The 57671-nt window shown below is 46.9% G+C and carries 46 protein-coding genes (1 of these 46 running past the window's edge); 19 read left to right on the top strand and 27 right to left on the bottom strand.

Annotated features, from left to right (window positions below; genetic code table 11):
* The 4 genes from recD to IX95_RS02165 form a co-directional block, all read right to left on the bottom strand.
* Positions 1–1021 carry the start of an exodeoxyribonuclease V subunit alpha gene (gene recD / locus IX95_RS02180; RefSeq protein ID WP_038156417.1) on the bottom strand. The gene continues 1079 nt to the left of window position 1, outside the view, so 1021 of the gene's 2100 nt are visible here — the first part of the coding sequence; its start codon is at positions 1019–1021; its stop codon lies off the left edge, out of view.
* A gap of 2 nt (positions 1022–1023) precedes the next feature.
* Entirely contained in the window at positions 1024–4644 is a 3621-nt protein-coding gene (gene recB, locus IX95_RS02175; RefSeq protein WP_038156413.1) for an exodeoxyribonuclease V subunit beta, read from the bottom strand.
* 255 nt (positions 4645–4899) lie between these two features.
* Positions 4900–8361, bottom strand: a complete 3462-nt coding sequence (gene recC / locus IX95_RS02170) for an exodeoxyribonuclease V subunit gamma (RefSeq protein WP_038156412.1) — start codon at positions 8359–8361, stop codon at positions 4900–4902.
* A gap of 94 nt (positions 8362–8455) precedes the next feature.
* Positions 8456–9424: a TDT family transporter gene (locus IX95_RS02165; RefSeq protein WP_038156648.1), complete on the bottom strand. Its 969-nt coding sequence runs from the start codon at positions 9422–9424 to the stop codon at positions 8456–8458.
* A gap of 107 nt (positions 9425–9531) precedes the next feature.
* Between IX95_RS02165 and IX95_RS02160 the strand changes: the two genes are divergently transcribed.
* Complete coding sequence (locus IX95_RS02160; RefSeq protein WP_038156410.1) at positions 9532–10419, top strand: LysR substrate-binding domain-containing protein; 888 nt, start codon at positions 9532–9534, stop codon at positions 10417–10419.
* 56 nt (positions 10420–10475) lie between these two features.
* Here the strand turns inward: IX95_RS02160 and IX95_RS02155 are convergent, their stop codons facing one another.
* A complete protein-coding gene (locus tag IX95_RS02155; protein ID WP_038156407.1) occupies positions 10476–13658 on the bottom strand; it encodes an efflux RND transporter permease subunit in 3183 nt (1060 codons plus the stop codon).
* Between the two features lie 15 nt (positions 13659–13673).
* Positions 13674–14897 (bottom strand): efflux RND transporter periplasmic adaptor subunit, encoded by a 1224-nt coding sequence (locus IX95_RS02150; protein WP_038156405.1) that lies wholly within the window; start codon positions 14895–14897, stop codon positions 13674–13676.
* 147 nt (positions 14898–15044) lie between these two features.
* Between IX95_RS02150 and IX95_RS02145 the strand changes: the two genes are divergently transcribed.
* From IX95_RS02145 to ppk2, 4 genes are all read left to right on the top strand, one after another.
* The gene (locus IX95_RS02145; protein ID WP_227495666.1) at positions 15045–15674 is read left to right on the top strand and encodes a TetR/AcrR family transcriptional regulator; all 630 of its coding nucleotides are present in this window, start codon (positions 15045–15047) and stop codon (positions 15672–15674) included.
* 194 nt (positions 15675–15868) lie between these two features.
* Positions 15869–16174 carry a YebG family protein gene (locus tag IX95_RS02140; RefSeq protein WP_006959731.1) on the top strand — a complete coding sequence of 102 codons (306 nt, stop codon included), beginning with the start codon at positions 15869–15871 and terminating at the stop codon, positions 16172–16174.
* 144 nt (positions 16175–16318) lie between these two features.
* Complete coding sequence (locus tag IX95_RS02135) at positions 16319–17068, top strand: copper homeostasis protein CutC (RefSeq protein ID WP_038156399.1); 750 nt, start codon at positions 16319–16321, stop codon at positions 17066–17068.
* A gap of 58 nt (positions 17069–17126) precedes the next feature.
* Positions 17127–17909: a polyphosphate kinase 2 gene (ppk2, locus tag IX95_RS02130; protein WP_038156398.1), complete on the top strand. Its 783-nt coding sequence runs from the start codon at positions 17127–17129 to the stop codon at positions 17907–17909.
* A 42-nt stretch (positions 17910–17951) separates the two neighbouring features.
* On the opposite strand, the gene phoU is transcribed toward ppk2, so the two are convergent.
* From phoU to IX95_RS02110, 4 genes are read right to left on the bottom strand one after another with little or no spacing between them, the layout of a single operon-like run.
* Positions 17952–18650 (bottom strand): phosphate signaling complex protein PhoU, encoded by a 699-nt coding sequence (phoU, locus tag IX95_RS02125; RefSeq protein WP_038156397.1) that lies wholly within the window; start codon positions 18648–18650, stop codon positions 17952–17954.
* Positions 18651–18671: 21 nt separating this feature from the next.
* Positions 18672–19490, bottom strand: coding sequence for a phosphate ABC transporter ATP-binding protein PstB (gene pstB, locus IX95_RS02120; RefSeq protein WP_019274140.1), 819 nt, complete (start codon positions 19488–19490; stop codon positions 18672–18674).
* 3 nt (positions 19491–19493) lie between these two features.
* On the bottom strand, positions 19494–21140 hold the full coding sequence (gene pstA / locus IX95_RS02115) for a phosphate ABC transporter permease PstA (protein ID WP_021457633.1): 1647 nt from the start codon (positions 21138–21140) through the stop codon (positions 19494–19496).
* Positions 21141–21166: 26 nt separating this feature from the next.
* On the bottom strand, positions 21167–23356 hold the full coding sequence (locus IX95_RS02110; RefSeq protein ID WP_038156394.1) for an ABC transporter permease subunit: 2190 nt from the start codon (positions 23354–23356) through the stop codon (positions 21167–21169).
* Between the two features lie 195 nt (positions 23357–23551).
* Between IX95_RS02110 and ppk1 the strand changes: the two genes are divergently transcribed.
* Both ppk1 and ppx read left to right on the top strand, forming a co-directional pair.
* Positions 23552–25663: a polyphosphate kinase 1 gene (gene ppk1, locus IX95_RS02105; RefSeq protein WP_038156393.1), complete on the top strand. Its 2112-nt coding sequence runs from the start codon at positions 23552–23554 to the stop codon at positions 25661–25663.
* Entirely contained in the window at positions 25638–27137 is a 1500-nt protein-coding gene (gene ppx / locus IX95_RS02100; RefSeq protein WP_038156391.1) for an exopolyphosphatase, read from the top strand. The genes ppk1 and ppx overlap by 26 nt, the downstream gene beginning before the upstream one ends.
* A gap of 100 nt (positions 27138–27237) precedes the next feature.
* On the opposite strand, the gene IX95_RS02095 is transcribed toward ppx, so the two are convergent.
* The 3 genes from IX95_RS02095 to phoB are packed head-to-tail and all read right to left on the bottom strand — an operon-like array spanning position 27238 to position 30211.
* Positions 27238–28197, bottom strand: a complete 960-nt coding sequence (locus IX95_RS02095; RefSeq protein ID WP_038156389.1) for a PstS family phosphate ABC transporter substrate-binding protein — start codon at positions 28195–28197, stop codon at positions 27238–27240.
* The gene (gene phoR / locus IX95_RS02090; RefSeq protein ID WP_006959747.1) at positions 28197–29495 is read right to left on the bottom strand and encodes a phosphate regulon sensor histidine kinase PhoR; all 1299 of its coding nucleotides are present in this window, start codon (positions 29493–29495) and stop codon (positions 28197–28199) included. The genes IX95_RS02095 and phoR overlap by 1 nt, the downstream gene beginning before the upstream one ends.
* A 26-nt stretch (positions 29496–29521) precedes the next feature.
* Positions 29522–30211, bottom strand: coding sequence for a phosphate regulon transcriptional regulator PhoB (gene phoB, locus IX95_RS02085; protein WP_006959748.1), 690 nt, complete (start codon positions 30209–30211; stop codon positions 29522–29524).
* A 207-nt stretch (positions 30212–30418) separates the two neighbouring features.
* Here phoB and rdgC point away from each other — a divergent pair, with 207 nt between their 5' ends.
* From rdgC to IX95_RS02070, 3 genes are all read left to right on the top strand, one after another.
* Positions 30419–31333 (top strand): recombination-associated protein RdgC, encoded by a 915-nt coding sequence (rdgC, locus tag IX95_RS02080; RefSeq protein ID WP_038156387.1) that lies wholly within the window; start codon positions 30419–30421, stop codon positions 31331–31333.
* Between the two features lie 163 nt (positions 31334–31496).
* Positions 31497–32897 carry a prephenate-dependent tRNA uridine(34) hydroxylase TrhP gene (gene trhP, locus IX95_RS02075; protein WP_038156384.1) on the top strand — a complete coding sequence of 467 codons (1401 nt, stop codon included), beginning with the start codon at positions 31497–31499 and terminating at the stop codon, positions 32895–32897.
* Between the two features lie 2 nt (positions 32898–32899).
* Positions 32900–33154, top strand: coding sequence for a YfhL family 4Fe-4S dicluster ferredoxin (locus IX95_RS02070; RefSeq protein WP_006959752.1), 255 nt, complete (start codon positions 32900–32902; stop codon positions 33152–33154).
* A gap of 53 nt (positions 33155–33207) precedes the next feature.
* On the opposite strand, the gene mepA is transcribed toward IX95_RS02070, so the two are convergent.
* Complete coding sequence (mepA, locus tag IX95_RS02065; RefSeq protein WP_051912430.1) at positions 33208–34062, bottom strand: penicillin-insensitive murein endopeptidase; 855 nt, start codon at positions 34060–34062, stop codon at positions 33208–33210.
* Positions 34063–34085: 23 nt separating this feature from the next.
* Positions 34086–34418: a DUF1904 domain-containing protein gene (locus tag IX95_RS02060; protein ID WP_038156382.1), complete on the bottom strand. Its 333-nt coding sequence runs from the start codon at positions 34416–34418 to the stop codon at positions 34086–34088.
* A gap of 160 nt (positions 34419–34578) precedes the next feature.
* Here IX95_RS02060 and IX95_RS02055 point away from each other — a divergent pair, with 160 nt between their 5' ends.
* Positions 34579–35508 carry an ABC transporter substrate-binding protein gene (locus IX95_RS02055; protein WP_038156380.1) on the top strand — a complete coding sequence of 310 codons (930 nt, stop codon included), beginning with the start codon at positions 34579–34581 and terminating at the stop codon, positions 35506–35508.
* A gap of 79 nt (positions 35509–35587) precedes the next feature.
* On the opposite strand, the gene secF is transcribed toward IX95_RS02055, so the two are convergent.
* The 5 genes from secF to queA all read right to left on the bottom strand — a co-directional run bounded on the left by secF (position 35588) and on the right by queA (position 41292).
* Complete coding sequence (secF, locus tag IX95_RS02050) at positions 35588–36535, bottom strand: protein translocase subunit SecF (protein ID WP_006959756.1); 948 nt, start codon at positions 36533–36535, stop codon at positions 35588–35590.
* 14 nt (positions 36536–36549) lie between these two features.
* Complete coding sequence (gene secD / locus IX95_RS02045) at positions 36550–38406, bottom strand: protein translocase subunit SecD (protein ID WP_080568951.1); 1857 nt, start codon at positions 38404–38406, stop codon at positions 36550–36552.
* 21 nt (positions 38407–38427) lie between these two features.
* Positions 38428–38754 (bottom strand): preprotein translocase subunit YajC, encoded by a 327-nt coding sequence (gene yajC, locus IX95_RS02040; protein ID WP_006959758.1) that lies wholly within the window; start codon positions 38752–38754, stop codon positions 38428–38430.
* A gap of 176 nt (positions 38755–38930) precedes the next feature.
* Positions 38931–40067 (bottom strand): tRNA guanosine(34) transglycosylase Tgt, encoded by a 1137-nt coding sequence (gene tgt, locus IX95_RS02035; protein ID WP_019274130.1) that lies wholly within the window; start codon positions 40065–40067, stop codon positions 38931–38933.
* Between the two features lie 172 nt (positions 40068–40239).
* A complete protein-coding gene (gene queA, locus IX95_RS02030; RefSeq protein WP_038156377.1) occupies positions 40240–41292 on the bottom strand; it encodes a tRNA preQ1(34) S-adenosylmethionine ribosyltransferase-isomerase QueA in 1053 nt (350 codons plus the stop codon).
* A 326-nt stretch (positions 41293–41618) separates the two neighbouring features.
* On the opposite strand from queA, the gene IX95_RS02025 reads away from it, so the two are divergent.
* Complete coding sequence (locus IX95_RS02025; protein WP_006959761.1) at positions 41619–42059, top strand: CBS domain-containing protein; 441 nt, start codon at positions 41619–41621, stop codon at positions 42057–42059.
* A gap of 118 nt (positions 42060–42177) precedes the next feature.
* Here the strand turns inward: IX95_RS02025 and aceA are convergent, their stop codons facing one another.
* From aceA to IX95_RS02010, 3 genes are all read right to left on the bottom strand, one after another.
* Positions 42178–43491: an isocitrate lyase gene (gene aceA / locus IX95_RS02020; protein ID WP_006959764.1), complete on the bottom strand. Its 1314-nt coding sequence runs from the start codon at positions 43489–43491 to the stop codon at positions 42178–42180.
* Between the two features lie 127 nt (positions 43492–43618).
* Positions 43619–45265, bottom strand: a complete 1647-nt coding sequence (gene aceB, locus IX95_RS02015; protein ID WP_038156374.1) for a malate synthase A — start codon at positions 45263–45265, stop codon at positions 43619–43621.
* A gap of 641 nt (positions 45266–45906) precedes the next feature.
* The gene (locus IX95_RS02010; RefSeq protein WP_029235947.1) at positions 45907–46812 is read right to left on the bottom strand and encodes a hydrogen peroxide-inducible genes activator; all 906 of its coding nucleotides are present in this window, start codon (positions 46810–46812) and stop codon (positions 45907–45909) included.
* Between the two features lie 198 nt (positions 46813–47010).
* On the opposite strand from IX95_RS02010, the gene IX95_RS02005 reads away from it, so the two are divergent.
* On the top strand, positions 47011–47619 hold the full coding sequence (locus IX95_RS02005; protein ID WP_019274128.1) for a peroxiredoxin: 609 nt from the start codon (positions 47011–47013) through the stop codon (positions 47617–47619).
* Positions 47620–47967: 348 nt separating this feature from the next.
* The gene (dapD, locus tag IX95_RS02000) at positions 47968–48999 is read left to right on the top strand and encodes a 2,3,4,5-tetrahydropyridine-2,6-dicarboxylate N-succinyltransferase (RefSeq protein WP_038156371.1); all 1032 of its coding nucleotides are present in this window, start codon (positions 47968–47970) and stop codon (positions 48997–48999) included.
* 100 nt (positions 49000–49099) lie between these two features.
* Here dapD and IX95_RS01995 read toward each other — a convergent pair whose 3' ends face one another.
* Positions 49100–50284, bottom strand: a complete 1185-nt coding sequence (locus IX95_RS01995) for an NnrS family protein (protein WP_038156369.1) — start codon at positions 50282–50284, stop codon at positions 49100–49102.
* 227 nt (positions 50285–50511) lie between these two features.
* Here IX95_RS01995 and IX95_RS01990 point away from each other — a divergent pair, with 227 nt between their 5' ends.
* Entirely contained in the window at positions 50512–50814 is a 303-nt protein-coding gene (locus IX95_RS01990) for a PTS fructose transporter subunit IIB (RefSeq protein ID WP_038156367.1), read from the top strand.
* Positions 50811–51587, top strand: coding sequence for a PTS sugar transporter subunit IIA (locus IX95_RS01985; RefSeq protein ID WP_038156366.1), 777 nt, complete (start codon positions 50811–50813; stop codon positions 51585–51587). Before IX95_RS01990 ends, IX95_RS01985 begins: the two co-directional genes overlap by 4 nt.
* Here the strand turns inward: IX95_RS01985 and IX95_RS01980 are convergent.
* Positions 51584–52426 (bottom strand): helix-turn-helix transcriptional regulator, encoded by an 843-nt coding sequence (locus IX95_RS01980; RefSeq protein ID WP_019274123.1) that lies wholly within the window; start codon positions 52424–52426, stop codon positions 51584–51586. The genes IX95_RS01985 and IX95_RS01980 overlap by 4 nt on opposite strands.
* Positions 52427–52767: 341 nt before the next feature.
* On the opposite strand from IX95_RS01980, the gene IX95_RS01975 reads away from it, so the two are divergent.
* Positions 52768–54663 (top strand): PTS fructose transporter subunit IIABC, encoded by a 1896-nt coding sequence (locus IX95_RS01975; protein ID WP_038156364.1) that lies wholly within the window; start codon positions 52768–52770, stop codon positions 54661–54663.
* 122 nt (positions 54664–54785) lie between these two features.
* Positions 54786–55340 (top strand): gamma-glutamylcyclotransferase family protein, encoded by a 555-nt coding sequence (locus tag IX95_RS01970; RefSeq protein ID WP_038156362.1) that lies wholly within the window; start codon positions 54786–54788, stop codon positions 55338–55340.
* 31 nt (positions 55341–55371) lie between these two features.
* Here IX95_RS01970 and IX95_RS01965 read toward each other — a convergent pair whose 3' ends face one another.
* Both IX95_RS01965 and IX95_RS01960 read right to left on the bottom strand, forming a co-directional pair.
* A complete protein-coding gene (locus IX95_RS01965) occupies positions 55372–55983 on the bottom strand; it encodes a porin family protein (RefSeq protein WP_019274120.1) in 612 nt (203 codons plus the stop codon).
* 165 nt (positions 55984–56148) lie between these two features.
* Positions 56149–56481 carry a tRNA-binding protein gene (locus IX95_RS01960; RefSeq protein ID WP_038156358.1) on the bottom strand — a complete coding sequence of 111 codons (333 nt, stop codon included), beginning with the start codon at positions 56479–56481 and terminating at the stop codon, positions 56149–56151.
* 164 nt (positions 56482–56645) lie between these two features.
* Here IX95_RS01960 and IX95_RS01955 point away from each other — a divergent pair, with 164 nt between their 5' ends.
* Positions 56646–57644: a substrate-binding domain-containing protein gene (locus IX95_RS01955; protein WP_038156357.1), complete on the top strand. Its 999-nt coding sequence runs from the start codon at positions 56646–56648 to the stop codon at positions 57642–57644.
* Positions 57645–57671: the final 27 nt, after the last annotated feature.

Here is a 57671-nt window from a genome sequence, read left to right as displayed (position 1 = left end):
GTGGATTGTACTGGTTGTGACGAAATTCAACGCTGTTTGGCACCGCTCCTAGCAAGCGATGCAAAGTGCTGGCATCGGTTGGGATTTGCTCTTTCAGCGCAGGTTCAACAGGCAATTCTGCTACCGCCTTACCGATAGATTCCGTCAGGCGCGCAGCCGCTTTACCTGTCGGAGCGACGAGCTTAATCACCGGAACATCGCCAGCTTGCTGAGCCTGAGTGATCAGAGCGGCAAGTAATTTCGTCACTGTGGTGGTTTTTCCGGTACCCGGCCCACCAGAAATCACCGCAAAGCGTCGCGTCAATGCCACAGCTGCCGCTACCTTTTGCCAGTTAACACAAACCGACACGGGTACCAGTTGATCCAGTACGTTCAAATTCTCTATTTTGGTCGCACCAAGGAGCTTTTGGTCTATGGTAGGCCAATCGAGCTGTTCGCTGCTCACTACATCAAGATGATCGCAGACTAGCTGCTGTCTATGTACCTGTGTCGAACTCCCATCAGATTGCGCGGAGGCCAGAGCAGTATAGAGATAGCGATAGTTTCTGGCGAACAGATGATTCAGCAACTCTGTCAGTTTTTGAGCATCAGTAGGCTTTAGAATCATAGGTGACCCAAAGCTGTTCAAGCGATTTGCCAATACAACTTCGTAATGCCAATAGCGATGCAGGTAAAGTCGCTCACCGTCAAAAATCATTGGCGATGTCTGCCCTTGCTCCCCGACCAAAGATGAAGCCTGAAGTAGTGATGGCCAATCTGCCTTTTGTAGCATTTGATTTAGCCCGATAGCTGCATCACCAAACAGCCCCAATTTAGCTGCCAAATCCACAGGCTGTCCGTAACTGTCAAACAGTGGTAAGCAAATATGCCCCTTACCTAACTCGCAGCTGAGGATTGCCGCAATAAAAGCAACGTAATCATCTTTACTTTGAGCAAGAATAAAACGAGCAAACTGATAATCAATCTGTCGGATTGAACCTTTGCTCGCCAGAGGCTGAAGACGCGAAAAGAGATCTTGCATGATTAGAGTAACTCCATCTGACCAGAGCTGGACTGTTTCGGTTCAATAGGACGCCCATCAATCAGGCTGTCCATGTCTTCGAGAAACTCAAGTGTCGGACGTGCAGAGAAAATGCCGTGTTCACTTGCTCCATCCATGCCGCGTAAAAACAGGTAATAGACTCCGCCGAAGTGAGTCTGGTAGTCATAATTTGGTACACGAGAGCGCAGGAATCGGTGTAAAGCCAACGCATAAATTTGATATTGCAGATCATAGCGGTGATCCGCCATGGCCGCTTTCAGGGCCTCGCCATGATAGTCAGCGACATTATCTCCAAGATAATTAGATTTCCAGTCAAGTACGTAATACTTGCCCTGATGTTCAAACACCAAGTCAATAAAACCTTTCAGCATTCCCTGTGTGGAATGAAAGCCCAGATCGCCCGCTTTGGCAGACAGAGGGTCATGACGCTGAATAACTCGATTCAATGCTGGCGCAGTCAGTATTTCAATCGGTAGCAAGAACTCCATTTCAACTAATCGTTGGGCAGGCTGTTTTTGATTGAGTTGCAGTTGCTTACCATCTAATGGCGTTGCCAATACCGTATCGACGAGTTGTTGCAGTATCGGCAACCAAGCTGGGTCAAGCTGCTCACTTTCCATCAAATTAACAATGATTTCGCTATTGCTGTCTGAGGTTGCAGATTCGGTAAACTCAACCTCTTCAAATAAGGTGTGAAGGAAGGTGCCTGGTCTAGCGCCTTTCGGGAAAGTAAAAATACTTTTCTCAGGTTCTAGCTGCTCTTCCTCCTGCTGCTCATCAGAAGAGTCGACATCCAACAACAAAATATCCGTCACAGCATCGTCAAAATGGTGGCTGGCTCCCTGCTTAACCAAACCGGAATAACTAGTAATCCGCCAATTACGGTCGATTTCATTTTGCAATTCATTGGCATGCAGCGCTTGCTTCTCTGCTTCGCGAGCAACAAGCTTTTCATTCACACTCTCAGGTAAATCCGCCAACCGGACACAACTCAGCTGCTGAGCGTGCTGTTGCAACGCAGCGGTTAAATCGGCGATGCCACCTGGCTCACCATTTTGTAATAAGTACCCCATCGCACTGTGGTGCACGCCAGTCGGCTCTTTCGTCGAGCGACCATTACGTAGCGGCGCCGCACCGACAAAGCAGCCATAAACCGCGCGAGTGAGCGCCACGTAGATCAAGCGCAGATCTTCCGCCAGCCGCTCCTTGTCAGCTTGCTGCAATGAAGCATCCTGTTTGGTGATATCCAGAATGGTTTTGTCTGAAGCACTATCGTAATACTTGGCTTCACTCGCCTCTCGGTAACTGAATACAAACGGCAAAAATACCAGATCGTATTCCAATCCTTTTGATTTGTGGATGGTGACAATCTGCACCAAATTGCGCTCTGATTCCAAACGCTGGATCTGCTCCTCACTGCCCCCGAGACCATTGCGGGCATCACTAATGGACTGAGCCAACCAGCGCAGCAAACCGTGGTCACTATCGAGCTCTTGGCTGGCTTGCTGAAGTAGCTCTCCTATGTGCATAAAGTCCGTCAGAGATCGCTCGCCATTATCTTCTTCAAGCAATCGTTCTGCGATGTGTCTTTTACTCATCACGCTGCGCAGCATCGGCAATACGCCACGTTGACTCCATAAGCGGCGATACTCTTTAAACTCATTGATGGCATTTTCCCACTCATTTTCATCGTTATTGAGTTTGTCGAGGGTTCCGGCATCAAGAGCAAACAGCTCAGAAGCAAGGCTGGCTCTTAAAGCGCGATCATTTTCCGGCGTGAGCACCGCTTGGAGTAATCGTTGTAAGTCTTCTGCCACCTGTGAGACAAATACACTATCTCGGTTAGACAGATACACGCTGGCAATCCCCTGCTCAGCCAAGGCCTGTTTGATCATTCGACCTTCACTGCCAGTTCGCACCAATACCGCAATGTCTCCGGCCTGAATCGCGTGTTGAAACTTCCCGTCATCAAAAAACGCACGCTCGTCCTGAGCCGCCGACAGAATACGATGGATTTCATCAGCACAGGCCTGCGCCATTGCTTGATGATATTCACCTTTCGCCAACGGCTTCTCCTCGGCTTCTTGTAACCAGTAAGTCATTGCCGGTTGACGCTGTCCATCTATCATCCACTGACGTTTGTCTGCATTCGGGCTCGATTTAACCGGAAGAAACGGAATGTCATCGTCATAAACAAACGGGCTGCTCGGCGTTTCGAACACCTGGTTCACCGCTGCGACCATGTCTGAACTCGACCGCCAGTTAGTACCAAGAGTGAAGTGGGAGGAGACCTGATTACGTGCCTTGATGTAGGTAAATATATCCGCGCCACGAAAACCGTAAATCGCCTGTTTGGGATCACCAATCATGAACAAACCGCACTGAGGGTGCTCAAGATAGATACGGCTGAATATGCTGTATTGAAGCGGGTCGGTGTCCTGAAATTCATCGATCATGGCGACCGGATAGAGAGACCGGATTCGCTGCGTAAGCAGCTCACTGTCATCTTCATCAATCGCTGCGGACAGCTGAGTCAGCAGATCATCAAACGACAACCACTGTTTCTGCTGCTTGGCCTTCGCCAACATCTCGCGGCACTGTTCTATGGCGTGTGCCAGCAGTGGTGCTTCAAGACTAATAGGTTTGGCGAGAAACTGCTCGATAGCCACAAAAGCGGGATGGCTTGGCGCCTGCCCTTTAGGGGTCTTCTCTTGCAGGATATTCTGCGCAAACTTTTCTAGTTTATCCGGGTACTCATAGCCCGTGGTTTCACTCGCGGCCCACATGTCCACCGTTTCAAGCCAAGCAGGCAATGATTTCTTGGTGTAGCTACGCTTGTTGACATCCGAGTCGCTAATGAGAGCAAGATAGTCTTGTTGCCCTTCGCGCCAAGTTTTTTTGAGTTCATCAATCTGTTTGAGATTTTGGCTATGCAGGTCAGCCATACTGCCTTGCATTGCTGGCACTGAGAGCTGCAAAGGCGCCCCAGTTAAATAAGGGCTTATCTTTTTCAGCAATTCAGCAGGCGCTCCCCAAATTCGGCGCACTTCTCCGGCAAGATTAAGCGGTAATGGGTAGAAATTACGTCGCCAGTAGTCTGCCACAACCTGAGCTTTAAGGTGACTCTCATCAGTAATGAATTCATTATTAAAACGACTGCCAGATTCAAACGCATTTTGAGTCAACATACGCTGACAAAAACCGTGAATCGTATAGACCGCAGCTTCATCCATCTGCCTTTCCGCTTGAAGGAGAATCTCAGCCGCTTGAGAATGATCTTCAATGGCTTCAAGCAAAGGTTGAATCACGGGATCACCGCTTTGGCCACGAGAAAAAGCCAGTCGCGCATCATGAATTCGGGCTCGAATCCGGTCTCTCAATTCGGCGGTCGCAGCCTCGGTAAAGGTCACCACCAGAATTTGGTCCACCGTTAGCGGCTGCTGGTGTTTGCTTTCCGCACAGCCATGACCAAGCAGCAACCTGAGGTACAGGCCAGCGATAGTGAAGGTTTTTCCGGTTCCGGCAGACGCCTCAATTAAACGCGCGCCATGAAGCGGAAAAGTCATGGTATCCAGTGACGTTACCATTGACGTGGATGTCATAAAATTCGTGCCCTTGATGCATTTATTCCAGATCCAAATGTGATCCAGACTTTAAAATGATATTTATCAATAAAAATCCCATTCAAGATAGGATTTTATGAGACCTCTCTCACGGCAAGCGGCGAGTCTTACCGATAGTATTCGCTGCACGACTTACGCAGGCAGTACCTGACGCTAAGCAACCGAATCATGGTCCCTCTGACCTGTGGCCGTACAGAAAACGCCCTACACCAATAATGATTTCCTGGCGGCCACCTACTTCTCTATCTCTTGATTATCTTTCACTGCCAATCTCGGCGCTTGTAACACTAATGCCGTCAACGTCCTGACTTGCATCGCCAACTCATCGCTCCATTCAGGCCAGATACGAGCAATGTAAGCGTTCGCGCCTTCCCCATGACTAAGGTAACCATCGTTAAATGTGTCTGCCATTTTCTTGAGTGACTTTTCTTCATCATCAGCCCAATTACCACGGCTAAAGCCCGCTTCGACACAAGCTAAAGCGGTATTCGGGAAGTACGTTAAAGGCGTTGTCATTCCCTGATAGAACAAGCAAACCAACTCTCCCAGCGTCGAGTGAGCAGCAGCCGCACTCTCGAGTGGCGGAAACGTGAGGTGCACAGCTCCTTCTTTGCGGTCATAACCGACCATATGCGAGCATTGCTGATGCCCCATCGCGTTCATAGCCAAATGATCGATCCAGACAGCAAGGTAATCCTGAGCGCGGATTCGCCCACTGCGAAAACGAACTAAGCCCGATTGATAGCTTTGAGTTAGCCAACCTGTCAGCTGAACAAGCTTTCCTTCTCCCAGCACATCAAAGGTCAGTTTCACTTCAAGATCGTCGCTCGGTGAGCCACATAACCAAGTGAGCTTTTCTACCAGCTCTTCAGCCTGCACTCGATTGGTTTCAAATTCTATATCACCAAATGCGCCTACTGGTAGCTTACCTTGAGCACGTTGATGTGCGATGAAGTCGTCAATAATGGCTTGCTGATCTCCTGCTCCACTGAGCTGGTGTTCAAGCAATAATTCCAACAGGCTATCGCGCATTTGGTAGCTTTCTAAGCCATTTAGAACGAATGGCTCATCATCTTCCATTACAGGTAACGGAGGCTCAAACACCACCTTGAGACGGCGATTGAAGAAGTACTGCACAGGCAAACGCCAGAAGCGTTGTAACTCAACCAAATCCAGTTCGAGCGGATAGACTGTATCTAACAGGTAATCACTTAACTGGCGATTGAACTGGCCACCAACTTGTCCTTGTCGATTCGCCGCAGGCAACCACTCCTTGGCATAACTGGCATTTTGTTCAACAAAAGCACTCGGGCTAAATGGCACCATAGAGTGACTGGCACTAATACAATTCAGCAAACGTTGACCCGATTCGTCGACCGCTAACGCTTCATCTCCTGCCAGACAATAGTTTTGTTGGCAATATTCCATCAACTCAGACACCAATACTGACGGTACGCGCTCAGTATTGTCCTGAATCGAGCGACCCACATAGCTGATATAGAGCGTGTGTTGCGCTGACAACAAGGCTTCCAAAAATAGATATCGGTCATCATCCCGACGAGAGCGGTCACCAGGTTTCGCCCGGCCATTCATCAAATCAAACCCTTCTGGCGGAACCGTTCGTGGATAAATCCCATCGTTCATTCCAAGCAGGCAGACAGTGCGGAATGGGATCGAGCGCATTGGCATCAGAGTACAGAAATTCACTTGGCCTGCTAAGAAGCGCTGACTGACTCGGGTTCCGGAGAGTTTGTTGTGCAAGTATTGAGAGACAATGTTTGGCGTCAGATCCTGCTCATACGCCGCTTCTTGAAGTTGATCTTTCAATGACGTCAGCGTATCCCGAATAGACTTAAGCGCCGCTTCTCCTTCCAGATCCACGCTAAAGAAGTCATCCAGCGCAACCGTCAAGGTTTCACGCCAGTGTTCAATGGACTGAGTCTGAGCCAATTGGCTACGGTAATGGCTGACGGTTTCGATAAAATGAGCCAGTTTCCCCGCTAACTCAGCGCCCATCCCCTGGACCTGATTATAAGGGGACAACAGCCCACTTTCGGTTTCCAGCAATCCAGCAGACTCAGGCATAGCGTAACCGAGCAACATGCGCTGAATGCCAAATTGCCAGGTGTTTTGCGACGTTTCAGGCAAATCAAATTCTTCGCCAGTGTGGTGATTAAGTCCCCAACGAATGCCCGACTCTTCGACCCATTGTTTCGCTTGAATGAATTCATCTTCATTCAAACCAAATCGCGCCAAAATAGCAGGCGTTTCGAGCAATTCGAGTAACTCAGAAGCAAGACAGCGAGTATTCGGCAAGTTCACAACCTGCATAAAGGCATGCAAGATCGGGCTTTCCTGATCAGCCGTTCGGTCAGAGATGGAATAAGGGATAAATCGTTCACCCGGCGCATTACCAAACACCGCCTGAATGGCCGGACTGTAGGCATTAATATCCGCCACCATAACAATGATGTCGCGTGGTTTAAGGCTTGGGTCGGCATCAAACATCGCTAGTAACTGATCATGCAGTACTTCCACTTCACGCATTGGGCTGTGGCAAGCATGCAACGTGACCGAGCGATCCCACTCATCAATCACTTGCTTGTGATGGCTGTCATCGAGGGTATTGTCATCCTGATGCTCTTCAAGATTAAGGATATCGGCCTGTAAATGGTGCAACAGAGTGTCACGGTCAATATCAACGAAAGCTTCAATTTCATGAGACTCCAGTTGAGACAGTAAATACATGTTGTCTCTACCTAACTTGCCCATTGAAGCGAGTAAGCTGTTGCCCACCACATTGGTGTGCAGTTCGTCATCAAGGTTTTGCTCAATATCGCCTTTGAGCTGCTGTGTTTCACCTTCTAGCTCAGAATGGTCTTGTTTCCATACCAGATGTTGTCGATGCCGAGCAGCCAAGCGCGCGAGGTATTTACGATCGCGTACCTCGCCCCAGTAGTAACGACAGGGGTTAGTAAACATCAGATGGACATCAATATGCTCACCGATGGCTTTCAGCGCATCCATATAGCGAGGTGGTAGCGAAGTGATGCCAAACACAAACAATCGCTTCGGCAAATGATCAAACTTACCGCTGTAGTTTTCCAGCGTATCGATGAAGTGTTCGTAAAGGTTGGCACGATGATAGGGCGACTGCCCTAGCTCAATAGTGTGATCGTACAGAGCCTGCCACAGAATAGGCTGCCAACTATGTTCTTCTTCCAGCTCAGCTACAACTTGGCCTGCTTCCCAACTGGCGATCCACTCAGGGCGATAAACCAGATAGCCGTCGAAAATATCAGCGATTTTTTCGGCAAGTTGATAGAGCTTACTCTGGTCATCGTCATCCACTAGGTAGCGCTTAAGTGCCTCAAACTCAACCTGTTCAAGAAGGTTAGGAAGAATGAACATTAACTTCCAGGTCATAGCTTCTTTGTTGAAGGCGCTTCGCTGTGGCACATCGGGCAGCACCTGAGTGAACATATTCCAGATGAAAGTAGCAGGCAGTGGGAATTCAATGTTTGCGGCAACACCAAACTCTTTAGCTAACTCCATTTTCAACCATTGCGACATACCCGGGCTCTGAACCAGAATTTGCTCTTGTTCGAATGGGTTTTCTAATGGATTGAGCCGAACCAACTCGACGAGTAGGGATTTTAAAACGTCAACTTGGTTGGAATGGTAGACAGTAAACAAAATGCACTCACACTATTCTTGCCGCAATTGGGTTGAGATTAGCATAAGTGCATAGCTTTCTTGATAATTATACGCTTGTCAGTGCGTCAAAAGGTTACGCATTACGCACTATGACCTTATGAGGCTGATAGAAGCTGAAGTAACGCCATGCTACATACCCGACAACACCTGTCGCTACTACCAGCTCCAGACCCGCTAGAGTATGCACCTGCTCAACATACCGAGCGTCAATACCTGTCTGCTGCATCCACCCTGCTAGCTTAAATAACGCAGTAGAGCCTATAACCATTGGGAAAGTAAACGCGGCATAACCAGGGCTAAATGGTAACCTCAGCAATCTGAAAAACGCGAGGTAGATAATCGCTGTCATCAATACACCAATGCCAAACAACAAACCAACAATCACAGGCGATGGCTGCGCTGAAACTGTCAGGTATCCTGCCAGCGATAAGCTCGCGGGTGCTGCCATAATGGCTAAGGTTGGCTTGGCTGCATCAGGCACCTGATGGGTAAACATAAAGCGATAAATCATCATTGGTAGCATCACAGCATACGCCAACATGCCGAATATCAATGCACCATGCGCAATCACGACCAGGTCTGGATTTCCCGAAAATGAAACGTCAGCAACAATGATGCCTACAGGAGGTACAAACCAGCTTGGTACCATGTGATGCAGTTCAAACTCCTGAATTCGATGGTAGATAAAGCTGACAAGGAAAACAATATGCAGACCGACGGCCCCCAACCAAAGCACATCACCCATCACTGGGGAAAAATGGCCGAGTGAATTAGTCACCACCATCGCCCCCATCGCAAATGTTGGAACAACACTGCCAACCACAGGGTGAGCTAAGTCCTGACTCAACAAGTGTCGGTGAAACAGAAATTTGATCGCCAAAACCACGAGCAACACACTTGCTATCGCTGCCCCGCCCAACTGGCCATAACCATTTAAAGGCGCAAAATTTTCCCAACACCAACCTAAACTGGCAATCCCTAGCGCTAATCCTGCCATAGGTGTCGGTGCACCCATCACTTTTACTTTGGTCGCTTGAATCATCATTGCCTCACATTCTTTCTTCTACGGAGACAATATTACGCTTGCTATACGTTCGAATATATCTAATTATTTAAAACACTCGTTCAGAATAGTTAAACGTTATTATTATGGCTGCCAATATCTCCCTTAAACAGTTGAAAGTGTTCATTGCCATTACTCAGCACGACACATTGACTGCCGCCTCGGAAGCGCTGTTTTTATCCAAAGCCGCCGTCAGTATGGCGTTGTCAGAACTGGAGAAACAGCTCGGTCACTCATTATTTGATCGGGTTAATAATCGCCTTGTTCTCAATCAGGAAGGGCAAAAGCTGCTGCCACTGGCAGATGAATTATTGCATCGCGCTCAGGATATCGACCAACTGTTTGACGGTGACCAAACGCTAAGCGGGCTGCTCAGAATTGGCGCCAGTGATACGATTGGCAATCAAGTCGCCCCTTATATGCTCAGCCAGTTTCGCCAGCAGACAGGCCACAAATCGCAGAGCTTATTTATTTCAAACTCTGCTTTGATCTGCGAGAAACTGGTCGACTATGAGCTGGATCTGGCATTGATTGAAGGCAAAACCTTGCACCCTCAGCTGATTTCCACTCAGTTTGGTCAAGATGAAATGTGCGTCATTTGTGCACCGGATTCTCCCTTTGCCCAGTCACCTCAACACCCTATCGGTGAGCTGGAAAACAGCGAATGGATTCTGCGCGAGCCCGGATCTGGTTCACGAGAATTTTTCTTACGTGTGATTGCACCACGCCTTGAATACTGGCAAGAAGCGTTTCAACTCAATACCACTGAAGCACTGATCAACAGCGTTTCTGCTGGCCTCGGCCTTGGCTGTTTGTCGCGCTTGTCGGCGGAACCCGCGATTCGTAGTGGTCGAGTGGTCGAACTGACGTTACCGCTGGATATGAAAAGGCGCTTCTGGTTACTGGTGCACAAAGAAAAGTATCAAAGCCCGCTACTCAAATCTTTCATCGATTTCTGTCACCACTGGCAATAAAAAAAAGGCAGCCCCAATCACTAGGGCTGCCCTTCTAATCACTCAAATCAGAGAGATCAGACAGTGGATTCGTTCGCTGTCTCAAGCGTCAGCTTTTGTTCCGCTTTGTTCTGTTTCGCTGGGCTACGTTTAGCCAGTACGTAATAGAACAGTGGCGTGAGTAATAGGCCAAATACCGTGACACCAATCATGCCAGAGAACACTGCGATCCCCATGGCTTGTCGCATTTCAGCACCCGCACCGGTAGAGAACACCATAGGCACAACCCCCATAATGAAGGCGAACGATGTCATCAGAATCGGACGTAAACGTAGACGCGATGCTTCTAGAACCGCCTCCATGACAGTGCAACCTTTATCCTGCAGCTCCTTGGCAAATTCAACGATCAGGATAGCGTTCTTCGTTGCCAGACCAACCAGTACAATCAAACCGATCTGGGTAAAGATGTTGTTATCGCTACCCCACATGATCACACCACTGATCGCCGACAATAGTGTCATCGGGATAATCAATATGATTGCCATAGGTAAACGAACGCTTTCATATTGAGCCGCCAACACAAGGAACACCAACAAGATTACCAGAGGGTAAATCAGCGTGGCTGTATCACCAGCTAACTTCTGCTGGTAAGTCAGCTCTGTCCACTCATATGTCATACCGATAGGTAAGGTCTCAGCAAGGATCTGCTCAATTGCAGCCTGCGCCTCACCTGAGCTAAAGCCAGGCATTGGGCTACCATTCACTTCCGCTGTCGTATACGCGTTGTAATGCATCACACGATCTGGACCTGCGCTGTAGTTAACGTCAACAAAGGCACCCAGTGGAATCATATCGCCATCGGCATTGCGAACCTTAAGCTGACGGATTTGCTCTGGTGTCTGGCGGAACTCTTCATCAGCCTGAACATTGACCTGATAAGTGCGGCCAAAACGGTTAATGTCGTTGACATAGGTACTACCCATGTAGGATTGAAGTGTAGAGAACACATCGTCAAGAGACAGATCCTGCTTGAGTGCTTTGGTACGATCGACGTCCAGATCAAGCTGAGGCACATTAACCTGATAGCTTGAGAATACGCCAGTCAGTGCTGGATGCGCCCAAGCTTTCATGATCATTTGTTGAGTGACACCATACAAAGCTTCATAGCCATGGTTTGCTCTGTCCTGAATTTGGAGACGGAAGCCACCAATAGTACCCAGCCCCTGTACAGGCGGCGGTGGGAAAATAGCGATAAAGGCATCTGGAATCGAAGCGAACTTCTGGTTAAGCTGCATCGCAATCGCGTTGGCACTCAAGCTTGGATCTTGGCGTTCATCGAAGTCGGCCAATGGTGTAAACACAATGCCGCTATTCGGGCTATTGGTGAAACCATTGATGCTCAGCCCTGGGAAAGCCACAGAATGTTCAACACCCGGTTGCGCTAGTGCGATTTCCGACATTTCACGAATCACCGCTTCAGTTCGATCCAGTGATGCTGCATCCGGTAATTGTGCAAACGCCACCAGATATTGCTTATCCTGCCCCGGTACGTAGCCCGTAGGAGTCTGATCAAACTGATAAGCTGTCAAGCCAAGCAAGCCAACATACATCAAGCCAATCAAGGCACCTAAACGGATGGTCTTGGTCACCGCGTAGCCGTATACCATAGCACCACGATTAAATAGCTTATTGAACGGTGCAAAGATAAAGCGGCCAAACAATCTGTCCATAGCGCGGGTTAACCAGTCTTTCGGCTGATCGTGACCACGTAGCAATAGCGCTGATAACGCAGGACTTAAGGTCAGCGAGTTAATCGCTGAAATAAAGGTTGAGATAGTAATCGTCAAAGCGAACTGTTTATAGAATTGCCCGGTTAGACCAGACATAAACGCCGTCGGGATAAATACCGCCGCCAAGACTAAAGTCGTTGCAACGATTGGCCCTGTTACTTCTCGCATCGCTTTTTCAGTTGCGGCAATCGGTGCTAAACCTTCTTCAATGTTCCGCTCTACGTTTTCGACGACAACAATGGCGTCATCGACGACAATACCAATCGCTAATACCAGACCAAACAGGGACAAGGCATTGAGCGAGAAACCCATCAGATACATAAAGGCAAACGTACCAACCAGTGATACAGGTACTGCTACCAATGGGATGATCGAAGCGCGCCAAGTCTGCAAGAATAGAACGACAACCAGTACCACCAGCAAGACAGCTTCGAGCAATGTCTGAACGACTGCTTCAATTGAGCCACGCACGAACACTGTTGGGTCATAAACGATCTCGTAACTCACACCTTGTGGGAAGGTTTGCGACAACTCCTCCATCTTCGCTCGTACATCATCAGAAATCTGAATCGCGTTAGAGCCTGAAGCTTGGAAAATAGGAATAGCAACCGCATCTTGATTATCCAACATTGAGCGAAGAGAATATGTCTCTGCGCCTAACTCAATACGCGCTACGTCTCTGAGTCGGTTAACCTGACCATCTTCACCCACTTTGATGATGATGTTTTCAAACTCTTCAACTTCGCTTAGACGACCTTTCACATTGATCAATAGCTGGAAGTCAGAGTCACCACTTGGTTGCGCGCCCAAACTACCTGCCGCAGCTTGTTGGTTTTGTTCCTGAATCGCGGAAATCACTTCGCTTGGATTCATGTCCAGAGCGGCTACTTTGTTTGGGTCCAGCCAGATACGCATGCTGTACTCACCGCCACCAAACAATCGAACCGCACCAACACCTTCGATACGAGCCAACTCATCTTTGACATTCAGTGCCGCATAGTTCGCTAGGTATAGCAGGTCATAACGCTCATCAGGTGAAATTAGGTGAACCACCATCGTCAGATCCGGTGATGATTTTTCTGTCACCACACCCAAGCGCTGCACAGTTTCTGGCAAGCGAGGTAAAGCGCGATCCACTCGGCTTTGAACCAGTGTTTGTGCCTTGTCCACATCGGTACCGATGGCAAACGTCACGGTTAAGGTCATTACACCATCTGATGTCGCCTGCGAAGACATGTACAACATGTCTTCCACACCATTAATCTCTTCTTCGAGTGGAGATGCAACGGTATCGGCAATAACTTTAGGGTTTGCTCCCGGGTAGGTCGCCGTCACGACAACGGTCGGCGGCACCACTTCCGGATACTCAGTGATAGGCAACTGCCACACTGAGATCGCACCGCCGATAAAAATCAATATCGACAATACGGAAGCGAAAATCGGCCGACGTATAAAAAACTGAGAAAACATTGCAATGATTCCTTCTTAGTTCACTTGCAAAGTCAGAAGCTCATTGCGCTGCTGATCAAGTAGCGCCTGTTGCTGGCGAATGCTCGCGAGAGTATTTTCATCCACCATAGAGACTTCATTTGGCGTCACTGGCATATTGGCACGTACACGCTGTAGGCCATTGACGACAATCTTATCGCCCGCGTTCAGACCAGAAGCGATAATACGCAAGCCGTTAACACCTTCACCAAGTGAGATAGCGCGATACTGAACTACGTTGTCGTCGCCAAGCACCAATACATATTTGTTATTCAGATCAGTACCAATCGCTTTGTTATCGATCAGAACGCCCTGATAGCTCGCTGATCCTGCTATACGTAACTTGGCAAACATACCCGGAAGTAAGTTTTGCTTTTCGTTATCAAACACAGCACGGACTCGAATAGTGCCCGTAGTTTCGTCAATCGCGTTATCAACGAAGTCGATGTAACCCACATGCGGATAACCGGTGTCATTCGCTAGCGCCATCTGCACCACATTTTCCGCTTCGCCGTTTGCAGGTAGAAGATTATTAAGCTGTTGATATTTCAGGTAGCTACGCTCATCAACATCAAAATAGGCGTACATATGAGAAGTCGAAACTAAAGAGGTCAGCACAGTTTGACCGGTTGTCACATAGTTACCTTTGGTGATTTCAGCATTAGAAACCTTACCGTCGATAGGGGCGCGAACCAGAGTAAACTCCAGATCCAACTCGGCTTGAGCTAACGCTGCTTTTAATGCAGAGACACTGGCAATACTGCGCTGCTTATCTGCAAATCGGGCATCCACGGTTTCCTGAGAGATCGCTTTGGTTTTGCTCAGACGTTGAGCACGTTCATAGTCTTTAATTGCCTGATTAAGGCTAGTTTGAGCGCTGCTGAGCTCCGCTTTAAGGCGTGTCACTTCAGCCGCGAACAGACGATTGTCGATGGAGAACAGTACATCTCCCGCTTCAACCACACTGCCTTCTTGGAAGTGAACTTTATCGACATAACCTGAAACGCGAGGCATCACAGTAACTGTCTGAGGTGACTCCAGACGACCTGAGTACTCATCTAACTCAGTGACTTTTTCAATTAATACCTGAGCCACTTCAACCCCAGGCGGTGGTGGCGCTGTCGCAGCTGATTCTGCGTGTGAATCCTGACATCCCGACAACACCAAAGGTGCTGCAATTGAGATTAGTAGAAGAGGATTTCTAAGGTGTTTACCTACCATCTCGCTATCCTTACCGTTCTTTTTGTACCGATCGGTATAATAATCTCAAGTTTTGAGTTAGATCAAGATAAATTTATAAAATGAATGATTAGTGCATATAGACAACGTATGACAGCCGCATTACCATTTAAGGGAGTTCAGGAATAAGTGACAGATAGATTTATGACAGGCGGAACTTCTGGCCGACCACGCTGTTTTGACCAAGAGACAGCGTTAGAAGAGGCATTAAAAGTTTTTTGGAATCAAGGGTATGAGGGTGCTTCACTCACAGACCTAACGAAAGCTATGGGGATTAATAAACCCAGCATGTATGCGACTTTCGGCAACAAAGAACAGCTCTTCCTACAGGCCGTTGATATGTACAAGCGACGCGAAAGCGAGTTCTTCTATCAAGCGCTTGAACAGCAAAACATCTGCGACGTCATTACTGGTATCCTATCTGGCTCTGCTCAAGCACACTGCTGCAATGAAAAACCCAAAGGCTGCCTAATGATACAGGGCGCACTGGCTTGCAGTTCAGAAGCCAGCACCATCAAGCAAACCCTAATGGCTAGCCGTAATGAGATGGGAGAAACTCTCCACCAAAGGTTTGAAAAAGCGCAACAAGAAGGTCAATTGATCGAAGGCGCCAACCCGAGAGTAATGAGCCACTACCTTGCGACTGTTCTTAACGGTTTATCCGTCCACTCGGTGGATGATATTTCAGAAGAAATGATCCATGCCGTGGCTAACATGGCGATGAGCAATTTGCTTTCATGCTGCATTCAGCCAGACTGAACACTCTCCCAATCGCACAAGAGTTCACGCTTCTTCTGCCCTAAGTTTGTTTAGATAATCAACCAATTGCTCATACTATCAGCAAACACATTGCTAAGCTCTCAGAGTTGAGCTCGCTATCTGGACTTAATTGGTTAAAAACTGTATAAACAGACAGTAATGAATTCCATTAATTTTGAGTTAGAGGACCAACCATGGCTGTAATCGTCAAGTACGTGGTAGAACGCAACGGAGAAGAGAAAATGACTTTTACCTCTAAAGCGGAAGCTGACGCCTATGACAAAATGCTTGATATGGCTGATGAGCTTTTTGAGCTACTAGGTAAAAGTGAGTTGCTGGAAGATGAAGGCAAGCAAGAAGACTTGGCTATGTTCCTGGCACAAAACAAAGAAGAAGTACTTTTCGCACTTGGAGCTAAACGTAAACCTGCGCCAAAGAAAAAGAAAATTGAAGCGGTTGAAGACGCTGAAGAAGATTCAGCTCAAGAAGACGCAGCATAACAGCACGCTAAACAAATGTATAAAACCTCAGCAATTGCTGAGGTTTTTTGTTTTAGGGGAAACTAATCGCCTCACGTTTACCCTAATTCCCTACTCATCTCTGAGTTACTATTTCTACCGTCTAGTCGTCATGAGAAAATTGAGATGAGTTATATTGTCGAAGTATGTATCGATAACATTGAATCCCTTCACCGTGCGATTGAAGGTGGTGCAAGCCGCATTGAACTTTGTTCATCACTGGCACTAGGTGGCCTCACACCAAGCTTTGGTTTGATGAAACAAGCGGGCAAACTCTCATCCGTGCCTGTGTATGCCATGATTCGTCCTCGTCAGGGCGACTTTCTCTACACCGAAGAAGAGATTGAAAGCATGCTGATTGATATCGAAGCAGCGGCCGATGCTAAGTTGCAAGGTGTGGTTCTTGGCACCTTGAGTGCGGATGGTCATATTGATATGAACGCCGCTAAACGTCTGGTCCACCAAGCTAAATCCCTCAATCTAGGCGTCACTTTCCATCGTGCGATTGACCAATGCGCCGATTATCAGAGATCTATTGAAGATATTGCAAAACTTGGTTGCGAACATGTTCTCACATCTGGACTTGCCACTAATGTAGAACAAGGCCTTGATGTTCTTCGTCACATGGTGGAGCTTGCTGACGATCGCTTCTCAATTATGGCAGGTGCAGGCTTAAACGCGGAAAATGTCTGCAAGATCGTCTCTGAGTCTGCTGTTCAGGAAGTGCATTTATCGGGCAAATCCACACGGCCAAGCAAAATGAAGCTCATCGCAGATCAAGCCAAAATGGGCAATCAGAATATTGATGACTTTGTTGTTCCGGTCACGGATCCACAAGCGATTGAAAAGGTAGTAAAAGCTCTCACTTCTTCGTGATTCTTCTCTCCCGTCTGACTTTGAAATGCTAACCTTTTGATAGCAAAAGGAGAGTCTTATGAGTAAAGGTAAGCTGGATAAAAAGTTTTACGAAAAGGAACTGGCTCGACTTCAAGTTGAATTAGTTAAACTGCAAGAGTGGGTCAAGCAAGAGGGCCTCAAAGTCGTTGTGATTTTTGAAGGTCGGGATGCAGCAGGCAAAGGCGGCGTCATCAAACGTATCACAGAAAAGCTCAATCCTCGTATCTGTCGCATTGCAGCTCTACCTGCCCCAACCGAGAAAGAAAAGACCCAATGGTATTTCCAGCGCTATGTGGCGCACCTTCCTGCTGCTGGTGAAATGGTTTTATTTGACCGTAGCTGGTACAACCGCGCAGGCGTCGAAAAAGTCATGAACTTCTGTACCCAAGAACAGTATGACGAATTTCTGCGATCATGCCCCGAATTTGAACGTATGTTGCAGCGTTCTGGGATTATCTTACTCAAATATTGGTTTTCAGTTTCAGATGAAGAGCAGGAGAAGCGCTTCCTTGAACGGATTAATACACCGGTAAAACGCTGGAAATTTAGCCCAATGGATTTGGAGTCACGCAATCGCTGGGCGGAGTATTCTGCAGCCAAAGACAAAATGTTTGCCTACACAGACACCAAACAGTGCCCATGGTGGGTTGTGTCCTCTGATGACAAAAAGCGCGCTCGGTTAAACTGTATCAGTCACTTACTGGAGCAGATTGATTATCAGGAAATTACCTATCCAGAAATCTCACTGCCTGAGCTCAGTAAAGAGGGTTACATCCGCACTCCCATTGAAGAACAAACTTTTGTTCCTGAAAAATACTGAAGCTCGCTAAGCCATTAGAAGAAACAGTACGTCGCTGCGTGTTTAGCGCAGCGCATCATCAATGCTTTGTTCGCCCAAATGGCGAACATCTTTGCCTTTAACAAAGTAGATGATGTATTCGCAGATGTTTTGGCAGCGGTCCCCCACTCGCTCAATAGCGCGTGCAGACCACATAACTTGGAGAATATGAGGAATATTCTTCGGGTCTTCCATCATGTAGGTCATCAACTGGCGGATAACGGCTTCATACTCCGCATCAATCTTATCATCCAGCTTATACACTTCCGCGGCCGAATCGACATCCATACGCGCAAATGCATCTAAAACCTGATGCAGCATGCCTATCGCTTGACGACAAAGTGGCTCAAGAGACACCTGAAACATCTGCTCTTGGGATGACGGACTTTCAATCGCCACATACGCCATTTTGGTTGCAACGTCCCCAATACGTTCAAGATCGGTGATGGTCTTGATGATCGCCATGATCAAACGTAAGTCTTTGGCCGTTGGCTGACGTTTGGCGATAATTCGTGTGCAGGCTTCATCGATAGAGATTTCCATCGCATTCACTTTGTGATCGTCACGCACGACTTTACGAGCTAGCTCAATGTCCTCTTTGTGCAGTGCCTGCATAGCAAAAGATAACTGCTGCTCAACCAGCCCTCCCATCGTCAGAACGTGGGTTCGGATGGATTCTAATTCGACATTAAACTGTCCTGATATGTGACGTCCAAAGTTCATGAAATATCTGTATCTCCCTTATTAGCCGTATCTACCTGTGATGTAGTCTTCCGTTTGTTTTTTCAATGGTGACGTGAAAATTGAATCTGTATCTGAGTATTCAATCAACTTACCCATATGGATAAACGCCGTGTGATCGCTGACCCGTGCTGCCTGCTGCATGTTATGAGTAACAATAACTACAGTATATTTGGTTTTAAGATCATTGATCAGTTCTTCAATGGTCAGAGTGGAAATCGGGTCCAGTGCCGAGGTCGGTTCATCAAGAAGTAATACTTCAGGTTCAATCGCAATCGCACGAGCGATCACCAAACGCTGCTGCTGACCACCAGACAAACCAAACGCATTTTCATGCAGCCTGTCTTTCACCTCTTCCCATAACGCCGCAGCACGTAGAGAGCGCTCAACAGCATCATCGAGAACTCGACTGTTGCGAATACCCTGCAAGCGTAAGCCATACACCACATTTTCGTATATCGATTTTGGAAATGGATTCGGGCGCTGAAACACCATCCCGACACGGCGACGTAGTGTCGCTACATCAACCTGTGGGTGGTAAATATTTTTGCTATGCAGTTTCACTTTGCCTTCCACGCGGCACCCTTCAACCAGATCATTCATTCGATTGATGCAACGTAGAAGCGTCGACTTACCACACCCCGAAGGGCCGATAAACGCCGTCACCTGACCTTTAGGAATGCGCATTGAAATATCGCTCAGTGCCTGAGTGTTCTGGTAGAACAAGTTCAGATCTTCGATTGCAATCGCAGTCTGTTCTTCACTCAGGTTGTTCACGTCTAATGGTGCCTGATAGCCCAATGTCTGATTAACTGAAAACATCTCTTAATCTTGCCCCAGAGTTCGATATTTCTCGCGTAGGTTATTGCGAATACTGATCGCCGTCAGGTTCAGTCCGACGATGACACTCACCAGCAAGAACGACGTGGCATAAACCAACGGCCTTGCGCTTTCAATATTAGTTGTTTGGAAACCAACATCATAGATGTGGAAACCTAAATGCATGAATTTTCTATCCAGATGCAAAAATGGGAATTGGCTATCAACCGGCAAGCTAGACGCCAATTTTACCGCCCCCACCAGCATCAAAGGCGCTACCTCGCCTGCTGCACGGGCAACGGCCAGAATCAGTCCAGTAATGATCGCTGGGCTTGCCATCGGTAATACAATTCGCCACATCGTCTCAAACTGAGTTGCACCGAGCGCCAAAGAACCATGACGGACGGAACTCGGGATGCGGGTCAAACCTTCTTCGGTAGCCACGATCACAACAGGGAGCGTCAGTACCGCCAATGTTAACGCTGACCAAAGGAGACCCGGCGTACCAAATGTCGGCGTTGGCAATTTCTCAGCATAAAACAGGGAATCGATTGAGCCGCCTAAGGTATAGACAAAAAAGCCGAGTCCAAATACCCCATAAACAATTGATGGGACACCAGCGAGGTTTATAACCGCGACACGAATCAAACGAGTAAAAGCATTATTTTTCGCGTATTCGTGGAGATAAATAGCAGCAATCACGCCCAATGGCATAACGATAATCGACATGATCAATACCAGCAGAACCGTACCGAACATGGCCGGAAAAACGCCACCTTCAGAGTTCGACTCTCTAGGATCATCGGATAAGAATTTCCATGCCTGATGTGCCCACTGAGCCACTTTTTCAACTACCGTCATTTGGTTTGGATACCAGACATCCAGGATCCGACTAAGTGGGATTCGGTACTGATTGCCCTTCATATCTTCGACAATCAGGCCCTGCTGAGCCAATTCTAACCTCAGTGCATCCAGCTGTGATTCCATTTCCGCGAGCTGCTGGCTAAACATGCTCGATTGAGCGTCGTAACGTTTGATGAATTCAGCATCTAAGCGGCCATTCAGTTCACGTCTTTTCTTCTCTAAACGCAACCTGTCAGCCTGAGCACTGATCACTTTGATCTGCTTCTCTACCAAGCGATCAATTTTAGTACGTTGCTTATCGGCAAATACCAGCGCGCTTTTAACATCGGTTTTAGCCTGCTCGCTGACCTTGCCATCAGCAGTAAAATATCCTTTCGGTTGACCGTAAAAGTCCCCACCTCGGGTCCGTTCAATCACCGCCCAACCTTCAGGCTTTGAACGTTCAAGTAAGTCGACTTCCAGAATAGAAACAAAGTCAGCAGGGTAAATATCCCGATTGGCAATCTTAATACTCAGTCGCTGAACTAAGCCTTTCTCCTCGACTTCGGGAGTGAGCGCAATGTCCATTTCGCGTAAGTGGCTGATCGGCACATATTCTTCAGCATAAAGCTGACCAATCAAGACGTCACCCTGTTCAGTTTTCCACTGATAAAGGGGAGCAGGCCAGAAATAGGACAAACCTTTCCAACCGATAAGCAGCAGCAAACCAAGCACTGACAGCAAACTAATGCTGACTGCTCCGCCTGTTAGCCAGACCCAAGGTGAACCGGACTTTAGCCACTTAAACACGATCAATGCCCCTCGGATAACTTCGATTACAGCGCACGATATTTATCCCTTAACCTTTGACGAACCCATTCCGCGAGCGAGTTAACCGCGAAAGTAAACACCAGCAAAATCAGCGCCGCCAAAAACAGAATACGATAGTGAGAGCTGCCCACTTCAGACTCAGGCATTTCAACTGCGATAGTGGCAGACAGGGTGCGCATACCTTCTAGAATATTCCAATCCATGATTGGCGTATTACCTGTAGCCATCAGCACAATCATGGTCTCGCCGACGGCACGTCCCAGCCCCATCATGATGGCAGAAAAGATACCTGGGCTTGCGGTGAGTAGCACGACATGAATCAGGGTTTGCCAAGGCGTAGCACCTAACGCCAAAGAGCCATCTGATAGATGTTTTGGCACCGAGAAAATCGCATCTTCTGCGATGGTGAAAATGGTAGGGATGACGGCAAAGCCCATCGCAAAACCCACCACCAGCGCGTTACGCTGGTCAAAACCAATTCCCTGCTCGGCAAGATACGCACGGACATCGCCATTAAATAACCACTGTTCTATATTGCCACTCTGGCCCAAAATCACGACAGTAAACAACACCATCGCAGGCATCAGAATCAACGCATGCAAACCATTGGGGAATCGACTGCTCCAGTTACGTGGTAGCTTGTGCCAAATCGCCCCAATGGCAACGGTTGAAATGGGTAAGAACAACATCAACGACACCACAGCCGCCAGATGGCTCTCTACAATCGGTGCAAACCATAGCCCGGCTAAGAAACCAATGATCACGGTTGGCAGCGCTTCCATCAGTTCAATCGAAGGCTTCACCACTCGGCGCATGGATGGCGTCATAAAATAAGCAGTGTAGATTGCGCCTAATACGGCAATCGGCACAGCAAACATCATGGCAAATGCTGCTGCTTTTAACGTACCAAATGCGATGGGCACAAGGCTGAATTTGGCTTCGAACTCATCGTTCGCCGATGTGGTTTGCCAAACAAATTCCGGCTCTGGATAACTTTCATACCAGACTTTCTGCCATAGCGAAGATAAAGAGATTTCCGGGAATGGATTATCAACGTAAGCCACATTGAGCTGTGAGTCGGACAGAGTTAGCAGGTGCTTTTCATTGTTAGACATTGCCGCCAATTGCGGCGCTTTATCGTAAGCTCGTTTAAAAATCACCAGTTTTTCGCTGGTGGTGTAATGGCTCTGCACCGTGCCATTGATGTAAAAGCTGTAAAAACCCTTGCGGTACGTATCAGGTAGCAAGAATTGCAGCTGCGACGCCAGTTTAAAATCACGAATCTGAGTGAGGTGTCTTTGCCCGTCACTCAACACATCAAACCATTGAGAGACTAACCCATCCTGATGACTGACCAACAAAGAATATGCGCCAGACAACAGCTTAATATCCGTCACCGCGTGTTTGCTCTCGCCCTGACTCAAATCAACCACTTCACGTACTACGAAGCTTTCAATACCTTTTTTGGCAATCACGACTTCAGAGCCGGTTCTTAGGTAAAGCGTGTTGCCATCAGGCGTGAGAAGTAACTGGTCGAGATCAACAAATGGTTTAGGAAACTCGAATTTCTGAATCTGCTGATTAGCATCACGCCAACGAACTCGAACTCGGTTATCTTGGTAATAACCAGCTAAGGTGACATTGTTATCTACAGCAAAAGCAAACGACCTTAGCACTGTGCCTGACTCTGTTTGCAAATCAAAATCTAAAGAAAAGTTATCTACTTCGGGAGAAAATATACGCTGCTCCCCTTGCAGAAGACTGGTCATCTCAGGCCGATATAACAACACTTGCCCGTTAGCCGCTGCCGCACCCAACCAACCCTGTGCTGGGTTGCCCGAGCTGTACAGTGAATACTCAGCACCTAGTTCAACCGATAAACTGGGCTGTTGTGACCAATTCGTCAGCGACCAGAAATCAACATAACCGGCCTTGGATACCACATAGGCATGCTCGCCATAATCATCAATTCCAGCCGCCACTGGAGCTTTAGTGGTAATCGATTGGATAGCAACATTTGGAGTGAATTTTGCGTCAGAGAAAAGAGGCAGGACCATCATTGCCAGATAAACGAAGATCAAAACCAGCGCAGCCAAAACACCGACACCACCTGTCGATACCGCTAGCCGAACTAAACGATCTTTGATTAGTCGCTTTCGATCACGTTCTCGCAATGAAAATTCGGCTTTGGCCATTTCTCTCACTTACCTGCATTTGCCCATGGGTATAATATTTCGATTAGGTGACAATTATATTACAGATCGCAATAAACAACTGAAAATAATGCAATAAGATCGTGCAATAAAAGTGTCATACAAACCCCTTAATTTCTAAGCCAGTTCCATTTTTACCACCTAAATTTGGTTAGGCTCGTCAGTAAAGGTCAGGTTATGAGTGCAGAAAAGCTTTACATTGAAAAAGAATTGAGTTGGTTGTCTTTCAATGAACGAGTGCTCCAAGAAGCCGCAGATAAAACGGTGCCACTCATCGAAAGAATTCGATTTTTAGGTATATTTTCTAATAATTTAGATGAGTTTTACAAAGTCCGATTTGCTGATGTCAAACGTCGAATCCTAATCAATCAGGAGCGCGGTGGTAACGACAACTCCAAACACTTGCTGACTAAAATGCAGACCAAGGCTCTCAAACTCAACGAACGCTTCGATGAGTTGTACGCTGAGCTGATCCGCGACATGGCGCGCCGACGTATCTTTCTCGTCAATGAAACTCAGCTCAACGAGTCACAAGAAAAGTGGGTCAAAAAGTATTTCCGCAATCAGGTTCTCCCACATATCACCCCTCTTCTGATGCGAGACGATATTGATGTCCTGCAGTTTCTTAAAGATGAGTACGCTTACATCGCGGTTGAACTGCGTAAAGAAGAGCAAAATCAGTATGCGTTGATCGAGATCCCGACCGATCACCTACCCCGCTTTGTGATGGTTCCCGAGCAGAAAGGTAAACGACGCAAAACCATTATCTTACTCGACAATATAATTCGTTACTGCCTTGATGAGTTGTTTAGCGGCTTTTTTGATTATGACGAGCTAAACGGTTACGCGATGAAAATGACTCGCGACGCGGAATATGACCTTAGCCATGAGGTGGAACATAGCCTACTTGAGCAGATGTCAGAAGGGGTCAGTCAGCGTCTGACAGCAATGCCGGTCCGCTTCGTTTACGAACGTGACATGCCGGAAGAAATGCTGGAGTTTCTGTGCCACAAACTGCAAATATCCAACTACGATAGCTTAATTCCTGGCGGGCGTTACCACAACTTCAAAGACTTCATCGGCTTTCCAAATGTCGGACGCGAGTATTTAGAAAACAAGCCATTGCCACCGATGAAATGTGCGGATTTCGACGGCTATGCCAACAAATTTGATGCGATCAAAAATCAGGACATCCTGCTTTACTACCCATACCACAGCTTTGAGCACATTTCTGAGTTAGTCCGTCAAGCTTCATTCGACCCTAAAGTGCTCAGCGTTAAGATCAATATCTACCGTGTCGCCAAAGACTCTCGTCTGATGAACTCTTTGATCGATGCAGTACACAATGGCAAACAGGTAACGGTCGTTGTAGAACTGCAAGCTCGATTCGACGAAGAAGCCAATATTGAATGGTCAAAAGTCCTCACTGAAGCTGGCGTGCAAGTCATTTTTGGTGCTCCGGGTCTGAAAATCCACTCCAAACTCCTACTCATTAGCCGACGAGAAAACGATGAAATCATCCGCTATGCCCATATCGGAACTGGTAATTTTCATGAAAAAACGGCCCGTATTTATACCGATTTCTCGTTACTGACTGCTGACCCAGAAATCACTAATGAAGTACGCAATGTCTTCGGTTATATCGAAAATCCATACCGTCCAGTAAGGTTTGAACACCTGATAGTTTCACCGCGTAACTCACGCAAACAACTGTACCGTCTGATCGATGGTGAAATCGCCAATGCTAAAGCTGGAAAAAAGGCCGCCATTACACTGAAAGTGAATAATCTGGTCGACAAAGGTCTGGTTAATAAGCTCTACGGTGCCAGCGCTTCTGGGGTAGAAATCAAGATGATCATCCGTGGCATGTGTTCACTGGTCCCTGGGGTCGAAGGGGTGAGTGAAAACATCAAGATCATCAGCATCGTTGATCGTTTTCTTGAGCATCCGCGGGTCATCATCACGCACAATGATGGAGATCCACAGGTTTACATTTCCTCCGCTGACTGGATGACGCGCAATATCGACTACCGCATCGAAGTTGCTGCTCCAGTACGTGACCAACGTCTTAAACAGCGAATTATTGATATCATTAACATCCACTTTACCGATACAGTAAAGGCCCGCTGGATAGACAAAGAAATGAGCAATACCTATGTTCCAAGAGGTAACCGTAAGAAAGTTCGCTCTCAGATTGCCATTTACGACTATCTTAAAAATGTAGAAAAACAAACAAAGAAACGAAAAGTACAGTCCCCTAGTGATGACTCAATCTCCGGAAATTCGTGATGTTGCCGCGATTGACCTTGGCTCTAACAGCTTCCACATGGTGGTGGCTCGTGTCGTAGACCAAGATCTGCAACTGGTCAGCCGACATAAACAGCGAGTTCGCCTCGCTGCAGGCTTAGATGCTCAAAAAAATCTAGATAATGCTTCGATTGAGCGAGGTCTTGAATGCCTTGCTATGTTTGCGGAACGTCTACAAGGCTTCGAGGAGTGCAATGTACGTATTGCGGCTACACATACTCTTCGCCAAGCCAACAATGCCCACATTTTTCTCCAACGTGCGAGAGAAGTGCTGCCATTCCCTATTGAAATCATCCCCGGCGTCGAAGAAGCACGTTTAATCTACCTCGGAGTCGCGCATACCCAGCCAGAGTCAGACTCAAAACTCGTGGTTGATATTGGTGGCGGCAGTACTGAGATGATCATTGGCAAGGGGTTTGACCCGGAGCTGATCAACAGTAAACAAATGGGTTGCGTCAGCTATACCAAGCTTTACTTTGCTAACGGCAAGCTCTCGCGCAAAAATTTTGCTAAAGCAATACTCGCAGCCGAACAAAGATTAGAATCCATTGCTCATCGCTACTGTAAGAAAGGCTGGGAAATCGCATTTGGCTCATCCGGTACGATTAAAGCGATTCGAGAAGTCTTGATTGGCATGGGCTACGACGATGGAATCATCACCGCTAAGCGCCTCGACAAGTTAGTCGAAAAGCTGTGCGAATGGCCCACGATTGAGGATATTGACCTCAGTGGATTAACACCAGACAGAAAGCCAGTTTTTGCCGCAGGCGTGGCCATTCTGATGGCGATCTTTAAAGACCTCAGAATAGACGAAATGCACTTTTCAGAAGGTGCGTTACGTGAAGGTTTGCTGTTCGAAATGGAAGATGGCTTTAAACGCTCAGATATCCGGATGAGAACCACGGAAAACATGGCCAGCAAGCATTTGGTTGACCTTGACCATGCGGCAAAAATTAAACATCAGGCGCAATCTTTCCTGCAACAGGTGCATCAGGATCTCGGTATCAAAAAGAGCTCAGAGCTATTTGATTTGCTCGACTGGAGCGCCCTGCTTCATGAAGTCGGTCTCAGCATCAGTTTACAAGCCTTCCATCGCCATTCTGCTTATATTCTTCGTCACACCTACATGCCCGGATTTAACCGTGAACAACAAACAGTGTTGGCCATGCTAGTCCGCTTTCAGCGTAAGGCGCTTAAGCTACATGAAATGGAAGAGTTCACGCTATTTAAGAAAAAGCACATCATTGGTGTGATTCGTATCTTGCGCCTCGCGATCTTACTCAACGGTCAACGTAACGAAGACGCTTTGCCAAAACTGATGTTGAGCATAGACGGCGATACATGGACATTGGGTTCAGAGGATGACGAGTGGCTAGAGCACAACAAACTGCTGCATGCTGATTTGATGACTGAACAAGAATACTGGAACAACGCGGGTTGGGCGCTGAATTTTTAGTTGTATAGTCTGAAGTGCTCGATAGCCGTTGGTAGTGTTATCGGGTTGCTTAACAAAGTAAGTTGGATACGCCTACAGCGGTGAGCATCAAGTCAGACGCTTAATCGACAATGCCTACTTTTGCCAGCTCACTGCGTGCAATCTCTGCGGAGATCGGCACATAGCCATCTTTTTCGACCAGTTTTTGCCCTTGCTGTGAGTACATAAAGCGAATAAATTCTCGCTCAATCGGCGGCAGCGGTTTAAACGGGTTCTTGTTTACATAGACATAGAGATAGCGTGATAGTGGGTACTTACCTGTTAGGATATTTTCCTGACTCGCCTCAATGTAATCCTCACCCTGCTTGGCAATGGGAAGCAGTTTCACTCCAGAGACTTGATACCCTACCCCAGAGTACCCAATAGTATTGATCGCAGAGGCAACAGACTGAACAACGGACGCTGAGCCCGGCTGCTCATTGACATTACTTTTAAAGTCTCCGCCACACAGCGCATTATTCTTAAAGTATCCGTAAGTACCAGAGACCGAGTTACGACCGAACAACTGCATACTGCGCTTAGCCCAATGATAATCGAGCCCTAACTCAGCCCAAGTAGAAATAGGCTGAGTCCCACCACAACGCAGCGTTGCAGAAAAAATATTGTCTAGCTGTGTAAAGTTGAGCCCTTTCAGCGGGTTGTCTCGGTGAACGAAGATTCCAATCGCATCAATGGCAATTCTGAGTTCTGTTGGCTTGTAGCCGTGTTCACGCTCAAAGGCTTCAATTTCCCGATTTCGCATCGGTCGGCTCATTGGCCCGAATTGAGCAGTCCCTTCGGTTAACGCTGGCGGAGCCGTTGAAGAACCAGAGGCTTGCACCTGACCATTCACGCTCGGGTAAAGTTGCTTAAACTCTTCTACCCACAAGGTTGTCATGCCTGCTAATGTGTCAGAACCAACACTGGTTAAACTCCCGGTAATACCGGGCACTTTTTGATATTCAGATAGGCTCGTCGAAGCCGCTTGGACACCAAAGGAAAAGCTGGCAGAAACAATAAGAGTAGTGAGCGCTAACTTCATTAATTCACCACCAAACGCGGTGGTAACACGAATGAGAATTTACTGCCGACACCCACTTCAGACTGTATTTCTAGATGCGAGTCGTGATGTGTCAAAGCATGTTTCACGATCGCCAGACCAAGGCCGCTGCCACCGGTATCCCTAGATCGTGCTTTATCCACTCGATAGAAACGCTCAGTGAGTCGATGTAGGTGCTGAGGTTCAATGCCTTCACCGCCATCTTCCACTTCTAAACATGCACCTTGCGCAGTCTGATACCAACGCACCCGAACATCCGCTCCTGCTGGTGTGTACTTCACCGCGTTATAAACCAAGTTTGAAATGGCACTACGTAGTTGGTCTTCATCACCAAGCACACGCAAGCTGTTATCAATATCGAAGTTCAGCTTATGTTGCTGGTCGCCACTCAGGCTCGCCGCTTCTTTCTCCAACACATCTAGCATTGCAGGGACGTTCACGACATCTTCCAACTCATGCATTGGTGCCGCTTCAATCTTAGATAATGTGAGCAGTTGATTAACCAAGCTGTTCATACGATTGAGCTGCTCAGTCATTACGCCATGGGCTTTGGTCCACATCGGGCCGACGACCATATCTGGGTCTTCGGTCATTTCAAGATAACCTTGCAACACCGTCATTGGCGTACGCAGCTCATGAGAGACATTGGCAAAGAAGTTACGACGCATGCCTTCCAACTGCTTAAGCTGAGACACATCACGTACCACCATCAGGTGCTCACCTTCGGTGTACGGTACAATACGCAGCTCAAGCATACGCTCGACATTAAGTGGCGAACGCATTTCAAGCGGCTCAGAGAAATCTTGTTTATTAAGATACTTAATGAAATCTGGAGTGCGGATAAGGTTGGAAATCGGCTGACCTGAATCATCAGGCCAACGGAAGCCGAGCAGGTGTTGGGCGAGCTTGTTGCACCAAACAATGTTGCCTTCACTACGGAACACAACAACCGCATCCGGTAAGGATTCAGCACCATTGCGGAATCGGCGAATCAGATTGGTCAGCTCTTTGCGCTTTTTACGCTGGCGCTGCTGCAAGCGGTAGATACCGTTAAATAACGACTCCCAGTTGCCGCTTCCCGATGGTGGTGTCAGGCGCTTTTCATCCCACAACCACGCCGACAGGCGCATCTGATTATGCAGATGCCATACAAGCTGCAAAACCGTGGCAGCTAGAAGCAACCACGGCATATGACCGAAAATCCATCCGACAATCACCCAAGGGGTGTAAAAAAAAGCCAGCTCCCAGGCTAGCTTTTTCCAAGTTAACCGCTCTACCACTTACCTCTCCAGATGGTAAATTTAAATTATGCCTTGGTTGAGAAACGGTAGCCTGCACCACGTACCGTCTGAATCAACTTGTCATGGCCTGCCGCTTCTAACGCCTTGCGCAGACGACGAATGTGTACATCAACAGTACGGTCTTCAACATACACGTTGGTTCCCCATACGTTGTTCAACAGTTGCTCGCGGCTGTAAACACGTTCTTGGTGAGTCATAAAGAAGTGCAGCATCTTGAACTCAGTTGGGCCCATATCCAAAGGCTGATCGTTCGCGGTTACACGGTGCGAAACAGGATCCAGTTTCAAACCCTGCACATCAATCACATCTTCAAGTGCCGTTGGCGTCACACGGCGAATCACCGCTTTAAGACGCGCCACCAGCTCTTTTGGCGAGAATGGCTTAGTGATGTAGTCATCTGCGCCGACTTCCAGACCACGAACCTTATCTTCTTCTTCACCACGTGCTGTTAACATCACAACAGGAATGTTGCGCGTCAGCTCTTCACGTTTCATGTGTTTGATGAAGTTGATGCCGCTGCCACCAGGTAGCATCCAGTCTAGCAATACTAGATCAGGGAAGGGTTCAGCTAGCTTAGTCACCGCACTATCGTAGTCTTCAGCTTCGACCGCTTGGTAACCTTTTTGCTCAAGAACAAAGCAAAGCATTTCACGAATTGGTGCTTCGTCTTCAACAACCAGAATCCTTCTAGACATAATTGAATAACCTTTGAGTTAGTTGAATTTAATCGGGTATTTACCCTTTGCAACGATAGGCATTATTACCATCAATTATGACACTTTTGTGACCTTTGAAAACAAATTTTCATATAACTTTCATCCCACTATTGCGCGCTTGCATTAGGACAAGCAGGATAAAAGTCTTTATGATGAGCGGCCAAACTTCAGGTATAGAGAAAGTGTATGTGGTTTAAAAACTGTCTGGTTTACCGTTTTAACCGAGATATTGAATTCAAAGCAGACGAGCTGGAAAAGCAGCTTGAAGAGTTTCGTTTTACGCCTTGTGGTAGTCAGGACAAGCAAAAGTTTGGCTGGGTTACTGCAATGGGTAAACATGGCGACATGATGACTCACGTGTCTGAAAACCGCATTCTGATCTGCGCGAAGAAAGAAGAGAAAATGCTGCCAGCATCTGTGATTAAAGAATCACTCAATGCAAAAGTTGAGGCGATGGAAGCACAAGAAGGCCGACCTCTGAAGAAAAAAGAGAAAGATAACCTCAAAGATGACATTGTCATGGATTTGCTACCGCGCGCATTCAGCCGCAGCAACCATACCTTTGTTCTTATTCTGCCTAAAGAAGGCTTTATTCTGGTAGATGCCAGCAGCTATAAGAAAGCGGAAGATGTGCTCGCCCTTCTGCGTAAGACCATGGGTAGCCTACCTGTCGTGCCAGCCATTCCAGATAAAGCCGTTGAAACCACGTTAACTGAATGGGTGAAAACGGGCGAAACTCCAGTTGGAATGCAAATGTTGGACGAAGCTGAGCTTAAGTCGGTTCTCGAAGAAGGCGGTGTGATCCGCTGTAAGAAACAAGAACTGACGGCAGACGAAATTCGCAGTCACATCGATGCCGATAAGGTAGTAACTAAACTGGCTCTTTGGTGGCAAGAGCGTATTGAGTTCATTCTGGCAGAAGATGGTAGTATCAAGCGCCTTAAATTCTCTGATGAACTGAAAGATCAGAATGATGATATTCCTCGTGAAGATCAGGCTGCACGATTTGACGCTGACTTCTCACTCATGTGCGGCGAGTTTAGCGCCTTCCTGCCAAACTTATACGAGTGTTTAGGCGGATTACCTCACCCTAACGCTTAATCTCCTCTCTAGGTGCTCGACGTGTTCGAGCGCCTATCTGTAATCTCCTCACCTAAGTTATGGACTTTTTTCTAGTCACAGGTCACGTTTTGGCGTAAAATTTTCGCCCCAATTCCATAAGGTGGAATGGACCTGACTTGAGATCAGACTAAGAGAATTACACATGACTACTGAGAAAGCATTCGTACCTGAGCTACTGTCACCAGCGGGTAGCCTGAAAAATATGCGTTACGCCTTTGCCTATGGTGCAGACGCGGTATACGCAGGCCAGCCTCGTTACAGCCTTCGCGTACGTAACAACGAGTTCAACCACGAGAACCTAAAAATTGGTATCGACGAAGCGCACGCCCAAGGCAAGAAGCTTTATGTGGTATGTAACATTCAGCCGCACAACTCCAAGCTTAAGACCTTCATCCGTGACCTGAAGCCTGTGGTTGAAATGGGCCCTGATGCACTCATCATGTCGGATCCTGGTCTGATTATGATGGTTCGTGAAGCATTCCCAGAGATGCCAATTCACCTGTCCGTTCAAGCCAACGCCGTCAACTGGGCAACAGTTAAATTCTGGGCAGCCAATGGCGTTGAACGTGTAATTGTTTCTCGTGAGCTTTCTCTGGAAGAGATCGAAGAAATTCGTCAGCACTGTCCTGAAACGGAGCTTGAAGTCTTTGTTCATGGTGCGCTTTGTATGGCTTACTCAGGTCGCTGCCTCCTATCTGGTTACATCAACAAGCGTGACCCTAACCAAGGTACTTGTACTAACGCATGTCGTTGGGAATACAACGTCGAAAAAGGCAAAGAGAACGACTCTGGTGATATCGTTGAAGCCTTCGACCCTAACGAAGCGCAAGCGGTTGAAGTACAAGATGAGCGCCCAGAGGCAACACTTGGCCTAGGTAAACCAACCGACGAAGTAGTACTGCTTTCTGAAAGCCACCGCCCAGAAGAAAAGATGGCGGCATTTGAAGATGAGCACGGCACTTACATCATGAACTCGAAAGACCTGCGTGCCATTCAGCACGTTGAGCGTCTGACTAAAATGGGTGTCCACTCACTCAAGATTGAAGGCCGTACTAAGTCATTCTACTACTGTGCACGTACCGCGCAGGTTTATCGTAAAGCAATCGACGATGCAGTTGCGGGCAGGCCATTCGATGAAAGCCTAATGACCACGCTTGAAAGCTTGGCTCACCGTGGCTATACAGAGGGCTTCCTACGCCGTCATACGCACGACACTTACCAGAATTACGACTACGGTTATTCCGTATCTGATGCTCAGCAATTTGTCGGTGAGTTCACGGGTAAACGTCGTGGTGATCTGGCTGAAGTTGAAGTGAAGAACAAATTCGTTATTGGTGACAGCCTTGAGCTTATGACACCAAAAGGCAACGTTGTCTTTACTCTAGAAGCGATGGAAAACCGTAAATCACAACCCGTTGATGACGCAAAAGGAAACGGCCACTTTGTTTTCATTCCTGTACCTCAGGACATGGACTTAGAATACGGTCTGTTAATGCGCAATCTTAATAATGGTCAGGATACCCGTAACCCAACAGGTAAATAACCATGGCGTTGTTGATTACGGATAAGTGCATTAACTGTGATATGTGTGACCCAGAGTGCCCAAACGGCGCGATTACCATGGGTGACACTATCTTTGAGATCGACCCCGATCTTTGCACTGAGTGTAAAGGCCACTATGAGAAACCGACCTGTCAGTCGGTGTGCCCGATCACCAAGTGCATCATCACTGACCCAAATCATGTCGAAACTGAAGAAGAGTTGTTAGAGAAGTTCGTCATCATCCAAGGGTTAGCCTAAACAGAAAATGCCGCTCCATTGAGCGGCATTTTTTATTCTATTGATAATCCTGCTTAAATACTTTCCAGCAGTTGCTGACATTCCATCGGCATCACTTTCATTTTTTTCTTCTTCGGTTTACTTACCGCAACTTTTGGCGCGGCAGGTTTAGGCTGTGGTTTCCAACTGGCCAACTCAGCGCCACATCCATCACCTTTCGGGGGGGCAGCCTGTGATTTGCAGGTACTATTCCCTTCAGGGCATTTTAGCCTGACGTGCATATGATAATGGTGCCCCCACCACGGCCGTACTTTTCTCAACCAGCTCCGTTCAGCCGATACTTCTTGCGAGCACAGTTTTTCTTTGATGACAGGGTGAACAAAGATGCGTGCAACTTCCTCGTCACTTGCCGCCATTTTGATCAATTCGAAGTGGCGCTGGTCCCAATTCCGTTTGACTAACTGATACTGCTGGAGATTGACCACGCTCATTGGTTCAGGCTTACTCAGTTGCTGAGAAGAAAGCTTGTCATCAGCCAGCTTGAGCCAAATATCAATATCCAACCCTGTCTGATGGCTCGAATGCCCAGAAGAGAAGCGCCCCCCCTGAGGCAATGAGATATCACCAATCAAAATACGAGTGTTAAGGCGCTGCGCAGCCAGAGTAGCCAAACGCTGAACAAAACTGACGGCCTGTGGGTGAGCATAGTAACGTTGTCGCTGGCTGCGTAATACTTGATAGCCTTCTCCTTGAAGAGGCAGTGCCGCCGCGCCGACAAGACAACCGTTGGCATAGCTACCAATCGCTTGAGGAGATTGCGTCGAAGGGGATTGGATCTTCTCCCAGGGACTGGCCTGAAGCGAAGATGTGAAAAGGATAAGTACAATGAATCCAGCTTGCTTCAACCATCCTTTGATTGCCAATCCCATGTACTATCTCCTAACGTTTCTGTTTAGTAATGCTCACCGTTGTCGTAGTAAGCTTTAGCATCCAGAGCGGTAAAAATCACCGCGACATCCACATCTTCACCAATCATCCCACGCACTTGCTGAGTAATGATCTCTGCGACAGCGTCCTGAGTTTGCTGCCCACGATAAAACCACAATACCTCAACAAACGGATACGCCTGACTCACCTCACCTTCATGATAAAACGTAGTGTAGATGTACTCGAATGTGAAATCTTCACGAGGGCAACCCATGTGTGGCTGTAGCTCATCAATCAGAGATTTTGATAAGGTTTGAACCGTTTGTGGCTCGACAGCACGAAAACGTAAATGTGGCATAGCTTGCTTCCCTTTTTAATGTTTTCTCCATCATATCAAGTCCAACAATAATGTCTTGTCGATTGGACTTCTTGATGATCTTAGCGCACATCAACTAGGGTTAATATTAACCCCTATCGCATCAACTCTTGAGTGCCAGATGGGTAGAAGGAGAAACACCATGACACGAAGATTGATGTACTTGCTTGCCCTCTTATATAGCTCTTTTTCGCTTGCTCAGGATTGCATTGGCGTTGTCCCAGCAGGCTCCGTGCATGATTTCTGGAAGTCAGTCAAAGCAGGAAGTGAAAAAGCAGGTCAAGAACTAGGCCTTAAAATTTACTTTCGTGGTCCCCACGATGAATCCGATGTCAGTGCTCAACGCTTCATCATCGATCAAGTCATGGAGAATGCCTGTATTGGCTTAGTCTTAGCACCGAATACCAGAGATAGAGCCTATGATGTCGCTCGCTTGAAAGAAGCGGGTGTACCCACAGTCTACTTTGATCGAGATACTGGCTCTCCGGATGTGGTCAGCGTGATTGCCACTAACAATTATCAAGCAGGTGTCCTCGCGGGAAAAGAAATGGCTAAAAAGCTAGGTAACAAAGGAAGGGTCGCGTTACTCAGAATGAAGAAAGGCGTGATTTCTACCGATGCTCGAGAAAAGGGCTTTGTCGATGGCGCAACTTCATCTGGGCTAGTCGTGGCTGTCGATGATTATCTTGATACTAAAATTGGAGAAGCTCGTAAAAATGCGGAGCGAATTCTTCAAAGTCAGATTGCTGAATTGGACGGCATATTTACACCTAATGAATCCACTACGTTAGGTGTACTTATGGCTCTGGACACCGTCTCTGCCCCAGAGGGACTCATCCACATCGGCTTCGACTCCAATGACTCTCTGGTGAATGCACTCGAAGACGGTTCTATTTATGGGCTTATCATCCAGCAACCTTTCGAAATGGGCTACAAAAGTGTCTATACCGTATACCAAGCCTTTTTGGGCCAAGAGTATTCCAAAAACATCGCTACCGAGACCATTTTCGTCACTAAAGAAAACATGCTTTTGCCTAGCGTCAATCAGGCACTGTTGATGAAATATGATTGATTCAGACGGTTTATTACCCCAATAAAAAACAAAAGGCCGCTGACTTGTCAGCGGCCTTTCTCATACAAAACGTTTTGCCTTATGGCATTTCGTCAAACTCTGCGCCTTCTTTCTCAACTTGAGGCGGCATCAAGTGTTCTTTAGTAATACCCAGTTTCAATGCCAGTGCCGAAGCCACATAGATTGAAGAGTATGTACCTACAGTGATACCCAGCAGAAGTGCAGTGGCGAAGCCATGAATCATAGCGCCGCCTTGCGTGAACAGAGCGATGACTACGAATAAGGTGGTACCGGATGTAATCAAGGTACGGCTCAATGTTTGTGTGATTGAGCTGTTCATGATTTCAGCTGGTTCGCCTTTACGCATCTTGCGGAAGTTTTCTCGAATACGGTCAAATACAACAATGGTATCGTTGAGCGAGTACCCCACTACCGTCAGCAAGGCTGCAACGATTGTCAGGTCAACCTCGATTTGCATCAAGGAGAACACGCCAAGCGTAATGATAACGTCGTGTGCCAGGGCAAGTACCGCACCAGCCGCTAAACGCCATTCGAATCGCACCGAAACGTAAATCAGGATACAGATAAGAGAAACGATGATCGCCAGGCCACCTGCTTCTGTTAGCTCATCACCTACGTTTGGCCCTACAAACTCGATACGGCGCATTTCAACGCTTTCACCAGTGCCTTCCTTGATGGCAGAAAGAATTTGGTTACCCAAAGTCTCACCTGCGACACCATCACGAGGGCGCAAACGAACCATCACATCACGAGCACTACCAAAGTTTTGAACCGTTGCGTCACCAAAACCTTTTGCTTCCAGCGCAGTACGAATCTCTTCCAAATCAGCAGGCTGCTCAAAGCCAACTTCAATCAGCGTACCGCCAGTGAAGTCTAGGCCCCAGTTCAACCACTTAGTAGAAAGAGTAAAAATCGACGCGCCAATCATCAGGATCGACAGCACGAAGGCGAATTTCGACCAACGCATAAAGTCGATCAATTTGTCTGCTTTTAGAATCTGAAACATAATAATTCCTAGCCTTAGATCGACAGTTTGTTGATGCGCTTACCACCGTACATCAGGTTCACGATACAGCGTGTACCAATGATGGCAGTAAACATAGACGTTAAGATACCGATAGACAGTGTCACCGCGAAACCTTTGATTGCGCCTGTACCTACAGCAAACAGGATTATTGCGGTAATCAAAGTGGTGATGTTGGCATCGGCAATGGTGCTGAATGCGTTCGCATAACCTTGATGAATCGCCTGCTGAGGGTTTCGCCCGTCACGCAACTCTTCACGTATCCGTTCGAAAATCAAGACGTTAGCATCGACTGCCATACCGACCGTCAGAACAATACCGGCAATACCAGGCAACGTCATCGTTGCTCCCGGAATCATCGACATCACACCAATAATCAGTACAAGGTTTACCATCAGCGCGGTGTTGGCAATCAGACCAAACTTACGGTAGTAAAGCAGCGTGAATAGCATAACTGCCGCCATACCCCAGATACATGCCATGATACCCATGTCGATGTTCTGTTGACCCATAGATGGACCAATCGTACGTTCTTCAACGATAGAAATCGGTGCAATCAGAGCACCTGCACGAAGCAGTAGTGCAAGATTGTGCGCTTCAGCCGCCGAGTCGATACCTGTGATGCGGAAGTTACGGCCAAGCGCTGATTGAATCGTTGCTTGGTTAATCACTTCTTCATGCTTCGTCAGGATAACGCGACCATCTGGCGTCTTGCGTCCGCTGTCTTTGTACTCAGCAAACACAGTTGCCATCAGCTTGCCAATGTTCTTCTTAGAGAACGCTGACATCTTGTTACCACCTTCACTGTCTAGCGAGATGTTAACCTGAGGACGGCCATATTCATCCACACTTGAGCTCGCATCAGTGATACTAGAACCACCTAGGATAACGCGTTTCTTAAGCACAACTGGACGACCATCGCGGTCTTGTTTGATTTCACTGCCCGCTGGCGCTCGGCCACTGGCTGCAGCAGCGAGATCCGCTTTGTCGTCGACTTCGCGGAATTCAAGCGTTGCCGTCGCACCCAGAATTTCCTTCGCACGAGCCGTATCCTGAACACCTGGTAGTTCAACAACAATGCGGCTTGCGCCCTGACGCTGTACAAGTGGTTCAGCAACACCCAGTTCGTTTACACGGTTACGCAGAATAGTAATATTCTGCTCAACAGCGTAGTTACGAATTTCGGTCAGACGTTGCTCAGTAAAAGTGGCAGTCAGAGTGAAACGACCATCAGAGTCTGAGTCGACAAAGGTCATATCAGGATGGTTTTGCTGCAGTAAGCGTTTAGCATCCGCAAGCTGCTCTTCGTTGCGCAGCAAGACTTCAACCGCCTCTTTGCCTGAAGGGCGAATCGCACGGTAGCGAATCTTTTCTTCACGCAGTTCACTACGGAAAGCTTCTTCCTGCTGGCTGACCAGTTTCTCCATCGCAGCGTCCATATCTACTTCCATCAGGAAGTGAACACCACCGCGAAGGTCAAGACCGAGCTTCATTGGCGCTGCGCCAATTGCTTCTAACCAGTCTGGAGTCGCAGGAGCTAGGTTAAGAGCAACAATATTGTCTTTACCCAGAGCTTCATTGATGACATCACGGGCACTGATTTGAGTGTCGGTATCGTTGAAGCGTACAAGAATGGATCCATTTTCGAGAGCAATGGATTTATGAGATAAGCCCTTTTCATCAAGAGCTTCAGTGACAGAATCCAGCGTTGACATATCTACAGAGGCGCCACGCGCCCCTGTAACTTGAATTGCCGGATCTTCACCGTAGATATTTGGAAGTGCATACAATGCGGCGATAGCGATGGTAAACACCACCATCAAGTACTTCCATAACGGATAGCGGTTAAGCACAGCGAGGATCCTTTAGCTGTTTTATAGAGACTTCAGCGTACCTTTTGGTAGCACTGCAGTAACAAAATCTTTCTTGATCACAACTTCGTTATTCGTGTTTAGCTCAATTGAGATGTAGTCGTTGTCTTCTGCAATCTTAGTGATTTTACCCACTAGGCCGCCGCTAGTCAGAACTTCATCACCTTTGCCCATGGAAGACATCAAGCTCTTGTGCTCTTTCACGCGTTTAGCTTGTGGACGGTAAATCATGAAGTAGAAAATTACCGCGAACATACCAAGCATGATTAGCATTTCGAAACCGCCGCCTGCTGGTGCACTTTCTGCTGCGTAAGCTGGAGAAATAATCATTAAAACAATCCTCTATTATTTTTTATTAATATTCCAAGTTGGGCCTACGCTTTTGAGTTTCAAGAGAAAGAGTGACTATTAGAGATCACTCTCTCAAAAATTCACTGCGTCTGCCTACTTTATTAGCAAAAGCCTCTGGCGAAATGCCAAAGGCTTTAATTCTTTTATCTAGTCAATTACTGCTCTTTCGCCAGTGGTGGCACTTCGCGACCACGACGCTCATAGAACTCTTTGACGAACTCATCAAAGCGATCTTCATCAATCGCCTTACGGATACTTTCCATCACACGTTGGTAGTAACGCAAGTTGTGAATGGTATTCAGGCGAGCACCTAGAATTTCATTACAGCGATCTAAGTGGTGTAGGTACGACTTAGAGTAATTCTGACAAGTGTAACAGTCACACTCTGGATCCAATGGTGTTGTATCTGTTTTATGTTTCGCATTACGGATCTTGATCACACCACCCGTCACAAATAGGTGACCATTACGGGCATTACGCGTTGGCATTACGCAGTCAAACATATCAATACCGCGACGTACACCTTCTACTAAATCTTCTGGTTTGCCAACACCCATTAAGTAACGAGGTTTGTCTTCCGGAAGCTGTGGACAAGTGTGCTCAAGAATACGGTGCATGTCTTCTTTTGGTTCGCCAACCGCCAAACCACCGACAGCGTAGCCGTCGAAACCGATTTCCGTCAGGCCTTTCACCGATACATCACGTAGGTCTTCGTAAACGCCTCCCTGAACGATACCAAATAGGTTGTTCTGATTTTCTAGCTTATCGAAATGATCACGTGAGCGCTGAGCCCAACGCAGCGACATTTCCATCGACTTTTTCGCCTCTGCGTGTGTCGCTGGGTATGGCGTACATTCATCGAAGATCATCACAATGTCAGACCCAAGGTCTTTTTGGATTTCCATCGACTTCTCTGCGTCCATGAAAATCTTGTCACCGTTAACAGGGTTACGGAAGTGTACGCCCTCTTCAGTGATCTTACGGATGTCACCTAGGCTAAATACCTGAAAACCGCCTGAGTCTGTCAGGATAGGACCGTGCCAGTTCATGAAATCGTGCAAGTCGCCATGCATTTTCATGATTTCCTGACCTGGGCGTAACCAAAGGTGGAAAGTGTTGCCAAGAAGAATTTCAGCGCCTGTGCCTTTAACTTCTTCAGGCGTCATACCTTTAACAGTACCGTAAGTACCAACAGGCATAAAAGCAGGTGTCTGAACAGTGCCACGTTCAAAGGTCAGTTGACCACGACGTGCAACACCATCTTTCTTCTTAAGATCAAATTTTAACTTCACGAAGCCTCCAATTGTCAGAGAAACAGTCTGACGATATTTTCGGGGTTATCCCCATTAGGGAGCGGTCGCCTTCCATGCGAGATACAAATCAACCTTTTGATTTGCGTCCTAGCTTACTGCTAGCACTCGTAAATAACTCAATTAAAAAAAAGCTGACTAGCGTAAGAGGCAGCTAGTCCGTTTTTTTCCTGATGAACATCGAATCACCATACGAGAAGAAACGATACTTGTTTTCTACCGCGTGTTTGTATGCGTTCATCGTATTTTCGTAACCTGCAAATGCACTGACCAACATGATCAGTGTCGACTCTGGCAGGTGGAAGTTAGTGATTAAACAATCCACTAACTGATATTCGTAACCTGGGTAGATAAAGATTTCAGTATCACCAAAGAATGGCGCAAGCGCAGTACCTTTCTTCAATGCATCCTGAGCAGCACTTTCTAGGGAACGTACCGATGTTGTACCCACTGCAATGACTCGACCATTGCGCGCTTTCGCAGCGTTAATCGCATCCACCACTTCTTGCGGTACTTCCACATACTCTGCGTGCATGTGGTGATCGTTGATATTTTCGACCTTAACCGGTTGGAATGTACCGGCACCTACGTGAAGAGTCACATAAGCAAACTCAGCACCTTTCGCCTTGATTTTCTCAAGCAGCGCTTCATCAAAGTGCAGACCAGCTGTCGGCGCAGCCACTGCACCCGGTTTTTCGTTGTAAACCGTTTGGTAGCGCTCTTTATCTGAATCTTCATCTGGGCGATCAATATAAGGTGGAAGCGGCATGTGGCCGATCTCTTCCAAAACCGCCAACACGTTTTTCTCTGCATTGAATTTCAGTTCAAACAAGGCGTCATGGCGGGCAACCATTTGTGCAGAATACTCGTCGTTTTCACCAATAAAGATGGTTGAACCCGGTTTAGGCGATTTAGAACAGCGCACATGAGCCAGAATGCTTTTTTCATCCAACACACGTTCCACTAACACTTCCAGCTTACCGCCTGACTCTTTACGGCCAAACATACGCGCAGGAATCACACGAGTATTATTGAAAACCACAAGATCGCCCGGCTGCACTTGCTCAAGTACATCCGTGAACGTGCCATCACTTAGCTCACCACTGTTGCCATCAAGTTGAAGCAAACGGCTCGCGGTGCGCTCAGGCTGAGGATAACGAGCTATCAGCTCATCGGGTAAATCAAAGTGGAAATCTGATACTTGCATGTTACTAATCTTTTGTCGTGGATTCTTACGTCGTGATGGAAGTCGAACTGATTCTGTCACAAACAGACGACGAGTTTTTCGCAGCCGACTAGTATATGCCGCACAAGCGCAATAGCAAGGATTGAGATGTGAATTATTGTAATCAATATTGAATTAACGGGTGTATGGAGGAAGGCTGTAAAATTAGCTGGATATTCTGTACATAATTCGCCACATTTTTTTCAAGGTTATCGGAATAAAAATCTATCCAGCTCTCATACTCCCGAGTGGAAAATTACTATATTAAAAGAGAACAAAACAATAACTCTATCACTCAGGAGGCAGCCATGATAAAAGTCGAAGACATGATGACGCGCACCCCCCATACCCTGCTGCGTTCACACCTACTTGCCGACGCAAAACATACCATGGAAGCACTAGATATTCGCCACGTTCCAATTGTCGACGCTAATAAGCAGCTACTTGGCGTGGTTTCTCAACGTGACGTGTTGGCCGCACAAGAATCGAGCTTACAGCAAATCCCAGAAAACCAGTCCTTCACTCTCAATACACCACTTTATGAAGTGATGAAAACAGGTGTCATGACGGTTTCTCCTCAAGCAGGGTTGAAAGAAAGCGCCATCTACATGCAAAAGCATAAGGTTGGCTGTCTACCTGTTGTCGAAAAGGGTCAGTTAGTCGGTATTATCACTGACAGTGACTTTGTTGCCATCGCTATCAATTTGCTAGAGCTGCAAGAAGAAGCCGAACCTGAAGAAGTTGAGTGATAGGCAAAAAAAAGAGCGACTTAATGTCGCTCAAAGCATGTCAAAGTTTATGCCTAAACAGAATATCGATGACCGAAGGCTAGCAAGAGAGAGCCTTGGTCATCATGACAGGGATACTTTAGAACTGGTCCTCTTCCGTTGAGCCAGTCAGAGCCGTGACTGATGAGTTTCCACCTTGGATGGTGTTGGTCATCTTGTCGAAATAGCCTGTACCCACTTCTTGCTGGTGTGCAACGAAGGTGTAGCCTTTCTCTGCTGCCTGGAATTCTGGACGCTGTACTTTCTCAACGTAGTGGCGCATACCCTCACCTTGTGCGTAGTCATGCGCAAGTTCGAACATGTTGAACCACATATTGTGAATACCCGCTAGTGTGATGAACTGGTACTTGTAGCCCATGTCAGAGAGCTCTTGCTGGAATTTAGCAATAGTTTCTGCATCCAAGTTCTTCTCCCAGTTGAAAGAAGGAGAACAGTTGTACGCAAGCAGTTGGTCTGGGTATTCAGCGTGAATCGCTTCTGCAAACTTACGCGCTTCTTCCAGACACGGCGTTGCCGTTTCACACCAGATAAGGTCAGCATAAGGTGCGTAAGCTAGGCCGCGAGCAATCGCTTGGTCAATGCCTGCACGTACACGGTAGAAACCTTCTTGAGTACGGTCACCTTGAATGAAGTCTTTATCGTACGGGTCGCAATCCGAAGTCAGTAGGTCTGCTGCGTTTGCATCCGTACGAGCGATAACCAACGTAGTAGTACCCGCTACGTCAGCTGCCAGACGGGCTGCAACCAGCTTCTGAACCGCTTCTTGAGTCGGAACAAGAACTTTACCGCCCATGTGACCACACTTCTTCACTGATGCAAGCTGATCTTCAAAATGAACACCTGCTGCGCCAGCGTCAATCATAGACTTCATTAGCTCGTAAGCATTAAGTACACCACCAAAGCCGGCTTCTGCGTCTGCAACGATTGGTAGGAAGTAGTCGATACCGCCTTCATCCGCCGGTGATTTACCGCCAGACCATTGAATTTGGTCCGCACGACGGAATGAGTTGTTAATGCGCTTAACCACTGAAGGCACTGAGTCAACAGGGTAAAGTGATTGATCAGGGTACATAGTCGATGCAGTATTGTTATCTGCCGCTACTTGCCAACCTGATAAGTAAATCGCTTCAATACCCGCTTTCGCTTGCTGGACCGCTTGACCACCAGTCAGTGCACCCAAACAGTTTACGTAGCCTTTCTTAGCATCACCGTTGACCAAAGACCACAGTTTGTCTGCACCGCGCTGCGCAATTGTGTTGGCTGGCACCATCGAACCGCGCAGTTCTACGACTTCTTCTGCTGTATATGGACGCTTTACATTTTTCCAGCGTGGGTTAGTTGCCCAGTCTTTTTCAAGAGCTTCGATTTGTTGGCGGCGAGTTAAATTAGTCATCGGTCTATCCCTCTATTGATGTGCGCTGCTATTTGTTGACAATACGGGCGCTGTTTTTATTTTTTCTCTGGCGGTACATCCATCTCCGCCTCGAAATGTTCACGTTACTGATGTTGTTATTGATTCATTAGTCCAGGTAGTCATAACCTGGAATGGTTAAAAAGTTCGTTAGTTCGTCGCTGGTGGTCAGTTTGGCCATCAGTTCAGCCGCTTCTTCAAAACGACCCGCCTGATAACGTTCATCTCCAACTTCTGCTTTTACGACGTCAATTTCTTCACTAAGGTATTGTTCGAACAAGGCTTTGGTTACCACTTGACCATTGTCGAGCGCTTTTCCATGCTGAATCCATTGCCATATCGACGCTCGGGAAATTTCTGCCGTTGCGGCGTCTTCCATCAAGCCGTAGATAGGGACACAGCCATTACCAGAGATCCACGCTTCAATGTATTGGAGTGCCACTCGAATGTTGTGGCGCATGCCCTGCTCTGTTCGCTCTCCTTGGCAAGGCGCGAGCAGATCATCGGCAGTAATTGGCGCGTCATCCGAACGAGAAACATCAAGTTGATTGGTTCTCTCGCCCAGCACGCTGCCAAACACTTCCATTGCCGTGTTGGCTAAACCAGGGTGAGCCACCCAAGTACCGTCATGGCCGTTATTTGCTTCCAGTGCTTTATCGTTTTGAATTTTGTCGAGAACCTTTTGATTCTCCTGTGGATCTTTTGCTGGAATGAATGCTGCCATTCCCCCCATTGCAAAGGCACCACGACGATGACAGGTACGGATAAGTAAACGCGAATAAGCATTTAGGAACGGCTTATCCATAGTCACAACCTGACGGTCCGGAAGGACACGATCTGGGTGCTTTTTCAGTGTTTTGATGTAGCTAAAGATGTAATCCCAGCGACCGCAGTTAAGACCAACAATATGTTCTTTAAGCGAAAATAGGATCTCATCCATTTCAAACACGGCTGGCAGTGTCTCAATCAGCACGGTGGCTTTGATAGTACCTGTGTCTAGACCAAAGTAATCCTCAGTAAAATGGAACACTTTGCTCCACCACTGCGCTTCTTTATGCGATTGCAGTTTTGGTAGGTAGAAGTAAGGGCCACTGCCCTTTTTCATTAGCGCTTTGTAGTTATTGTAAAAATAAAGCGCAAAGTCGAATAAAGCTCCCGGAATGATCTCACCATTAAACGTCACGTGTTTTTCTTTTAGGTGTAAACCACGTACTCGGCATATCAAAACCGCTGGATCATCCTTCAACTCATATTGCTTACCATTAACCGGATTGGTGTAGCTGATCTCACCATCCACTGCGTCACGCAGGTTGATTTGACCATCTAACACCTTACCCCAAGCGGGGGACATCGAGTCTTCAAAGTCCGCCATGAACACTTTCACGTTCGCATTCAGCGCATTAATCACCATTTTACGGTCAGTAGGACCAGTGATTTCTACGCGGCGGTCTTGCAGATCTTGAGGGATCCCGAGAATTTTCCAGCTACCTTCTCTGATATCTTGTGTATCTTCGAGAAAGTCTGGCAGTTCCCCAGCATCGATACGTGCTTGCTTTTTTTCACGTTGAGCAAGCAGTGTATCGGTCTGGCTGGCAAACTGAGCACACAGAAGAGATAAAAAGGTTTGGGCTTCAACAGGGAAAATCGCCTGATGTTCTGGTGAAAGGGTACCAGTCACTTCAAGCATGCCTTCTTGGTGTAAGGTTTCTTGGGCTTCGGCTGTTGTTTTTTCTCTATCTGGTGTGTTGGCAAGCATATTCTCTTCCTTTAACGCTCCAATACAACGATGACTGTTATGGGTTGTATCAGTGGTTGCTCTAATTTTTGAAGAGTTACATTTGTAACTATAAAACAACAATCAAACATCCTAATTGATCACTGCTTTCTTCGTTTATTTTGTCTTGTGAGCTCTACCTTGGCTAACTTAGTTTGCCTTTTCAATCTAGACATAAGTCTTACAGAGCCTTAATTTAAACTACACCAACATGCGGTAGAGCAAAAGTCCTAAAGTAGCCTATCGACTAAATTCAAAGTTTTATTCCGCTGCCTATAAGTTGTTGATTTTGATCACCAAAATGTAACCAGTTACGTAATTTAATTACAGTAAAATTAGAACTGTAAAACCGTTTCAAACACGCGTTTAACTTACGAGTGAATTAGGCATCTCTTTATCAGACAGGGGATTTCGTGGCTATTTCGGAGGCGAGTCAAACAGAGTGTTTTTAGTGAGCTGTAAAATTGACACTGTGAAATTTCACAATTTAATGAAAGCTTCATCAAGATTTCTTTGTAAAATTTTACAAGTTAAAGTTCACCAACAGAATAAAATGCTAAAAAGCACACTAAAACCAGTGTGCTTTTGGAAGGTATCATCGAGATTTGGTCTAATACTTATCGCTAAAGCAGCTCTGACACGACTTGTGCCAGTTGATTAAAAGTATTCACTCTTGAAGAACTAGGGCGCCAAACTAGCCCAATATGGCGGTGTGCTTGCTGCCCAGGGGCATCAACAACCACTAAGTTCTGGTTATCAATCAACCCGTGATCGATTGCCATCTGGGGGATAAAGGTGGTTCCTAGCCCATTGGCAACCATCTGAACCAAGGTATGTAAACTGGTTGCCGAGAACGGGTTAATCTTCTCTTTCTTAGTCAGCTGGCAGGCAGAAACGGCATGTTCTGTTAGGCAGTGTTCTTTTTCCAGTAAGAACACAAACTCATCAGGTAAGTCATCGTACTTAATCGGGGTCTGAATCGCGTCGGCCTGATTACGGCTGATGATCATCCGAAATGGATCATTACCGACGATTTTGCTTTCCATGCCATCTATATCAACTGGCAAAGCTAAGATAAGTACATCTAATTCACCGTGGCGCAGCGCCGCCAGTAAATTGGTTGTGGTGTCTTCTCTTAGCAGTAAGTTCAGTAAAGGAAAGCGCTGGTTCACTTCCTGCACCAAATCACAGAGTAAAAAAGGCGCAATGGTTGGAATACAACCCACACGCAATTGCCCTTCCATTTCATCTCCCTGACAAAGGCGACCAAGTTCCACCAGATCTTGTCCTTTTGCCAGAAGTTCACGCCCTTGTTGGACAACCTGCTCTCCCGCCAGTGTAAACACTAATGGGCTTTTCTTATCTTTCTTCTCATAAAGAGGGCAACCAATCAGCTCTTCAAGGTTTTGAATACCTTTACTGAGCGTTGACTGACTCACGAAGCACCGTTCCGCCGCCTCACTAAAGTGGCGTGTTTCGTGAAGGGTTATCAAATAATGTAATTGCTTGAGGCTAGGCCACTTATTCATAATTCTATACGTAACTACTGCTCATCCAGTGATCAAGATAATGGTTTAGCATTATCGCTTTTTTCGATTAACTCAATCTATTTATTTCGCTTTTTTCCATACTACAATCTGTACTATAGTTTGTCGCGTACAAACACGGACCAAACCAAAAACGAATCAATTGGTTTGGAACTAACCATATATTTTAGGAGCAAAAAAATGGTACTAGTAGGTCGTCAAGCCCCAGATTTTACTGCTGCAGCTGTTCTAGGTAACGGTGAGATCGTTGATAACTTCAACTTTGCAGAGTTCACTAAAGGTAAGAAAGCGGTTGTTTTCTTCTACCCACTAGATTTCACTTTCGTTTGCCCATCTGAGCTAATCGCTTTCGACAACCGTCTAGCTGATTTCCAAGCTAAAGGTGTTGAAGTAATCGGTGTTTCTATCGATTCTCAGTTCTCTCACAACGCATGGCGTAACACTGCTATCGAAGATGGCGGTATCGGTCAAGTTAAGTACCCACTAGTTGCTGACGTTAAGCACGAAATCTGTAAAGCATACGACGTTGAGCACCCAGAAGCAGGCGTTGCTTTCCGTGGCTCTTTCCTAATCGACGAAGAAGGCGTTGTACGTCACCAAGTTGTTAACGACCTACCACTAGGCCGTAACATCGACGAAATGCTACGCATGGTTGACGCTCTAAACTTCCACCAGAAGAACGGTGAAGTATGTCCTGCACAGTGGGAAGAAGGTAAAGCAGGTATGGACGCATCTCCAAAAGGTGTTGCAGCGTTCCTATCTGAGCACGCAGAAGACCTAAGCAAGTAATTTTGCTTTCGCACCCAAGCTCAACGGGTGTCTTGGTTGGACAATATAAAGCTAAAAAGCAAACGCCAATCAGTTTAAAGTAAAGTCTTTATTTAAAGAGCCCGAAACTCAGTTTCGGGCTCTTTTTATTTTGCTTTCACACTCAATGACCATTGTCGTCCTCACAACTTCCCTATATAGATAAAAAGACAAGATATCGCTAAAGAGACAAAACGTATCGACCTAAAGACTTTATCTGTTTCTGCTCTTTAAAGTCGAAAAAGCTCTCTTTATGATGAACTCAACTGATTTGGAGGAAGAGTTCAAGTTCACTCTTCCTGACTGACGATTACTACACGGAGATTCAACATGGCTTACTTTTCTCTAGCCTTCGGTACGGCAACCAAAAACCGCGATGGAAAAATCATTGAAGCATTTTTCCCGAACCCAGTTCTTAACCCGTCTGACGCACTGGTAGACGCAGTCGCAAAAGTAGCAGGTTACGAGCAAGGCAACCAAGCAATCGAAATCTCTGCGGCACAAAGTGCAGAACTTGCTAACGCATTCGAAGCAAACGGTGATGCTGCAAACGCCTCATTCGCAGCTAAAGCCGCAGAGTCTTCACAACCGCTAGTACTTGTTGTTCTTGCAGCAGATGAGAAGCCAGCTTCTGTTGCTGAAGGCTTCCTGAAGCTTCAGCTTATCTCTAACCGCCTAGTTCAACCTCACGGTACTGTGCTTGACGGTATCTTTGGCCTACTGCACAACATTGCGTGGACCAACGAAGGCCCTATCGATCTGCCAGAACTGGCTGATCGCCAAATTGAAGCACGCCTAGCAGGCCGCAACCTATCTGTCGATTGTGTCGACAAATTCCCTAAAATGGTTGATTACGTGGTACCTGCTGGTGTGCGTATCGCTGATACTTCACGCGTTCGCCTTGGCGCTCACGTTGGTGAAGGCACAACCGTTATGCATGAAGGTTTCATCAACTTCAATGCAGGTACAACTGGTGTGAGCATGGTTGAAGGCCGTATCTCTGCTGGTGTTGTGGTTGGTAACGGCTCTGATATCGGTGGCGGTGCTTCAATCATGGGGACACTGTCTGGTGGTGGTTCAGTTGTCGTTTCTATCGGTGAAAGTTCACTGCTAGGCGCAAACGCAGGCCTTGGTTTCCCACTGGGCGATCGTTGTACTGTTGAGTCAGGTCTGTATGTCACTGCGGGTGCTAAGGTTCGTATGCTGGATTCAGAAGGCAATGAAGTGGAAGTGGTGAAAGCGCGTGACCTAGCTGGCGTGTCTGACTTGCTGTTCCGTCGCAATTCAGTGACTGGTCAGATTGAATGTCTGGCGAACAAAACTGCAGTAGAGCTGAACTCTGAGCTACACAGCAATAACTAAGCTAGTAGCCGAACAGAAAAAGGGTTGATGTGTAAGCATCAACCCTTTTTATTTTTCTGCTAAGTGAATCGAACAACGCGCGAAGGCAGCCGTTAGCTACTTAACCAGGATGACCGTCGACTCTCGCTTTTAGCAACATAGGGCCAAACTTAATCACATACAGAGTAAAAGCCAATACCCATAACAGCCCGCTGATATCAATCATCAACATCATTTGGGCTGGCCACAGAACCACACCAACACTACGAACTAACGCAGCAGCCGTCAGCATAGCGAATGCTAACGCCATATTTGGGCCCTGATAAATTGCTCGCCCAGTATGCCCCATGGTTACACGAGCGATCATCGCCAGTATCAAACCACCGAGCGCTCCAATCGCAAACAGATGCAACATATTGTGGCCCGCAAATGGGTTATCGAGTAACCCTCTCAACAATAAGCTGACCGGAATACACAGGTAGGCTAAGTGTAGTGCCCACACTAACGGCTCTTTAACGGTGCGCCACGGCTGCCATCTCATCACACGTACTAAATGTGCTAAACCAGAAATAACCATCAGAGAAGGCCCGAGCTGAGCAAAAGTGACAGGGAAAAAGCTAAGAATAAATAAACTGACCAGCGGGAGGTTTGCCGTCCATTCTAGCCAAGTCATCGACTGTGGTTTCTCAAAATTAAATCGCCGAGCTGTGAAGAATGGAATCACTCGCCCGCCCATTACCGACAGTAAAATCGTAAACCACCACAACATTGCTTGCCAGACCGCCGAAGAAGGAAACGGCGGCATCCCCTTGATGGTCGCGTAGCTGGCAAAATTCGCCACAATCGCCAAAACAAATAAAGGCACAAAGAACAGATTTTTCCACCCTTTGGCTTTGATCACTCGACTGCCAACTTCATAAGCAGCAAAAGCGATAAACAGAGCCTCGATCGATGAAATCAACCACAAAGGCGCAGGTGTCCAGAACAGCACACGCGGAAGTAGCCACAAGCCAACCAATACCGCCAATCTATGGTGCTTGGTGCCATTGATTCCCGTCCAGTTTTGGACTGCGGTCAAGACAAACCCCACCACAATCGCCATCGAGAAGCCAAACAGCATCTCATGCACATGCCACCACAAAGCCGGTACCTTTAACGTCGCAGGCTGGCCGTTTTGAAACATCCATACCCACAAGGCGACAGCAATAACAGCATAAACGGCCCCAAGCAAAAAGAAGGGCCGGAACCCCAGACGTAAAATCGGCGGAATGGCTTCTTCGACTTTTTTGTCAGTAATATTGAGCACAATGGTCACTCCAAATATTGAATCTAACTATCTAACAGCAATATTCATTCCAGTGTTAAATCAACCGAAATTCAATATGTTAAGAAAAACTCGTGTCTTTATGACCCTACAAAATAAGGTCATAAAGACACATAAGAGTAATAAGAATACAAATTTTGAAGATCTGGATCATTGACCCAAGTCGTCAGAAGTTGACAATAACCCACCTGGACATTGTGAGGTTTTAGATGAAAATTGTTGCTGTAACCGCCTGCCCTACCGGTATTGCTCATACTTACATGGCTGCCGATGCATTGAGTAAAGCTGCACCTAAAAAAGGCTTGCAGATCAAGGTCGAAACTCAGGGTGCAATGGGGATTGAAAACCCTCTCTCCGCTCAAGATATCATGCGCGCAGATTTAGTTCTGATTGCTTCAGATATAGAAATAGAACAGCGGGCGCGCTTCACTGGTTGTAAAATCCATGTTGTTACTATTGAAGAAGTGCTGACCAATGTTGGCGCCGTGCTCGACAGGTGCAAATCACTGTGATTGAGCGTCGCATTACGTTCGTTCTTCCTGAGGATGGATTTGCCAGTTGGAAAATCAATCGCCTCAAGGCCTTGAGCGGGATGTTTCGCTCGGTAGTCGTGTTACTTAATGTCACCAAGTGGGAAAGAGCCAATATCGAGCACCCGTTACAGGTCATGTCGTTGGGCAGTCAGGAGTTCGATTTATGTCAGATACACATTGAAGGCTCCGATGCGGAATTGGCCTGCATGGTGTTTACCAATTTCATCAGCGATCAGTTCACCTTGGTCAATACTGCGCATAAGAGTAACCAATTAACCAATATTGCGCTGCTCAGCAATCTGCCTACTTTTCATCTTGATTTTCCACTTAGCTACTTACACCACCACAGTGATGTTGACACTAAGTCAGCGGCATTCAGCCTCGCGACAAAATGTATTACCAGCTCAAACCCTGCTTTGATATGCGAGCAGTTTGCTCAGCGAGAGCAAACCTCTTCAACTGCTATTGGGTATGGTATCGCCCTTCCTCACATCATGAGTGAAGCGATTGATATCCCAAGTGTCAGCATTGTGTCGCTGACAGAAGAATTAGACTGGAACTCTCCAGCTCAGGGTGGCGTCAGTATGATCATCGCTATCGCTTTACCACATAACGCTTCACGTGATGTGTTGCTAGCCTTTACGCACCTGACTCGCTCATTGCTGGATCCAGACTATTGCCAGTTGCTGCGTACCAGCCACGAACCACAAGCGTTAAAAGCACTTCTTACCCATAAGCTGGCACAAGCCTAACTCGCCCGATATTCGCTCGGCGTCATACCGACTTTGTTCTTAAACACCCGAAAAAAATAGTTGGCATCTGCGTAACCACAACGGTTTGCCACTTCCTGTAAACGGAAGTCATAGCGCTTGAGCATAAACTTAGCACGGTCAATTCGAACCCAGGTGATGTAGTCAGCCAGTGTCATATGCCCTTGTTGGCGAAACAAGCGCGACAAGTGATTGGGGGAAATGTTAAACCGCGAAGCAATCGACGTCCGGGTAATCGCCCGATGAAAATTCTCTTGAATATAAATACAAATCCCTTGGTAAAGATCTTCACTATGGCTTTTCGAACTGCCATCAGGCTTTTGTAGCATTGACTGGCAGTAGCTGAGCAGAGCCACCAGCAAATGTTCATCCATCGGAGCTTTTTGAGGTTCCTGAGCTAGTGCGTTCAATGCCTGTAAAATATGGTCGACCGCGTGGCCAGTTCGGGTCGGTACAGAATATTTCTGGATGTCATAGAAACCGCTTTCCCCCGCACGCTTGCTCACCAAGCTAAAACCTAACTGGCGACGGCCAAACAGCAAACTCAGTACCGAGCATTCGTTTTCCCAGTTCGGTTTATTCCAACAGTTAGGAGGAATATAGAGTGCATCTCCACTCAATACGCTAATGTCCGCAATCCCTTGTTCAGGATCTTCAAGTTGATTGAGGTACTCGCCACTTAAAACGAGCTCAAGCCGTGGAAAGTTCACCTGATAGCTAAAAGCCGGGGGCGTGAGTTTGTCTGCAGCAAACCAGATACGACTAAAATGCTCCCGTTCATGAATAACATTATCGAGTAACTCATGGAATATATGGCTCATAGTCCCTCTCAAACAATCACTTTTCGTGACTTCCATCAACAAAAAAGCAGTAAAAATTGAGGTTACTATACTCTAGTTTTTACGATTTGTATTTTCCCTTCCAAAGATAGAAACACTCAATAAAAACAATTAAATACATGATATTTAAAGATTAATACCAAACAAAATAAACTAATTACACTTAAATCAATAATTGAGTTCGATCACACTCCAAATCCATAGTTACAATAATCCAGTAAATGCATTTCTGGTACACTAAAAATCCTTGACTTAATCCCCCACAATTACCCTCAGATAAAAAACAAGTTCCGCACAGATCGGAACCAATCGGGGTAAACGAGATGATCACAGACTTAATCAATCAAGAGTTGATTTGCTTAGATCTCCAAGCAACAACCAAGCAAGAAGTATTCGAAGAACTGATCGAGCTGCTGAGCAACAACCACCGCATCAGCGACAAAGCGCAATTCCTCAGTGATATTCAGGCTCGAGAAGAGATTGGCAACACAGGCTTTGAAGATGGCGTCGCGCTGCCTCATGCCAAAAGTGCCGCGGTTTCCCAACCCGCTGTCGCGATTGGTATTAGCCGCCAAGGGATAGAATACGGCGCAGAAGACGGTCAGCCGAGTAAACTATTTTTTATGATTGCCTCTCCTGATGGAGGTGCAGATCATCACATCGAGGTGCTGGCTGAACTCTCTTCCAAACTGATCGAAGAAGGTTTTATTGAACGTTTTATGCAGGCCAGTTCTTCTGAAGAAGCGTTAGAATTACTGCTCGCCAAACCACAAGTTCTGCAAGATAACCCAGAAGCCGATCAAGGCTTTTTAATCGGTGTTACCGGCTGCCCAGCAGGCGTTGCGCACACTTACCTAGCCGCCGAAGCCTTAGAAAAAGGCGCCGCTGAACTTGGCTATCAAATCAAGGTCGAAACCAATGGCTCTATCGGGGTCAAAAACACGCCGAGTTCAGAAGAGATAGCTAAGGCTGATGCTATCATTGTCGCCTGTGACAAACAGGTTGATATGAATCGCTTCGCGGGAAAAAAGGTCATCACGACAGGCGTCAAAGCCCCTATCAGCGATGCTAAGGGTTTGATAGAAAAAGCACTACAAGCACCACTCTATATAGCGAGTGAAGAAAGCCAGACGACTGAAACAGCCTCTTCGAATGCTCGTAGCGACTTATACCGCTACCTGATGAACGGCGTTTCGCACATGATTCCATTTGTGGTCACAGGTGGCCTGTTGATCGCACTCGCGCTGGCTATTGGTGGTGAGCCAACGTCAGCGGGAATGGCAATTCCTGAAGGCAGCATGTGGCAAAAAGTACTGGATGTCGGTGTGGTGTCGTTTACCTTGATGATCCCTATCTTGGCGGGCTACATCGCCTATGCAATTGCAGATCGTCCGGGCCTTGCACCTGGATTAATTGGTGGTTGGATTGCGAACAATGGTTCTTTCTACGGTGCGGAAGCTGGCACAGGTTTCATCGGAGCCATCGTTGCAGGCTTACTGGTTGGCTATTTTGTCAAATGGCTGACGAGCATCAACTACCATAAATTTATTCAACCATTGGTGCCTATTATGATTGCACCAATCCTAGGCTCTTTGTTTATCTCCAGCCTGTTTATCTTCGTCATTGGTGCACCCATTGCAAGCTTGATGGACGGCCTGAATGCGATGTTAGTCAGCATGAGTACTGGCAGTGTGATTCTGTTGGGAATCGTCTTAGGTGGTATGGCTGGTTTTGATATGGGCGGGCCGTTCAACAAAGTCGCGTTCTTGTTCTCCGTGGGTATGATCGCCAGTGGTCAGACACAATTTATGGGTGCCATGGCGTGTGCGATTCCTGTAGCACCTCTTGGTATGGGTCTAGCCACTTTCCTTGGTCGTAAATTCAATCTATTTGAAGAATCAGAAATCGAAGCCGGTAAAGCGGCTGGCGCCATGGGCCTGGTCGGTATCTCAGAGGGCGCAATTCCATTTGCAGCGCAAGACCCAATGTCTGTGATTCCTGCTAACGTGCTTGGCTCTATGGTGGCAGCCGTAATGGCATTCTCATTTGGTATCACCAACAGCGTCGCGCACGGTGGTCCAGTTGTCGCATTACTTGGCGCTATGAACCTACCACTGATGGCACTAGTTTGTATGGCGGCAGGTACAGTCGTGACCGCCCTGACCTGTATTTCACTTAAGAAGATGCGTAAAGCGAAAGCACAGCTAGCAACCGCTTAATCATTTAAGCACCTTAAGCGCCATCCCCCTATTTTGCGCGCTATTCAGACCCCGTTTTTACGGGGTCTTTTCTTTTGCGGTAAAAACCTTTAGGTTGTTTGTTGAACACAGAGGGAAAATACATGGCAATTTACATCTTTGGCTACGGCAGTTTAATGAACTCCGCATCAAGACAACTAACAGGAAAAACCGCGCAAGCGTTGCCTGCCATTGTTCATGGCTTCAAACGCTACTGGGGTAAAGTGGATGACAGTTATATCCTTTCGCCACTAGTCGTAAATAAAGGCGAAGGCTTAGTCAATGGAGTACTACTTGAAATCAGCGAAGATGAGCTGAGTGAATTTGATGTTCGCGAGCGAGGCTACCATCGAGTGGAAGTGCCCCATTCACAGCTTGAGTGCGATAACCCGTTTCGTGCCAATGATCAGGTCTGGGTGTATATCAAAGACAACCCAGAGCCACCATGTAACCTGAGTCCTATCATGCAAACCTATGTCGATACCGTATTAGCAGGCTGTCTGGAAATTTCCGAACAGTTTGCCAAACAATTTATTGAGCAAACCATCGGCTGGCATTTCCCAAGAGAAGATGACCGACATGCGCCTAAGTATGGCAACCTCGCCGGTGTAGAAGAACACCATTATCCGGTGATTGATAAACTAATAAAGGGAGCGTAATGCTCCCTTTTCAATTCGGTAATACAAGTAGTTAGAACTTGTAGTCAATACCTGCATATAGAGTATTCATATCAATATCGAAATCATCAATATCCACAGAAGACACTCGATAACCTGCACTTAGAAGCCAGTTATTGTTTAACGCATAACCCGCTTCTACACCGTAAGTAAAACCGGTATCTGATGCCGAATCACTAACATTAGTAACCGTCGTAATTTCAGCATGATATGTACCTAAGCCTAAAGTGGCTCCAACATAAAAGCCAGAATCTGCTACAAAATACTTAGGTTTTAAGTTTAGAGAAAATGCTGATATGTCGGTGTTTGCTACTTTTGTACTTTGTACTGCGGAATAAGCTAGATCAAATTCGCCATAGTTCAGGTACTCACCTTCCACACCAACAACGAAAGACTCTGCAACTTGAAAGCTATAACCAACAGAAAATGCAACATTAGTGCTCGAAACTTCTTCAAATGATGGGCCAAATAGCGTTCCATCTAGATCAGTACTAATGATATCTGCACCTAGATACCAGCCATTTTCAAGGTAACCGCGTTCAGCCTGTTGTACATCTACGTTTTCCGCACCAACTGCCTGAAATGAAACTGCCGCGACTAGAGCCGCTAATAATTTTTTATTCATTATAATTCCTATATATTTTGAACTACTTCATAAAAGTTCGCGTGCGAATATAGGAATCCCACCAATAAATAAAACCATTAATATTTAATATAATGATCAACATCTCATTATTAATTTAAATATGAATGCTAATTATACAATCAGGCTGGTGATACAGTCTCTAGGCTAAACAATACGCGCCCCTACCGGCATTGATCGTTCAGGGGTCAGCAAAACACTTTCTGACTCATCATCGGTTTCAGCGCACAGCAACATACACTCAGAAGTTTCGCCACGCATCTTGGCTTTAGCAAGGTTACATAGCACCACCACTTCTTTTCCCATCAACTCTTGTTCCGTGTAATAAGGCACTAAGCTTGTGACAGTCTGCAGTCGCCTTTCCCCAACATCAATTTGAACAATGTACAGTTTGTCGGCGTTTTGATGACGGGCAACTTCAATGATCTTGCCTGTTCGCATCTCCAGTTTTGAAAAATCAGTGTAAGCGATCGTATCCATGATAAAACTCCAAGTAAATTTTACTAAAAGATAACGTTTACATTAACACTTAACTCTTACATAACAAGTGGTAAAGATCGCATTTATCGCAGTAAAAAGTGTCTCAAATTGCTTCATTTTCACAAACAGTGTTTAATGTTCAGGTTCAACTTATGAGGTAAAACATGGCAACGATAAAGGATGTGGCAAAAGAAGCGGGAGTCTCTATCGCAACGGTTTCTCGCGTTATTAATAAATCCCCTAAAGCCAGCCAGTCGTCCGTTGATTCAGTCACCAAAGCAATGGATAAGCTTGGCTATCGCCCCAACGCAGCAGCGCGTTCACTGGTCAGTCAAAGTACCAATACCATGGGTGTGCTGGTTAGTGATGTATCCGATCCGTTTTTCGGCACTTTAGTCAAAGCTGTTGACACGGTTGCTCATGAGCACGGTAAACATATTTTGATTGGCAATGGTTATCACGATGCTGAACAAGAACGAAAAGCGATCGAACTTCTGATCAACAATCGTTGTGATGCCCTCGTCATCCATGCTAAAGGTCTCTCCGATGAAGAACTGATTGGCTACGCCAAAGAAGTCAAAGGAATGGTTATCATCAATCGCCATATTCCTCAATTGGCGGAGCGTTGTATCTCGCTCGATAACCATAAAGGGGCTTACCTAGCAACGGAGTACCTGATTCGTCACGGTCATACCAAGATTGCCTGTGTCGCTTCTAACCACGGGATTGAAGATTCACAACAACGGGTTGAAGGCTATCTTGCCGCACTGCGAGAGCATAATATTGAGTTGCCGAGTAGCTATATCGAATACGGTGAGCCGAATAACGATGGTGGTGAAATTGCAATGACCAATCTGCTGACCAAATCGTTAGAGATCACTGGCGTTGTCGCTTACAACGACTACATGGCCGCTGGCGCTTTGTCCGTTCTGGATGAAAATGGGATTCAGGTACCGCAGCAGGTATCGATGATGGGTTTTGATGATGGACTGATCGCTCGCTACGTCCACCCTCGCCTGAGTACCGTACGCTACCCAATTCAAATGATGGCAGATAAGGCCGCACGCCTTGCTTTGTCGTATGCTCGTCAAGAACCTGCCGATAATGACACCATTATCTTCTCGCCAACGGTGGTGCGACGAAATTCCGTTGAGCGGCTATAGCAATTAGTAAAAATCCACCTGCATAGC

The sequence above is a fragment of the Vibrio sp. B183 genome, from assembly GCF_000740665.1.
GTDB classification, from domain to species: Bacteria; Pseudomonadota; Gammaproteobacteria; order Enterobacterales; family Vibrionaceae; genus Vibrio; species Vibrio coralliilyticus.
This window is presented reverse-complemented; position numbering and strand designations above follow the sequence as displayed.

Coding starts and splice junctions, on each gene's coding strand:
- recB (WP_038156413.1), bottom strand. CDS start 4,644: ATGACATCCACGTCAATGGTAACGTCACTGGATACCATGACTTTTCCG.
- IX95_RS02165 (WP_038156648.1), bottom strand. CDS start 9,424: ATGATTCAAGCGACCAAAGTAAAAGTGATGGGTGCACCGACACCTATG.
- IX95_RS02160 (WP_038156410.1), top strand. CDS start 9,532: ATGGCTGCCAATATCTCCCTTAAACAGTTGAAAGTGTTCATTGCCATT.
- IX95_RS02155 (WP_038156407.1), bottom strand. CDS start 13,658: ATGTTTTCTCAGTTTTTTATACGTCGGCCGATTTTCGCTTCCGTATTG.
- IX95_RS02150 (WP_038156405.1), bottom strand. CDS start 14,897: ATGGTAGGTAAACACCTTAGAAATCCTCTTCTACTAATCTCAATTGCA.
- IX95_RS02140 (WP_006959731.1), top strand. CDS start 15,869: ATGGCTGTAATCGTCAAGTACGTGGTAGAACGCAACGGAGAAGAGAAA.
- IX95_RS02135 (WP_038156399.1), top strand. CDS start 16,319: ATGAGTTATATTGTCGAAGTATGTATCGATAACATTGAATCCCTTCAC.
- ppk2 (WP_038156398.1), top strand. CDS start 17,127: ATGAGTAAAGGTAAGCTGGATAAAAAGTTTTACGAAAAGGAACTGGCT.
- phoU (WP_038156397.1), bottom strand. CDS start 18,650: ATGAACTTTGGACGTCACATATCAGGACAGTTTAATGTCGAATTAGAA.
- pstB (WP_019274140.1), bottom strand. CDS start 19,490: ATGTTTTCAGTTAATCAGACATTGGGCTATCAGGCACCATTAGACGTG.
- IX95_RS02110 (WP_038156394.1), bottom strand. CDS start 23,356: ATGGCCAAAGCCGAATTTTCATTGCGAGAACGTGATCGAAAGCGACTA.
- ppk1 (WP_038156393.1), top strand. CDS start 23,552: ATGAGTGCAGAAAAGCTTTACATTGAAAAAGAATTGAGTTGGTTGTCT.
- ppx (WP_038156391.1), top strand. CDS start 25,638: ATGACTCAATCTCCGGAAATTCGTGATGTTGCCGCGATTGACCTTGGC.
- IX95_RS02095 (WP_038156389.1), bottom strand. CDS start 28,197: ATGAAGTTAGCGCTCACTACTCTTATTGTTTCTGCCAGCTTTTCCTTT.
- phoB (WP_006959748.1), bottom strand. CDS start 30,211: ATGTCTAGAAGGATTCTGGTTGTTGAAGACGAAGCACCAATTCGTGAA.
- rdgC (WP_038156387.1), top strand. CDS start 30,419: ATGTGGTTTAAAAACTGTCTGGTTTACCGTTTTAACCGAGATATTGAA.
- trhP (WP_038156384.1), top strand. CDS start 31,497: ATGACTACTGAGAAAGCATTCGTACCTGAGCTACTGTCACCAGCGGGT.
- IX95_RS02070 (WP_006959752.1), top strand. CDS start 32,900: ATGGCGTTGTTGATTACGGATAAGTGCATTAACTGTGATATGTGTGAC.
- mepA (WP_051912430.1), bottom strand. CDS start 34,062: ATGGGATTGGCAATCAAAGGATGGTTGAAGCAAGCTGGATTCATTGTA.
- IX95_RS02060 (WP_038156382.1), bottom strand. CDS start 34,418: ATGCCACATTTACGTTTTCGTGCTGTCGAGCCACAAACGGTTCAAACC.
- IX95_RS02055 (WP_038156380.1), top strand. CDS start 34,579: ATGACACGAAGATTGATGTACTTGCTTGCCCTCTTATATAGCTCTTTT.
- secF (WP_006959756.1), bottom strand. CDS start 36,535: ATGTTTCAGATTCTAAAAGCAGACAAATTGATCGACTTTATGCGTTGG.
- yajC (WP_006959758.1), bottom strand. CDS start 38,754: ATGATTATTTCTCCAGCTTACGCAGCAGAAAGTGCACCAGCAGGCGGC.
- queA (WP_038156377.1), bottom strand. CDS start 41,292: ATGCAAGTATCAGATTTCCACTTTGATTTACCCGATGAGCTGATAGCT.
- IX95_RS02025 (WP_006959761.1), top strand. CDS start 41,619: ATGATAAAAGTCGAAGACATGATGACGCGCACCCCCCATACCCTGCTG.
- aceA (WP_006959764.1), bottom strand. CDS start 43,491: ATGACTAATTTAACTCGCCGCCAACAAATCGAAGCTCTTGAAAAAGAC.
- aceB (WP_038156374.1), bottom strand. CDS start 45,265: ATGCTTGCCAACACACCAGATAGAGAAAAAACAACAGCCGAAGCCCAA.
- IX95_RS02010 (WP_029235947.1), bottom strand. CDS start 46,812: ATGAATAAGTGGCCTAGCCTCAAGCAATTACATTATTTGATAACCCTT.
- IX95_RS02005 (WP_019274128.1), top strand. CDS start 47,011: ATGGTACTAGTAGGTCGTCAAGCCCCAGATTTTACTGCTGCAGCTGTT.
- dapD (WP_038156371.1), top strand. CDS start 47,968: ATGGCTTACTTTTCTCTAGCCTTCGGTACGGCAACCAAAAACCGCGAT.
- IX95_RS01990 (WP_038156367.1), top strand. CDS start 50,512: ATGAAAATTGTTGCTGTAACCGCCTGCCCTACCGGTATTGCTCATACT.
- IX95_RS01980 (WP_019274123.1), bottom strand. CDS start 52,426: ATGAGCCATATATTCCATGAGTTACTCGATAATGTTATTCATGAACGG.
- IX95_RS01975 (WP_038156364.1), top strand. CDS start 52,768: ATGATCACAGACTTAATCAATCAAGAGTTGATTTGCTTAGATCTCCAA.
- IX95_RS01970 (WP_038156362.1), top strand. CDS start 54,786: ATGGCAATTTACATCTTTGGCTACGGCAGTTTAATGAACTCCGCATCA.
- IX95_RS01965 (WP_019274120.1), bottom strand. CDS start 55,983: ATGAATAAAAAATTATTAGCGGCTCTAGTCGCGGCAGTTTCATTTCAG.
- IX95_RS01960 (WP_038156358.1), bottom strand. CDS start 56,481: ATGGATACGATCGCTTACACTGATTTTTCAAAACTGGAGATGCGAACA.
- IX95_RS01955 (WP_038156357.1), top strand. CDS start 56,646: ATGGCAACGATAAAGGATGTGGCAAAAGAAGCGGGAGTCTCTATCGCA.